Annotated in this window: 48 protein-coding genes (2 of these 48 cut by a window edge); 16 read left to right on the forward strand and 32 right to left on the reverse strand. The window is 61.3% G+C overall.

Annotated features, from left to right (window positions below; genetic code table 11):
* Window positions 1-405: the end of a 3-keto-5-aminohexanoate cleavage protein gene (locus CQ017_RS12410; RefSeq protein WP_105553978.1), read on the forward strand. 528 nt of this gene lie to the left of the window's left edge; the window shows 405 of its 933 coding nt (coding positions 529-933); its start codon lies beyond the left edge, outside the window; the stop codon is at window positions 403-405.
* A 546-nt stretch (window positions 406-951) separates the two neighbouring features.
* Here the strand turns inward: CQ017_RS12410 and CQ017_RS12415 are convergent.
* Window positions 952-1,728 carry an SDR family NAD(P)-dependent oxidoreductase gene (locus CQ017_RS12415; protein WP_105553979.1) on the reverse strand — a complete coding sequence of 259 codons (777 nt, stop codon included), beginning with the start codon at window positions 1,726-1,728 and terminating at the stop codon, window positions 952-954.
* Window positions 1,729-1,811: 83 nt separating this feature from the next.
* Here CQ017_RS12415 and CQ017_RS12420 point away from each other — a divergent pair, with 83 nt between their 5' ends.
* Window positions 1,812-2,399: a TetR family transcriptional regulator gene (locus CQ017_RS12420; RefSeq protein WP_105553980.1), complete on the forward strand. Its 588-nt coding sequence runs from the start codon at window positions 1,812-1,814 to the stop codon at window positions 2,397-2,399.
* Window positions 2,400-2,413: 14 nt separating this feature from the next.
* Here the strand turns inward: CQ017_RS12420 and CQ017_RS12425 are convergent, their stop codons facing one another.
* Complete coding sequence (locus tag CQ017_RS12425; protein WP_096255239.1) at window positions 2,414-3,100, reverse strand: TetR family transcriptional regulator; 687 nt, start codon at window positions 3,098-3,100, stop codon at window positions 2,414-2,416.
* 105 nt (window positions 3,101-3,205) lie between these two features.
* Here CQ017_RS12425 and CQ017_RS12430 point away from each other — a divergent pair, with 105 nt between their 5' ends.
* Window positions 3,206-4,237, forward strand: a complete 1,032-nt coding sequence (locus CQ017_RS12430; protein ID WP_096255237.1) for an aldo/keto reductase — start codon at window positions 3,206-3,208, stop codon at window positions 4,235-4,237.
* Between the two features lie 151 nt (window positions 4,238-4,388).
* Complete coding sequence (locus tag CQ017_RS12435; RefSeq protein ID WP_096255235.1) at window positions 4,389-5,183, forward strand: carbon-nitrogen hydrolase family protein; 795 nt, start codon at window positions 4,389-4,391, stop codon at window positions 5,181-5,183.
* 59 nt (window positions 5,184-5,242) lie between these two features.
* Here the strand turns inward: CQ017_RS12435 and CQ017_RS12440 are convergent, their stop codons facing one another.
* Both CQ017_RS12440 and CQ017_RS12445 read right to left on the reverse strand, forming a co-directional pair.
* Complete coding sequence (locus tag CQ017_RS12440; RefSeq protein WP_096255233.1) at window positions 5,243-6,604, reverse strand: APC family permease; 1,362 nt, start codon at window positions 6,602-6,604, stop codon at window positions 5,243-5,245.
* 348 nt (window positions 6,605-6,952) lie between these two features.
* Window positions 6,953-7,618: a TetR/AcrR family transcriptional regulator C-terminal domain-containing protein gene (locus CQ017_RS12445; RefSeq protein ID WP_096255231.1), complete on the reverse strand. Its 666-nt coding sequence runs from the start codon at window positions 7,616-7,618 to the stop codon at window positions 6,953-6,955.
* Between the two features lie 112 nt (window positions 7,619-7,730).
* On the opposite strand from CQ017_RS12445, the gene CQ017_RS12450 reads away from it, so the two are divergent.
* Window positions 7,731-9,371 carry an amidohydrolase gene (locus CQ017_RS12450; protein WP_105553981.1) on the forward strand — a complete coding sequence of 547 codons (1,641 nt, stop codon included), beginning with the start codon at window positions 7,731-7,733 and terminating at the stop codon, window positions 9,369-9,371.
* Between the two features lie 12 nt (window positions 9,372-9,383).
* On the opposite strand, the gene galE is transcribed toward CQ017_RS12450, so the two are convergent.
* The 5 genes from galE to CQ017_RS12475 form a co-directional block, all read right to left on the reverse strand.
* Window positions 9,384-10,346, reverse strand: a complete 963-nt coding sequence (gene galE / locus CQ017_RS12455) for a UDP-glucose 4-epimerase GalE (RefSeq protein ID WP_105553982.1) — start codon at window positions 10,344-10,346, stop codon at window positions 9,384-9,386.
* A complete protein-coding gene (gene galK, locus CQ017_RS12460; RefSeq protein ID WP_105553983.1) occupies window positions 10,343-11,539 on the reverse strand; it encodes a galactokinase in 1,197 nt (398 codons plus the stop codon). The genes galE and galK overlap by 4 nt, the downstream gene beginning before the upstream one ends.
* The gene (gene galT / locus CQ017_RS12465) at window positions 11,536-12,651 is read right to left on the reverse strand and encodes a galactose-1-phosphate uridylyltransferase (protein ID WP_105553984.1); all 1,116 of its coding nucleotides are present in this window, start codon (window positions 12,649-12,651) and stop codon (window positions 11,536-11,538) included. The genes galK and galT overlap by 4 nt, the downstream gene beginning before the upstream one ends.
* Window positions 12,648-13,439 carry a DeoR/GlpR family DNA-binding transcription regulator gene (locus CQ017_RS12470; RefSeq protein WP_096282740.1) on the reverse strand — a complete coding sequence of 264 codons (792 nt, stop codon included), beginning with the start codon at window positions 13,437-13,439 and terminating at the stop codon, window positions 12,648-12,650. The genes galT and CQ017_RS12470 overlap by 4 nt, the downstream gene beginning before the upstream one ends.
* Window positions 13,440-13,727: 288 nt before the next feature.
* Complete coding sequence (locus tag CQ017_RS12475) at window positions 13,728-14,330, reverse strand: TetR/AcrR family transcriptional regulator (protein ID WP_105553985.1); 603 nt, start codon at window positions 14,328-14,330, stop codon at window positions 13,728-13,730.
* Between the two features lie 181 nt (window positions 14,331-14,511).
* Here CQ017_RS12475 and CQ017_RS12480 point away from each other — a divergent pair, with 181 nt between their 5' ends.
* From CQ017_RS12480 to CQ017_RS12495, 4 genes are read left to right on the forward strand one after another with little or no spacing between them, the layout of a single operon-like run.
* Entirely contained in the window at window positions 14,512-15,852 is a 1,341-nt protein-coding gene (locus tag CQ017_RS12480) for an ABC transporter substrate-binding protein (RefSeq protein WP_013350643.1), read from the forward strand.
* A gap of 11 nt (window positions 15,853-15,863) precedes the next feature.
* Window positions 15,864-16,781, forward strand: coding sequence for a carbohydrate ABC transporter permease (locus tag CQ017_RS12485; RefSeq protein WP_049862759.1), 918 nt, complete (start codon window positions 15,864-15,866; stop codon window positions 16,779-16,781).
* On the forward strand, window positions 16,778-17,653 hold the full coding sequence (locus CQ017_RS12490; RefSeq protein ID WP_105553986.1) for a carbohydrate ABC transporter permease: 876 nt from the start codon (window positions 16,778-16,780) through the stop codon (window positions 17,651-17,653). Before CQ017_RS12485 ends, CQ017_RS12490 begins: the two co-directional genes overlap by 4 nt.
* Window positions 17,650-20,778 (forward strand): glycoside hydrolase family 2 TIM barrel-domain containing protein, encoded by a 3,129-nt coding sequence (locus tag CQ017_RS12495; RefSeq protein WP_170947786.1) that lies wholly within the window; start codon window positions 17,650-17,652, stop codon window positions 20,776-20,778. The genes CQ017_RS12490 and CQ017_RS12495 overlap by 4 nt, the downstream gene beginning before the upstream one ends.
* A 21-nt stretch (window positions 20,779-20,799) precedes the next feature.
* Here CQ017_RS12495 and CQ017_RS12500 read toward each other — a convergent pair whose 3' ends face one another.
* From CQ017_RS12500 to chvE, 4 genes are all read right to left on the reverse strand, one after another.
* Window positions 20,800-21,744, reverse strand: a complete 945-nt coding sequence (locus CQ017_RS12500; protein WP_105553987.1) for an aldose 1-epimerase family protein — start codon at window positions 21,742-21,744, stop codon at window positions 20,800-20,802.
* 92 nt (window positions 21,745-21,836) lie between these two features.
* On the reverse strand, window positions 21,837-23,018 hold the full coding sequence (mmsB, locus tag CQ017_RS12505; RefSeq protein ID WP_105553988.1) for a multiple monosaccharide ABC transporter permease: 1,182 nt from the start codon (window positions 23,016-23,018) through the stop codon (window positions 21,837-21,839).
* A complete protein-coding gene (gene mmsA, locus CQ017_RS12510; protein WP_105553989.1) occupies window positions 23,015-24,553 on the reverse strand; it encodes a multiple monosaccharide ABC transporter ATP-binding protein in 1,539 nt (512 codons plus the stop codon). Before mmsA ends, mmsB begins: the two co-directional genes overlap by 4 nt.
* Before the next feature lie 99 nt (window positions 24,554-24,652).
* The gene (gene chvE, locus CQ017_RS12515) at window positions 24,653-25,819 is read right to left on the reverse strand and encodes a multiple monosaccharide ABC transporter substrate-binding protein (RefSeq protein WP_105553990.1); all 1,167 of its coding nucleotides are present in this window, start codon (window positions 25,817-25,819) and stop codon (window positions 24,653-24,655) included.
* Between the two features lie 386 nt (window positions 25,820-26,205).
* On the opposite strand from chvE, the gene CQ017_RS12520 reads away from it, so the two are divergent.
* Window positions 26,206-27,600, forward strand: coding sequence for a TIGR01777 family oxidoreductase (locus CQ017_RS12520; RefSeq protein ID WP_105553991.1), 1,395 nt, complete (start codon window positions 26,206-26,208; stop codon window positions 27,598-27,600).
* A gap of 52 nt (window positions 27,601-27,652) precedes the next feature.
* Here the strand turns inward: CQ017_RS12520 and araA are convergent, their stop codons facing one another.
* The 9 genes from araA to CQ017_RS12565 all read right to left on the reverse strand — a co-directional run bounded on the left by araA (window position 27,653) and on the right by CQ017_RS12565 (window position 38,618).
* Window positions 27,653-29,164 (reverse strand): L-arabinose isomerase, encoded by a 1,512-nt coding sequence (gene araA / locus CQ017_RS12525; RefSeq protein ID WP_105553992.1) that lies wholly within the window; start codon window positions 29,162-29,164, stop codon window positions 27,653-27,655.
* 41 nt (window positions 29,165-29,205) lie between these two features.
* Window positions 29,206-29,922, reverse strand: a complete 717-nt coding sequence (locus tag CQ017_RS12530; protein ID WP_105553993.1) for an L-ribulose-5-phosphate 4-epimerase — start codon at window positions 29,920-29,922, stop codon at window positions 29,206-29,208.
* A 32-nt stretch (window positions 29,923-29,954) separates the two neighbouring features.
* Window positions 29,955-31,568 (reverse strand): FGGY-family carbohydrate kinase, encoded by a 1,614-nt coding sequence (locus CQ017_RS12535; protein WP_105553994.1) that lies wholly within the window; start codon window positions 31,566-31,568, stop codon window positions 29,955-29,957.
* Between the two features lie 174 nt (window positions 31,569-31,742).
* Window positions 31,743-32,804, reverse strand: a complete 1,062-nt coding sequence (locus tag CQ017_RS12540) for a LacI family DNA-binding transcriptional regulator (protein ID WP_105553995.1) — start codon at window positions 32,802-32,804, stop codon at window positions 31,743-31,745.
* Window positions 32,805-33,133: 329 nt separating this feature from the next.
* Window positions 33,134-34,027: an ATP-binding cassette domain-containing protein gene (locus CQ017_RS12545; protein ID WP_096282994.1), complete on the reverse strand. Its 894-nt coding sequence runs from the start codon at window positions 34,025-34,027 to the stop codon at window positions 33,134-33,136.
* An 18-nt stretch (window positions 34,028-34,045) separates the two neighbouring features.
* Window positions 34,046-35,110, reverse strand: coding sequence for an ABC transporter permease (locus CQ017_RS12550; RefSeq protein WP_096282761.1), 1,065 nt, complete (start codon window positions 35,108-35,110; stop codon window positions 34,046-34,048).
* A gap of 74 nt (window positions 35,111-35,184) precedes the next feature.
* Window positions 35,185-36,180 carry a substrate-binding domain-containing protein gene (locus tag CQ017_RS12555; RefSeq protein ID WP_105553996.1) on the reverse strand — a complete coding sequence of 332 codons (996 nt, stop codon included), beginning with the start codon at window positions 36,178-36,180 and terminating at the stop codon, window positions 35,185-35,187.
* Window positions 36,181-36,390: 210 nt separating this feature from the next.
* Window positions 36,391-37,404 (reverse strand): LacI family DNA-binding transcriptional regulator, encoded by a 1,014-nt coding sequence (locus tag CQ017_RS12560; RefSeq protein WP_105553997.1) that lies wholly within the window; start codon window positions 37,402-37,404, stop codon window positions 36,391-36,393.
* 5 nt (window positions 37,405-37,409) lie between these two features.
* Window positions 37,410-38,618: a Gfo/Idh/MocA family protein gene (locus tag CQ017_RS12565; protein ID WP_105554125.1), complete on the reverse strand. Its 1,209-nt coding sequence runs from the start codon at window positions 38,616-38,618 to the stop codon at window positions 37,410-37,412.
* 360 nt (window positions 38,619-38,978) lie between these two features.
* Between CQ017_RS12565 and CQ017_RS12570 the strand changes: the two genes are divergently transcribed.
* Entirely contained in the window at window positions 38,979-39,719 is a 741-nt protein-coding gene (locus CQ017_RS12570) for a GntR family transcriptional regulator (RefSeq protein WP_096282766.1), read from the forward strand.
* Between the two features lie 32 nt (window positions 39,720-39,751).
* Complete coding sequence (gene iolB, locus CQ017_RS12575; RefSeq protein ID WP_105553998.1) at window positions 39,752-40,654, forward strand: 5-deoxy-glucuronate isomerase; 903 nt, start codon at window positions 39,752-39,754, stop codon at window positions 40,652-40,654.
* Window positions 40,655-40,747: 93 nt separating this feature from the next.
* Here the strand turns inward: iolB and CQ017_RS12580 are convergent, their stop codons facing one another.
* Entirely contained in the window at window positions 40,748-41,542 is a 795-nt protein-coding gene (locus CQ017_RS12580; RefSeq protein WP_105553999.1) for a TIM barrel protein, read from the reverse strand.
* Window positions 41,539-42,630: a Gfo/Idh/MocA family oxidoreductase gene (locus CQ017_RS12585; protein ID WP_105554000.1), complete on the reverse strand. Its 1,092-nt coding sequence runs from the start codon at window positions 42,628-42,630 to the stop codon at window positions 41,539-41,541. Before CQ017_RS12585 ends, CQ017_RS12580 begins: the two co-directional genes overlap by 4 nt.
* Before the next feature lie 96 nt (window positions 42,631-42,726).
* On the opposite strand from CQ017_RS12585, the gene CQ017_RS12590 reads away from it, so the two are divergent.
* Window positions 42,727-43,728 carry a LacI family DNA-binding transcriptional regulator gene (locus tag CQ017_RS12590; protein ID WP_105554001.1) on the forward strand — a complete coding sequence of 334 codons (1,002 nt, stop codon included), beginning with the start codon at window positions 42,727-42,729 and terminating at the stop codon, window positions 43,726-43,728.
* Between the two features lie 62 nt (window positions 43,729-43,790).
* Here CQ017_RS12590 and CQ017_RS12595 read toward each other — a convergent pair whose 3' ends face one another.
* From CQ017_RS12595 to iolC, 8 genes are all read right to left on the reverse strand, one after another.
* The gene (locus CQ017_RS12595; protein WP_105554002.1) at window positions 43,791-45,281 is read right to left on the reverse strand and encodes a sugar porter family MFS transporter; all 1,491 of its coding nucleotides are present in this window, start codon (window positions 45,279-45,281) and stop codon (window positions 43,791-43,793) included.
* 418 nt (window positions 45,282-45,699) lie between these two features.
* Complete coding sequence (locus CQ017_RS12600; protein WP_105554003.1) at window positions 45,700-46,584, reverse strand: sugar phosphate isomerase/epimerase; 885 nt, start codon at window positions 46,582-46,584, stop codon at window positions 45,700-45,702.
* Between the two features lie 7 nt (window positions 46,585-46,591).
* A complete protein-coding gene (locus CQ017_RS12605; protein WP_096282780.1) occupies window positions 46,592-47,605 on the reverse strand; it encodes a Gfo/Idh/MocA family protein in 1,014 nt (337 codons plus the stop codon).
* A gap of 54 nt (window positions 47,606-47,659) precedes the next feature.
* On the reverse strand, window positions 47,660-48,580 hold the full coding sequence (locus CQ017_RS12610) for a sugar phosphate isomerase/epimerase (RefSeq protein WP_105554004.1): 921 nt from the start codon (window positions 48,578-48,580) through the stop codon (window positions 47,660-47,662).
* Between the two features lie 92 nt (window positions 48,581-48,672).
* Window positions 48,673-50,187 carry a CoA-acylating methylmalonate-semialdehyde dehydrogenase gene (locus tag CQ017_RS12615; RefSeq protein ID WP_105554005.1) on the reverse strand — a complete coding sequence of 505 codons (1,515 nt, stop codon included), beginning with the start codon at window positions 50,185-50,187 and terminating at the stop codon, window positions 48,673-48,675.
* A 56-nt stretch (window positions 50,188-50,243) separates the two neighbouring features.
* Window positions 50,244-52,172 carry a 3D-(3,5/4)-trihydroxycyclohexane-1,2-dione acylhydrolase (decyclizing) gene (iolD, locus tag CQ017_RS12620; RefSeq protein WP_105554006.1) on the reverse strand — a complete coding sequence of 643 codons (1,929 nt, stop codon included), beginning with the start codon at window positions 52,170-52,172 and terminating at the stop codon, window positions 50,244-50,246.
* A 30-nt stretch (window positions 52,173-52,202) separates the two neighbouring features.
* A complete protein-coding gene (locus tag CQ017_RS12625) occupies window positions 52,203-53,132 on the reverse strand; it encodes a deoxyribose-phosphate aldolase (RefSeq protein ID WP_096282787.1) in 930 nt (309 codons plus the stop codon).
* 2 nt (window positions 53,133-53,134) lie between these two features.
* The gene (gene iolC / locus CQ017_RS12630) at window positions 53,135-54,127 is read right to left on the reverse strand and encodes a 5-dehydro-2-deoxygluconokinase (protein ID WP_105554007.1); all 993 of its coding nucleotides are present in this window, start codon (window positions 54,125-54,127) and stop codon (window positions 53,135-53,137) included.
* A gap of 339 nt (window positions 54,128-54,466) precedes the next feature.
* Here iolC and CQ017_RS12635 point away from each other — a divergent pair, with 339 nt between their 5' ends.
* The 3 genes from CQ017_RS12635 to CQ017_RS12645 all read left to right on the forward strand — a co-directional run.
* The gene (locus tag CQ017_RS12635; protein ID WP_105554008.1) at window positions 54,467-55,474 is read left to right on the forward strand and encodes a LacI family DNA-binding transcriptional regulator; all 1,008 of its coding nucleotides are present in this window, start codon (window positions 54,467-54,469) and stop codon (window positions 55,472-55,474) included.
* Between the two features lie 102 nt (window positions 55,475-55,576).
* Window positions 55,577-56,749: a Gfo/Idh/MocA family protein gene (locus tag CQ017_RS12640; RefSeq protein WP_181150550.1), complete on the forward strand. Its 1,173-nt coding sequence runs from the start codon at window positions 55,577-55,579 to the stop codon at window positions 56,747-56,749.
* On the forward strand, window positions 56,746-57,671 hold the 5' portion of the coding sequence (locus tag CQ017_RS12645) for a sugar phosphate isomerase/epimerase (protein WP_105554009.1). 88 nt of this gene lie beyond the right edge of the window; only the first 926 of its 1,014 coding nucleotides appear in the window; it begins with the start codon at window positions 56,746-56,748; the stop codon falls past the right edge of the window. The genes CQ017_RS12640 and CQ017_RS12645 overlap by 4 nt, the downstream gene beginning before the upstream one ends.

Genomic DNA, 57,671 nt, shown 5'->3' on the forward strand with positions numbered 1-57,671 from the left:
CACCTGAACAACCTCGCGCACTTCCAATTACGCGGCTTGGCCCGCGGACCGCTCTTCGTCCAGTCTGTCTTCGGGCTGCTCGGCGGCATCGGGGCGCACCCCGAGGATCTCATGCACATGCGTCGGACCGCCGACCGGCTCTTCGGCGATTCCTACGAGTGGTCGATCCTGGGTGCCGGTAAAAATCAGATGCCACTGGCCACCATAGGTGCGGCGATGGGCTCTCACGTCCGCGTTGGCCTAGAAGATTCGCTATGGATCGGGCCCGGCCAACTTGCCGCCTCAAACGCCGAGCAAGTAACCCGTATCCGTACCATCCTCGAGGCACTGAACTTCGAAGTCGCCACCCCCGACGAGGCCCGCGAGATGTTGACGCTAAAGGGCCGTGAAAACGTCGGATTCTAGGATTCACGAACCGGTGATTTTCAGAACCTCCGACAGTGTCTGGTTGAACGTAGCCCGTCACCCGGGTCACGCGACGATCCAAAACAACAGTGGCTGGACAACCTAGGTGCGCGGCGCTCAGTATGGTCACCACCTCGCTCAAAGAGGCCGCGGCGGTCGCCGATGGGCAACGCGGGGAATCCCAAATTCAATGGGGCAAGTTCTTGCCGGTATTGGCGCCCCAAAGCTAAAAACGCGGCAAACTCTGTGATTGGATTTGTCGTGGAAGACCGTACGAACAATGATCCAGCCAGCGGGGCGCTTGGCAGCCATTTCCAGGCGCAGCGCTGGGTGGATCTTTGGATCAATGTCTACCCCACCCACCGGTACCTAAGATTAGGCTGCTATCCAAGGAACTAAGATTTCTCGGGGACCTCCTCCGAGTTGAACAAGCACCGGTTCAGTGGTTCTGCCCACCTGGGTCAAATTCGCAATTCTGGCCAGCAACCTAGCCCGGCGCCTACTAGCTGCGTACTAAAGCGGCACTGGGGCATTAGATCTGCGAAACTAGATGGCGCTCCAACCGGTGTCCGAGGCAAGCACCACACCATTGATGTTGGTGCTGTCGTCGCTGAGCAGGAAGGTGATGGAAGCTGCCAACTGAGCCGCGGTTGCCATGCCGGGAATGATGCTCATCAGCGGCGCAATCACCTGCTGGGCATATGCCGAATCCATCGGCGCCTCGATGTTGGTCTGCACCGCACCAGGGGCGACTGCGTTGAAGCGGATCCCCTTCTTCCCGTACATGACGGCCGAGTTTTTGGTCATGCCGACCACCGCATGCTTCGAGGCGGTGTAGGCAACGCCTGCTGCCGAGCCGCGCAGCCCCGCTTCCGAGGCGACGTTCACAACCGTGCCGCTTTCGGCCTCTAGCATCAGGGGCACTACGGACCGGGTCAGCTTTAGGATCGAATTCAAATTGACGTTGAACACGCGCTCCCAGGTGGAGTCTTCCACCTCATGGATGGGCTCAAACTTGTCCATAATGCCCGCGACGTTGGCCAGGGCATCGACCTTGCCTTCGCCAGCGGCAACGATCCGATCAACGACGTGCTGATCGGTGATGTCACCGGCTACCGCAACGATGCTCAGCTCCGGGTTTTCTGCGACCAATTCGCCGAGGCGCTCACCGCTGATATCTGCCGCGATCACCTTGCCGCCTTCTTGTGCCACGCGCAGGGCGGTCGCCTTGCCGATGCCTGAACCCGCGCCGGTGACAATGACGGTTTTGCCGTCAAAACGTGCCGGGGTGATTTTTTCCTGCCAAACGTTTTCCGTGCTCATGACCGCTCTTTCTGATTACTTAGACAATAGTAACTTCATATTATGACACAGAGTGTCATAACTCAATGGGTCATACTTGAGATATGCCGGACACTCAGGATCTCTCCACCACACGCCTCTCCGGACGCCCGCAGAGCATTAATCCGGAATCGGTGGCCCGCACCGCCCTAGAACTTTTTGCCAAACACGGCTACGGCGCGGTCTCCATGGCGCAAATTGCCGAAGAGGCGGGAATTGGACGCAAAAGCCTCTACCGCTACTTCGCGTCCAAGGCGGATCTGGTGTGGGGAGGACTGCTCGAAGCTGCTGAAATTTCGGAACAGGCATTGGATGTCGCACAAGGCTCTGACATGCGGTTGCTGGACGCCATGCATGAGGCAATCCAAGCCGCCCTGCGATCGCTACCGGATTTGGAAGTCACCCGCGGCCGGCTTCGTCTAATCGCAGAACAACCCGAACTGTTGGCCCAGGCACCCCTGCGGATGGCCCCGCAAAACGGACGAATGCTGCAGCATCTAGTGGACGGCGGACTCGGCGTAGATGAGGCCCACTACCTTTCGGTGGCCTTTGGCAGCGTCACCTTCTCTGCGTGGATCCGCTGGGCGCAATCCAACGAACTCAGCCCCGCTCAGTTCCTCACGAACGCCATGAAAGTTCTTCGCCTGCCGTAGCCCCACTGCGGAAGCTATTTCGCGCCGGCCCACTGATCATCGATCATGGCGGCAAAGTCGAATGCTTCATCTAGGATTTCGCGCAAGCTTTCTTCGGGCGCGCTAACCCAGCGAACTAACGCGTGGTCATAGAGCGCCATGGCCAGCAGCGCAGAGGTTTCCGCCCGACGAACGTTGGCGCAAAATGACGATAATGCCTGCGCCAGGGAAGCCTGCTGCTCACGTCTAAATTCTTGCCAGCTGGCGCGCAACGCGGGACTCCCCCACACCAGCTGAATTCGTCCCCGTAGGGCTTCTGGGTCTTGTTCTGCGGCCACGACCGTCGATTCAAAGCTTCGGCGCAAAAGTTCCAGCAGGCTTTCTCCGGGATGAGAGGCCATGGACGCCAACGCTTCAGAAAAATGCACATTCAGCGAACCTAGGGCGGTGATCACCGCATCTTCCTTCGAGGAGAAATACCTGAAGAAGGTAGCCCGGGAAATGCCCACTGATTGAGCGGCTTGCTGTGCAGTAACGTTCTCCAGTCCTTGCTCGGCGAACAGGGTATAGATCTGTTCTGCCAACTCGACCTTCATCTTCTCGCGCACTCGTTCACGCACCGCAGGGACCATGGCAAAAACTTTACTCTGAGATGATCGACCTCTTTTGAGACTCAGTCTCTTCGCCCATATCAGGGACAATTTATTCTCGGCGTGTCGCATAGAGGCAAGTTAACGAATCTCAACAATCAACCCGTTTTGACGTCATACTTAGGACCTCTTAGTTAGGCTCGATAATAGATAACAATGCAGACATGAGGGATTCGCATGGCACAGGACATCAAGGTAGGCACCATCGAGCTCGGGCAAGGGCTGCAGATAACCGGTCAAGGGTTCGGGAGCATGTCACTTAGCGGACCCTATGGCTCGGCCGAGGATGACGAATCTCTGCGCACCCTAAATCACGTCATCGATAGCGGAGTTACTTTCCTCGACACCGCCAACATTTACGGCGAAGGACATAATGAGTCCCTGCTGTCCCGGGTGCTCAAGACGCGCAGCGATGAAGTTACGCTGGCCACCAAGGCTGGCATTGTTCGCCCAAAAAACCCGGGCGATCCACGAGCCAATGGCGATCCGGCCTTCATCAAGGAATGTCTCGATGCGAGCCTGCAACGACTCGGTGTCGACGAAGTGGACCTGTACTACTACCACAGGGTTGATAGCCGCGTGCCGATCGAGGAGACCGTCGGAGCCTACGCTGAACTGGTTCAAGCCGGCAAGATCAAACACATCGGATTATCCGAGGTAACCTCCAACGAGCTTCGTCGGGCACATCAAATCCACCCGATCACCGCAATTCAGATGGAGTACTCGATCTTCAGCCGGGATATTGAGCGCTGGCTGCTTCCGACGGCATGCGAGCTCGGGGTCGGTTTGGTTCCCTATGCCTCGCTGGGCCGCGGCTACTTCACCGGACAGGTGGACTCGCTGGAGCAGTTGGAGTCCGGCGATATCCGGCATAATTTCCCACGCTTCGAACCAACGAGCATGAAGCGGAATCTGCGGCTGCGAAAGGTCATCGAGGCCGTGGCCGAACGTGAAGGATTCTCCACGGCGCAGGTGGCGCTGAGCTGGGTCTACGAGCAGGCTGACCGCCACAGCGTGGCCGTTTCACCAATTCCGGGCACCCGCTTCCGTGCCCATTTTGATGACAACTTGGAGGCGCTGAACATTCGACTCTCCGAACTATCAATGAACGAGTTGGATGCCTTGGCTGCTCAAGTCGACGGCGAACGTCAACGAGACATCTATTCTGTTTCCAAGGGCCGCGAAGAACAGCAGATGGCGAACTTATAGTGCTGAGCCCCGCGGGTTAAACCCGGAGCATTCATCCGCACTGGCTGTTCAACCGCTCAGCTCTGCCACCCGTTTCCGCTTATCACCGCTACTGCGTAGAGTTTCGAGCGTAGGGTATTTCCAGTATTTGGCGAGGAAGGACTAGCCCACCATGAGAATCGCATTGGCTCAGGTATTGAGCACCGCAGATCCGCAGCGAAACTTGGTGACCATCCGTGATCATGCGCGGCAAGCGAAAGCAGCCGGCGCAACATTGGTGGTCTTTCCCGAAGCCATGCAGGTGTCCTTTGGCCACCCGCTAGCCGATTTTGCCCAGCGTTTAGACGGGCCGTGGGCTACGTTAGTCCGCCAGCAGGCCCGCGACATCGGCATCACCATCGCCGTGGGCATGTTCACCCCGGGCCAAGAAGGCCGGGTGCGGAACACCTTATTGGTCGCAGGCAATGGTGTCGATACGCACTACGACAAGATCCACCTCTACGACGCCTTCGGTTTTTCCGAGTCGGATACCGTGACCGCCGGAAACACTCCGGTGCAGTTTGACCACCAAGGCACCATTGTCGGACTGGCCACCTGCTATGACCTGCGATTCCCCCAATTGTTCGTCCACCATGCCCGGGCGGGAGCCAAGGTTAATATCGTCGCCGCCTCCTGGGGCCAGGGCGAGGGCAAGGCCGAACAGTGGACCACTCTGGCTCAGGCCAGAGCCCTGGATTCCACGACTTTTGTGGTGGCCGTTGACCAGGCCGACCCTGCCAGCATTGGCCGGCAGGTTACGGGCGCCGCACCATTGGGAGTCGGGCATTCCGTGGTGGTGGACCCCTTGGGCCGGATCATTGCCCAGGCGGGCACAGAACCGCAGCTGCTGGTAGTTGACCTTGATCTGGATCAGGTCGCGCACGCTCGAAAGCAACTGCCCGTACTCGCCAACGCTGTGGACTTGTAGGCCGGCGGCCGGGCTTCCTCCTGGCATGAACCAGAAGGATCGGGCCTGCCAGACAAGACTTACTCGGCAAGATCCAGCATCGGCGCTTTTCGCTTGAATCCACCGGTTACATAGGCGAGATATCCCAGCCCCAAAACGATCCAAGCCAGACCGAACGTCAAGGACAATGCGCTGAGGCTGGTCCACAACCAAATAGTCAGCGCCACGCCAATGAGCGGCAGCACCAGATAATTAATGGTGGCTGCCAATCCGCGGTGCCGGTGGGCCAGGAAGAAATATTTGATGACCGAGAGGTTTACGGCCGAAAACGCCACCAGCGCTCCGAAGCTAATCATGGCGGACACCATTTCCAGGCTGGCAAAAAGCGCGGTGAGTGAGACGGCGGAAACGATCAGGATGACAAATGTTGGAGTCTTGAACCGCGGATGAAGATAGCCGAATACTCGGCGCGGCAGCACCCCGTCGCGGCCCATGCTGTAGAGGATCCGTGACACCGATGCCTGCGATACCAAGGCAGAACCCATTGCACCGCAAATGAAACCAGCCGTGAAGAAGATCGACAGGAATTGCCCGCCGACCGCGAAGACAACTTGGATGGAAGCGGAATCAGCGTTCGTAAATTCGTGGCTGGGGTAGACAAGATGCGAGACGTAGGCCAGCACCACGAACAGAAATCCGCAGATCAGGGTGGTGAGCACGATGGCCCTTGGCAAATCCCGCTTGGGATTGCGTGCCTCTTCCGCGAACGTCGTGATTGAATCGAACCCCAAGAACGAGAGACACAAAATTGCCGCTCCCGCGGCAAGCGGAGCAAAGCCACCCGGGTCCCCGGTCCCCCGCAGGGGCGCAAACAGATCTACCGTGGCTTGACCCCGCAGGTACGCGAGGGAGAATCCGATGAAGAGGATGATGAACAGGAACTGGAAGCCGATGATCACGATATTTGTCCGGGCCACCGAGACGATGCCGATAATGTTCAGCACGGTAACCAGCGCCATCCCGGCTAGCATGAAGGCCCACGGAGGTATCGACGGGAAAAACTCGTTGAGGTAGATCCCCAAGAGCAGGTAGTTGATCATGGGTAAAAAGAGGTAGTCAAGCAGCAATGCCCAACCGGCCATGAACCCGATATTTGAACCGAATGACCGCTGTGCATAAACATACGCGGAACCCCCGACGGGAAATGCCCGTGACATCAGCCCGTAGGAACGGGCGGTGAACAGCATAGCTATCAGGGTAATTAGATAGGCCACCGGCAACCGCCCGCCGGTAATTTCCGTGACGATTCCATAGGTACTGAAGATCGTCAGCGGCACCATGTAGACCATGCCGAAGAGCACGAGGTTTGGAAGCCCCAGTACCCGGTTCATCTGCGTGGGTGCCTCCGTCACGCCCTCCGTATATTGCTGAGCCTGTTTCATGACCGTTACCTCTCTGCAGGTGCCCCGCTGCTGCCGCCGCGTGAAGCGACGGACTTTCCAGCACGCGAAGGCGCACCATCGAAAATAATGAAGACCGTTCACTTAATGTAGTGATAGGCCTCACCATTAGCAAGGGGGTCATAGTGGCCAGCAAGGCGTTCAAAGCTCATGAGATCGACCGGGAGAACGAGTTGAGCCCTGCAATTACGGCCAACTTAGGCAGAATGACTTGGAACTTTTTGATCACTCGGAAAACTCGAAGAAGCCCATTCAGTCAACCTCGATGTTCAAAAGAAATTTATAAGATTAATTTGTTTGAAACATGGCGACAGCTCAACCCGACCGAGACTAAGGCTGGGCGACTTCCCGCTCGATGGCAGCAATCATGGCACGTAGCCCAAATTCAAAGGATTGATCGCTAACCGTGGATCGAGCCTGCCGCGCATATTTTTCCCCGCTTTCCATGACTTCCCCGTGGCTGTTGCCACCGCCTTCACCGCCCTGCTCGGGTAGCGCGGCAACATGCGCGCCGGGTGCCACGATGTCCAATGCCGCGCCGACCACCAGCGACTCAATGGCAACCATCACCATCAAGATTCTCGGCACGGCAACACCTGCACGGCGCAGGAGCCGTCCCATCTCTTCGTAGATCACTCCCGATTCGGACTCTTCGGAGATCGGTGTAGCGACAATCAGCTCAACGGCTGCGGGAACACGGAGCAAGGCTTCGCGGAATAACACCGCAAAGTGGAAGAGCGCTTCGGTCCAGGGCAGGTCGGCAAGCATGCTTCGGTCGATGGAACGCACCATGTCTCGACGCATCAGGTTCACCAGATGCTGCCGATTCTCCACGTGGTTATACAGCGCCGGTGTCCGCACATCCAAGGCGCGGGCCAGCCGCCCCATGGAAAATTCTTCCGGCCCCACGTCTTGAAGCAGGGCGAAAGCGGCATCGACAATTCCCTGCTGCGACAGGATTGGCGTGGCCGGCCGGCCGGCGACTCGTTGCGACATTCAGACCATCCCGATTCTTCGACAATTCCACCTCCATCCAACCATGGACACTCGGTGGTTCCGAGGTTAGACTCAAAAATAATTAACACTATTAATATCTTGGAGTGAAACCATGCACGGACCCCAGACGGTGCTGTACGCAGCGACCATACACACGCTGACTCAGGAGCAGGAAATAACCGCACTGGGAATCACCGACGGAGTGATCTCGCATCTCGGCAACCGTGACCAGTCGCGGGATTGGCTCACCGCCGATACGGAAATTATCGACCACGGCGATGCCGCCATCACCCCGGGGCTCGTCGATGCGCATATCCACCCGGTTTTCGGTCAGTCTGTCACCCGCGGAATTTTCCTCGGCGATGCCCGAACCGTGGAAGAAGCGACCCACCTTTTCGCTGAGTATGCACGCACGCGAGAATCCGATCAGATCCTTTTGGGACATGGGCTGAATGTGGCGATCTTCGGATCGGCCGAACCCAACGGGCAGTTTCTCGAAGCGGCAGCACCCGGCCGTTCAAGCTACGTCACCTGCTTCGATGCCCATTCGGCTCTCGCTTCGCAGGCAATGCTTCAGCTTGCGGACATCAGCGGCACGGAAAGCTTTACCGACGGTTCCAGCGTCGTGGTTGACCTGCAGGGCAATCCCACCGGCTTCCTGCGGGAGTTTGCTGCCATGGCGCTTGTCGAGAGCTCCCTGCCCGTTTTGAGCATTGACGACAAGGTGCACGCCGTCTACCGGCTGCTGCGCGAGATGGCCGCCAGCGGGCTGACCGGCGGAGAAATGCTCGATTTTGCCGACCCCGATTCCCTAGAGGTCTTCCGACGCCTCGAACAGTACGGCGATCTTCCCATCAAGCTGCGGATTGCGCCTTGGCTGATGGCGAGCGACGGCGCCGAAGCGCTGGAACGGATCATCGAGCTACAGGGACAACACGGCCGGCGTTGGCAGGTGCGCGGCGCAAAGCTCATGATTGACGGGACCGTGGACAACGGCACCGCGTGGCTCTACGAACCGGATACCGAAGGCGAATCCATGGATTCACTGTATTTGGATCCGAAGCAGTACCTCAGGAATCTCAATGCGCTAGCCGCGGCCGGAATTACCACCACCACGCATGCCATTGGGGATCGGGGCATCGGTTTTGTCATTTCGGCGATTGCCGCCCTGCCCAAGGATGGATTACGGCACCGCATTGAGCATTTGGAAGAAATCAATGATGAGGACTTCGCCCGGCTGCAGGCTTCGGGCGCAACCATCAGCATGCAGCCTACGCATTGCACCCATTTTGTGCGCGCCGACGGCTCGGACGCCTGGTCCCGGCGCCTCGGTGAGCGCCGCGCGCAGTTTGCATTCCGGCTACGCGACGTCAAGGACGCCGGACTGGTGCTGGCGCTGGGCTCCGACTGGCCTATCGCCCCCTTTGACCCGCGGTTGATCATGGCCGATGCGCAGACCCGCCGGCGTACCGAGGTGCCCGACAGCGACAGCGCACAACCACGCCACCGGCTCTCGGCACGAGAGGCGTTGGAAGGCTACACCGCCAACGTCTATGAAAGCACCGGCACGACCGGCGGGCGCCTGACTCTGGGCATGCCAGCAGACCTCTCCGTCTTCGCGGCAGATCCGCTGGCGATCTCCCCCGAGGAACTGTGTACCGTCGAGGTGCTTGGAACCTACCTGGACGGCGTTCGAGTGGATACCCATGCGGAACTCGATTCGCCCGAACCGCTCCCGGCGAGCGCGAGCTAGGTAAGCACCTGCTCAGCGCCGATGCGCCGAGGCCCGCCAGGCACTGTCCACCATCTGCTCAAGGCTATGGCGCATCTTCCAGTCCAGGTCGCGGGCGGCCAACGTGCCATCGGCAACGATGCGCGCCGGATCCCCGGGGCGGCGGGCCTCTTCGAGGGCGCTGAACTCGATGCCGGTCACCTTGGCCACCGCGTCCATGATCTGGCGCACCGAAACGCCATCGCCGGAACCCAGGTTGTAGACCGGCTCCAGCGGCGCATCCGCCTCAAGCTTCTTCGCGGCCTCGACATGGGCCAGCGCGAGGTCTGCCACGTGCACATAATCGCGCACGCAGGTGCCATCGGCAGTGCCGTAGTCGGTGCCGAAGATCTTCGGAGTCTTCCCCGCATTCAATGCCTGGAAGACCAGTGGAAACAGGTTGTGCGGGCTGGCGTCGTAGAGCTCGTCGCTGCCCGAACCGACCACATTGAAGTAGCGCAGCGAGGTGTGCTTCAGCCCGGCGGCAACGCCCTGATCACGAATCAGCCATTCGCCCACCAGCTTGCTCTGCCCGTACGGGGATTCGGGGAAGGTGCCGGTGGCTTCGGTAACCAGGTCCTCATCCGGGGTGCCGTATACGGCGGCCGAAGAAGAGAAGACCATATTGTGCACGCGGGAGCTCTCCATGGCTTCCAGCAGATGCGCGGTGCCCGTGACGTTCTGCTCGAAGGCCAGCAACGGGTGCTTCACCGATTCGCCCGCGTACTTGTAGCCGGCCAGGTGGATGACCCCGGAAACGTCATGGCGCTTCATGATTTCCACGAGCTTTTCGGTCTGCAGGATGTTCAGCTGGTAGAACGGAACCTGATCGGGCACGAAGCCGCGCACGCCACTGGCCATCGAGTCCACGACCACCGCGTCAAGGCCCGCAGCGGACAGCGAGCGAACCACATGCGATCCGATATACCCGGCTCCGCCGGTCACTAGCCAACTCATGCTTTTCCTGCTCCCTCGTCTGCGATCACGGTGAAAATAGCCGGTTCAACATAGCCTGCCTGGTCAAATGCTTCACGCACCGCCTGGCTAACCTTATCGATGTGCTCGCGCTTGATCAATGCGATGGCGCTGCCGCCAAAACCTCCACCGGTCATGCGCGCGCCAATGGCTCCGGCGGCCATCGCAGCTTCCACGGCAACGTCCAGTTCCTCACTGGAGATCTCATAGTCATCGCGCATGGATTCGTGGGACTGGTACAGCAGTTTGCCCACGGCGTCCAGGTCCCCTTCGCGCAGTGCGAAGACGGTGTCCAGCACGCGGCGGTTCTCGGTCACGATGTGCATGGCCCTCCGCTTGGCTACCGGATCCTCGATGGCTTCAAGCTCGGCCACGACGGTGACTTCGCGCAGCGACTGGACTTCCAAGGCGGCGGCGGCCTGCTCGCAGCTGGCTCGCCGGGCGGCGTACCCGCCATCAACATGCGAATGCTCCACCCGGGTGTCCATCACCAGCACCACCGCATCGTGCTGTGCCAGCGGCAGTGGCACCGCCTGGGTTTCCATGGAACGGCAGTCCAGGAACAGGGCGTGCTGGGCGTGGGACATCAGCGAGGCGCTCTGGTCCATGATGCCTGTCGGGGCGCCGACGAACTCATTCTCGGCGCGCTGGGTCAACTGCGCCATCTGCACCTTGGACAGGCCCAACTCGTAGAGGTCATCCAACGCCACGATGGTTGCCACTTCCAGGGCGTGCGAGGAGGACAGTCCCGAACCCACCGGAACATCGGAGTCCACCAGCAGCTGGATCCCGCCGAGTTCCACCCCGTCGAGCTGGTTCAGCGCCCAGAGCACGGCCGCCGGGTACGCTGCCCAGCCGGGAACCGCGCGCGGCACCAGCTCATCGAAGGTGATGGAGGTGATCGGCGGGTGTTCCCCTGACCCGTAGGTAGACGCAAAATCCAGTGTCTGGCGATCCGCGTCGAGCTGCGTCTTGCGGCGCACAGCCACCAGCGCATTCTTGTCGATGGCGAAGGGCAGCACAAAACCCATGTTGTAGTCGGTGTGCTCGCCGATCAGGTTAACCCGTCCCGGGGCGCGCCAGATGCCTTCTGGCTGGTGCCCGTAGATCTTGGCGAACTTCTGGTGCAAAGCGGCCATGCGCTGCGTGGTTTCCTTGGAGTTGCTGATGCTCATGGCATGACCTCGCGCAGTCGTGCCGCGGTCTGCTCGGCTGGAACGTCGTTGATGAATGCACCCATGGCCGCTTCGGAGCCGGCCAGGAACTTGAGCTTGTCGGCGGCCCGGCGCGGGCTGGTCAGCTGCAGGTGCAGGCGGGAAGCTTCACGTTCCTTGCCTGCCACCGGCGCCTGGTGCCAGGCGGAAATGTACGGGGTGGGAGTCTCATAGAGGGCATCGAATCCGCGCAACAGATCGCGGTACACCACGGCCAGCTCGTCTTTCTCCGCCTCATTGAGCGCGGCGAAGTCCGGCACGTGGCGATGCGGCACCAGGTGCGCTTCCAACGGCCAGCGTGCAGCGAAGGGCACGAACACGGAGAAGTGCTCGCCGGCAGCAACCATGCGCGTACCTTCCTTGCGTTCGAAGTCCAGGATGTCGCCCATCAGGGTGCGTCCGGTCTTCTCCAGGTGGGCCACCGCTTGGGCGGCCATCTTGGTGGCGGTCGGGGTCAGGTAGGGGTAGGCGTAGATCTGTCCGTGCGGGTGGTGCAGGGTCACGCCGATATCCTGGCCTCGGTTCTCGAATGGGAACACCTGGGCAATGCCTTCCATCGCCGACAGGGCCGCGGTACGCTGCGCCCACGCGTCGATGACGGTGCGCGCCCGGGCATCATCCAGCGAGGCGAAGGAACCCTCGTGCTCCGGGGTGAACACCACGACTTCGCAGCGGCCGTAGGCCGGGGCAGGAACCTGCACCGGAGCAGCAGCCGGGATCCGGCCCAGATCCGGTCCCAGCGAGGGGAAGCGGTTCTCGAAAACCACCACGTGGAAATCCTCGGCCGGAATCTCGCTGTGGCGGCCCTGGGTACTAGGGCACAGCGGGCATTCTTCCTTGGGCGGAAGGTAGGTGCGCGACTGCCGGTGGGCCGCGACGGCTACCCAGTCTCCGGTCAACCGGTCGTAGCGCAGCTGTCCAGGTTCCCCGCGCGGATCCAGCGCCCTGGTGTCGGGTGCCGGTTCGGGGGCGATGGCATTGGCATCGGCGAAGAAGATCGCCTCGCGGCCATCGGCCAGGTGATGGACCCGGTGTGATATCAGGCCAGAAGGGATCCTGCCGGTAACGCTCATGATTCGACCACCTTTTCAATTTTCAAGTTCTCGATGTGCTGGCGGAGTTCCTCGACGGCCGTCTCGTCCAAGCCGTCGTCGCTGACGAGTGTGTCGATTTCGTGCAATGGAGCACTGGAGTACAAACCGGCCAAGCACCATTTGCTGGAATCCGCGACGACCACGCGGCTGTCACAGCGTTCCAGGAAAAGTCGATTGACTTCCACCTCGAGCATGTTCGGTGTCGTGATTCCGTCCTGGACGCTGAACCCGTGGACCCCCATGAAGCATCGGTCGACGTGCAGTGTCCGCAGGGCCGCAGTGGCCAGTGGACCGACCAACGCGTCGGATACCGTTCGCAGGCCACCGGTGAGCTGCACGGTCTGGCCTGCAGCCGGGGCATCTTGTAGGAGGTCGGCGATGCGCGGAGAGTTGGTCACAATCGTGAGGTCGGGAACTGCCCGCAGCAGACGGGCCACCTCATAGGTCGTAGTCCCCGACGTAAGGGAGATGGACATTCCTGGTTCAACCATTTGCGCCGCCGCACGGGCAATGGCCGCCTTCTGCGGCAACTGCAGAGTTGACTTGCGCTGGAATCCCGGCTCTTCAGCAGACGCAGATTCCTGGAGCAGTGCGCCTCCGTGGACCTTATGCAATTCGCCGTCCTTGACCAGGCGGTCCAGGTCACGGCGCACTGTCATGTGCGAAACGCCAAATTCCTCAGCCAACTGGGCTACCTTGACTGCACCGTTGGCACGAACTCTATCCAGAATCCGCCGTCGACGCTGGGTTGGGAAGTTCTCGCTCATCGGGACTCCTTGGCAGACAGGTTGAAATAACACGCTCCGTAAAGCGATACAACCCTAATTCAAACACACTCAAACATATTTGAACACATTTGAACATATTTTCAACCAGAACCGTCCACTTGCCGGGCAGCCCGAGAACGTAGATATCAGCCCCGAAAATACTTCGGGATCATCGCTCCGGCGTGCCGCTGCAAGTGCTTCGCCCTGCTTGCGCCAAGTCCGCGCGCAGTGGGGAGCTGGATTTTCGCGCGGCTACGGCGCCCCGGAGCCAATTTCGGCAAACACCCCTCATGATTCAGGCAAAATGACCAGGTCCAGATACGCCTTGAGGGTGCCAGCCATGTCAACATCGTCGGGAGACAAGAGCCACTGCACTTGGATCCCGTCCCACAGGGCCAGCAGCGACGCTCCCGCCACATGCGGGTCCACCCCGGGGCGCAGCCGACCAATGCTCTTCATGAATTCGAATTCAGCGCCGTACTCGCCGCGCAAGCGCTCGAAGCGGGCCTCGAAATACGAGCGCGCCGGATGATCAGAAGTGGTTGATTCCCCGCAAAGGGCTGCGTAGAGCTCGATCAACTCCGCGGCACCCTCGTTGAATTGCGCTTGCTCGACAATGGACTGGGCAAAGCGCTCACCAGTGCCCGGCGTGCCGTCGGTGACGGCGTCGCGGCGCTTGAGAGCGGCAATGAGAAGTTCCTGCTTGTTCGGATAGTGGTGCAAAACGCTGGTTTGGCTCATGCCTGCCGCGTCGGCAACATCCTGCACAGTTCCGCCGCGATACCCCCGCGCGCCGAATACCTGGAGGGCAGCCTGGGCGATCTGTTCCCTTCGGGCTGCAGATTTGGCATATGGACCGCGCCGGCGGCGGCCGGATTCATTGCTCGTCACAGTTACTCAGTGTAGGTAGGCCCAGCAGTATTCGAAAATGATGCATCGGCCTAGCAAGCCAGCATGATCGGCAAACAAGAAATTTGACCAAAACTGAGTAATCACTCTATTTTTGCAGTAACCTATTTCACATGCCCTCGTCCCGGGCACCATAAAGAAAACTACTTTTAAGTGAGCACGGATGCCATTGACAACAAGACGCCGCCTTCTCAAGGCCGGCCTGGGCGCCGCCGCCCTGGGCGTAATGACTGCATGCGGCACCGCAGGCCCCCGGTCTGCAGATGCCATGCCAACCATTGCGCCGGCCGCCCCAGGAGAAAAAGTCAGGCTGACATATTGGAGCTGGCTCAAGGATATCCAGCGAGTCGCAGATGCTTTCAACGCCATGCATCCGAATATCCATGTTGAGGCGGTTTGGATCCCCAGTGGAAATCAAGGCGGATACCCAAAGCTCTACTCTGCTCTCGCAGCAGGCGGAGGACCCGATCTGGCCCAAATCGAATTCCGCACCCTCCCGGAGTTCATGCTCGTCAATGGCGTCGTGGATCTCGCGGCGTACGGTGCGCAGCAGTACGCTCACCGATATGATCCGTCACTGTGGGGCCAGGTCAGTTTTCCCAACGGAATATTCGGCATGCCTCAGGATTCCGGGCCGATGGCAATGTTCTACCAGCCAGAAACTCTGGACAAAGTCGGCGCCGTCGCCCCGGAAACATGGGCGCAATGGGCCGAGATCGGGTCAGAACTGCGTCAAGCCAACAGCTACATCGACTGCTTCTCCCTCAGTGATGCCTCCTACTTCGTGTCCTACGCGGCACAAGCAGGAGCCCAATGGCTTCGGCCATCCGACGACGGCTGGGTCATTAATATGACCGACGACGCAACACTGGAAGTCGCCAGGTTCTTCGACCGGGCCATCGACGAAGATGTCGTAACTACCGCGATCTCGCCCTTCAGCCCGTCTTGGTATGCTGCGGCTGCATCCGGCCAGCTCGCCTCTGTCACCAGTGGGAACTGGGCTGATGCGCTTGTCAGCTCTGTCGCTGGCGGACAGGGCAAATGGAGGGTCGCATCGATGCCGAAGTGGACCCCGGGCGGATACGGCTCCAGCTACCTGGGCGGATCGACGGTTGCGGTTCTGGCTAATAGCCGCCATCCGCATGAGGCCTTGGAGTTCGCCGCCTGGATGACGTCCACGGAAGCCGGGATCAGCAACGAAATCGCGCACAGCGGCATTGGCTGGTCACCGGTTCCGGGCATCATCGGCGAGTCGCGCGAAGGCCCCTCCGAATTCTTCGGCGGGCAATCGTACAACAAGCAAGTCATTGTCCCAGCCAGCAAATCGCAGAATCCCAATTGGAGCTGGTGGCCGGTCACCCAGCAATCCTTCAATATCCTTTCCGACGGATTCCGCCGGAAAGCCGCCGGAACCAGCTTGGTCGATTCGGTGGTATCCGCAGAGCAGGAAATCATTGCGGCATTCCGCAACAAGGGCCTGAAGATCCGCAAGGAGGCATCGTGAGCACGCCGACCATCACCCGAGGCACCCGGAGAAAACGTGGTCCCTCACCAAGCAGGTTTGAGCTCGCCCCGTGGCTGTTGCTCGCGCCTTTCCTCGCGCTCTTCACCCTGACTTTCATCTTGCCCATCATTGCAGCCATACAAGCCAGCTTCACCCGTATCACACGGCGCGGATTGTTCGGAGAAGCCGGCGTGCACAGCGAATTCGCTGGATTCGGCAATTACGCGCAAGCCCTGGGAGACGAAGCCTTCGTTGCTTCGATTGGCCGCATGATCGTGTTCGGCATCGTGCAGGTTCCCATCATGATCCTTCTTTGCACGGTCCTGGCTCTGCTGCTTGAGTCGGCGAGCGCCAAATGGCCGGCCTTTTTCCGGGCGGCGTACTTCCTGCCCTACGGCGTGCCGGGGGTCATTGCCACTATCCTCTGGTCATTCCTCTATGTTCCCGGCCTGAGCCCGATCATCGATGCCGCCTCAGCCGTCGGCTTGGAAGTCGATTTCCTCGGGCCACAGAGCATCTTGTGGTCCATCGCCAACATCGTGACATGGAGCTACACGGGCTACAACATGCTGATCGTCATCGCGCAGCTCAAGGCAATTCCCGGCGAGATCTACGAAGCCGCACGCTTGGACGGGGCGGGTCCACTGCGTGTGGCATGGCATATCCAGCTGCCGCTCATCAGCCCGGCACTGGTCTTGACCACGGTCTTCTCCATCATTGGCACCTTGCAGCTTTTCGCCGAAGCGCAAGTTCTCATGAGTGTCGCACCCGCCATCGACAGCCAATACACCCCTAACCTTTCCGCCTACACAACCGCGTTCGCCTACAACGACTACAATGTTGCGGCTGCGCAATCCGTTCTCATTGCCTTGGCCGCATTCGCGCTCTCATTCGCCTTCCTGCGCCTGACCAATAGGAAGTCCTCATGACCCTGATCCGCCGCCAGTCCTTCGAAAAGCCCGCCTCTTCAAAACCAGCGACTCTGATTGTCACGGCCTTGCTGACCATAGCCGCATTGTATTTCCTGGTCCCGGTCTACTGGGTCGTCGTTGCAGCAACGAAATCGACCCAGGACTTGTTTAGCACAAATGGTTTCCTCCTCTCCGGTGACTTCGTCCTATGGAAAAATCTGGGCCAGGTTCTGGCCTATGACGGCGGAATTTTCCTGCGCTGGTTCATGAACTCGTTGCTATACGCGGGGGCAGGGGCGCTGATTGCCGCTTACCTTGCTGCAGCTGGCGGATACGCCCTGGCCAAGTACCGTTTCCGCGGAAGCAATCTGGTCTTCGGTGTGGTCTTGGGAGGCGTTCTCGTGCCTGGAACCGCAACCGCCTTGCCCCTATTCCTGTTGTTCAGCGAAATGGGGCTGTCCAATACCTATTGGAGTGTCCTGCTGCCATCATTGGTGTCCCCGTTCGGCCTGTTCCTCTGCCGCGTTTACGCTTCCAGCACCGTGGATAGCGCGTTACTCGAAGCCGCGCGCCTGGATGGCGCAAGCGAACTGCGGATCTTCCACACGATAGGACTCAGAGTCCTGTCCCCTGCTCTGGTGACGGTATTCCTGTTCCAGCTTGTCGGAATCTGGAATAACTATTTCCTTCCCCTGGTGATGCTGTCCGATTCGGATCTCTATCCAATTACCCTGGGCCTGAACACCTGGCTGGGACAGGTTGACCGCCTGCCAGAATTCTACGAGCTGACCACCGGCGGCGTCTTGCTGTCCACTATTCCCTTGGCCATTGCCATGATCGTCCTGCAGCGCTTCTGGCGCGGGGGCCTGACCGAAGGATCCGTTAAATGACTTCCCCAACAGCCTATCTGTCCGATACCGCCCCGGGCGGAGGCCGGCGCCTGCCGGCAACGTCCTGGACCCACAGTGATGCCCCTGAACTGAGCCTCGATGGACAGTGGAAGTTCCGCTGGCTCCCTGGCGTACCGGGCACGCCCGGAGGGCGCGGACTGCTGCCGGCAGGCGAGCTTCCCGAGTCCATGGCAGATGCTGGCTATGACGACTCGAGCTGGGACAGCATCGCAGTCCCTGGGCACTGGGTATTGCAGGCCGATGGCGCCTACGGACGCCCTTCGTACACGAACGTCCAATTTCCCTTCCCTTGCGACCCGCCCTATCCACCGGATGAGAATCCTACCGGCGACTACCGGCGGACCTTCGAAGTGCCCCAGAGCTGGACTTCCGGAATGGAGCGGCTGGTGCTGCGCTTCGACGGCGTTGAATCCCGATACAAGGTATGGGTCAATGGGCAAATGATTGGCTGGGGTACCGGTAGCCGCCTTGCCCAGGAATTCGATGTGAGCTCGGCCGTAGCCGCCGGTGAAAATACAATCGTTGTCCGCGTGCACCAATTCTCCGCTTCGAGCTACGTCGAGGACCAGGACCAGTGGTGGCTCCCGGGAATTTTCCGATCGGTAACGCTCAAGGCCCGTCCGCACGGCAGCATTGACGACCTCTGGATAAAAACCGGCTATTCCTCCGGTACCGGAATCATTACACCGGAAATCATGGCCGCTGACGATGCGTTCCCGCTACGTTTCGTTGTTCCCGAACTGGAAATCGACGAAGTGTGGCAAAGCCGCGAGGATATCCGAGAGGTGGAAGTGCCCGCCGTTTCCCCATGGAGCGCTGAGCGGCCAAAACTCTATGGAGCAACCGTTTCCAGCACTGGCGAGACCATCAGCCTGCGGCTAGGTTTCCGCACGGTAAGAATTGCAGGCGACCAGTTCCTGGTCAACGATCGCAAAGTGGTCTTCAACGGGGTGAACAGGCATGAAACCCACCCGCTCCTCGGCCGGGCGTTCGATGAGCAATTCGCACGAGAAGACCTGATGCTAATGAAGCGCTTCAATGTCAACGCCATTCGCACCAGCCACTATCCGCCGCATCCGCGGCTCCTGGACTTGGCCGACGAGCTCGGTTTCTGGGTCATACTCGAAAACGATCTGGAAACCCACGGATTTGAACGTCACGGCTGGCAGGGCAATCCCAGTGACGACCCGGCCTGGCGAAGTGCCTATCTTGATCGGATGGAGCGGACTTTCGAACGGGACAAGAACCATCCCTCAATCATCATGTGGTCGCTTGGCAACGAGTCCGGCACCGGGGCCAACCTTGCCGCGATGTCCGCATGGATCCATGCGCGGGATAGCAGCCGCCCGGTGCATTATGAAGGCGACTACACCGGAGAATACACCGATGTGTATTCGCGAATGTACGCTTCGTTCCCCGAAGTGCAGACAATTGGAGAGGACCGGATGACCGCTCCGCTGCTGGGATGCACCACCGCAGAGGCCGCGCGCCAGCGGACCAGGCCCTTCCTGTTGTGCGAGTATGCGCACGCCATGGGCAATGGGCCCGGAGGATTGCAACGGTATGCGGATCTGGTGGACCGCTATCCCCGGTTGCATGGAGGCTTCGTCTGGGAATGGCGTGACCACGGGCTGCAGGCCAGCACACCGGATGGCAAGAGCTTCTATGCTTACGGCGGCGATTTCGGCGAGGAGCTCCACGATGGCACCTTCGTCATGGACGGACTGGTCCTCTCCGATTCCACTGCCTCACCGGGGCTCCATGAGTTCAAGCATGTAGTCGCCCCGATCAAGTTCTCCCTGTCCTCCGTGGACGGACACCGGGTGCGCTTGGGCATCCGGAATGACCGCCACAGTGCCGACAGCGGCGACCTCGCATTCAGCTGGCGCTTGGAAGCGGCCGGGCATCCGGTCGCTAGTGCAGAATTCTTGGTATCCGGCTCTGACGACGCGCTGGAAGCTGGCGAAACTGCCACGGTTGAACTCGCCTTGCCGTACCCCCTGCCCGCAGGCGAAAACTGGTTAACCGTGGAGGCGCGGCTGGCCGAGGATGCAGCGTGGGCGGCCGCGGGCCATGAGGTGGCCAGCGCCCAATGGCCGATAGCTGCTCCATCCACCGCAATGCCGGGGCCGCGACCCGCACGGTTGCCCTCTTCGGCTGATGCGGGCGGAGCATCGATCCCTCTGGACAATGGCCGGATGCAGCTTGGTGCCGCAGTTTTCGCCGAGGGCAAGCTCATGGAGTTGGCCGGGCAGCCGGTGCATGGGCCGCGGCTGGAGTTGTTCCGCGCACCCACCGACAATGACCGTGGCGCACACTTCGGCAGCTATAACCATTCTGATCCCTGGCAGGAAGATGAGCACGGAGTCCCGGGCAATGGAGAACCCGGTCCGTCAAATGCGGACCTCTGGACGGCGGCCGGATTGGACCGGCTGAAGGCGCGGGTGCTCAGTGTCGCTACCGGTCCGGGCCGTGTGCAGGTGGCGACCAGGTATTCAGCAGCGGACCAGGCCTGCTCCATCCGAGTTGACGAGCAATGGAGCCTGGACGAGTCCGGCCTGTGGCTTCGCATCGATATGGTTCCAAGCCGAGGCTGGACATCGGTGTGGCCCCGATTCGGCGTGCGTTTCCAACTGGGCAAGGAGGTCGATTCGGCATCCTGGTACGGCTTGGGCCCGCACGAATCCTACCCGGACAGCCGTCTGGCGGCACGAGTAGGCCGCTACAGTGCAAGCATTGACGATTTGCCGGTCGAATACGCACGTCCGCAGGAAACAGGGCACCGCAGCGATTTGCGCGAATTGGAGCTCGGCGTGGGCGGTGCGCCGTGGCTGCGCATCGAGGCCTGGCCCGACGGATTGGACCGTCGCCCCGGTTTCACGCTCAGCCGCCACACGGCACAGCAGCTTGCCGGCGCTGCCCATCCGCACGAGCTGCCGGAACCAACCAACTCCTGGCTGTACCTGGATGCGGCCCAGCATGGCGTAGGTTCCCGGGCCTGTGGTCCCGATGTCTGGCCGGAAGACGCGCTGCGCCCCGAGGCGCGCTCCTTGCTCCTGCGGATCACCGGATTGACAGGGAACGAAACCTCGCGGAGCGGGTAGCGCCGCGAACTTCCCTGCCGCTCATCGCGGCTGGACCGGGCCAATCAGCCAGCTGGCTTCATGGCTGGCGCCCGGGGCCAGCGCGATGACGTCCTGGCCGGAGTTGAAGCCGCCGGGCGGGCAGGTCATCGGCTCGATGGCCAGCCCGGTGCGGTCAAGCGCCGGATCATCGCGGTCTGCGGTGTGGATCTGGACCCACGGGCAGGCTTCGTCCCAGGTGATCTGCGACCCGAGGCCCTTGGTGTCGGTGATCGATGCGCTGAATGAGCCGTCCGCGTCGGCGGCCAGGGAAGTGTAGGCATGATCGATGAAGAGGTCCCCGATCGGCTTCGGGGTGCGGAAATCCAGCTCGGTGCCAGCCACCTGAACCACCTCCCGCGGCAGCAGGCGCGCGCCGTCGGTGAGCTGCACCTTGCCGGCTGGCAGGGTGAAAGTCCATTCATCCGCCTTCTTGCCCGGTGCGACCAGGTAGGCGTGCGAACCCCAGGCGAAGGGCGCGGTGCCCTGCCCGAGGTTGGTGGCGGTGGCGATGGTGCGCAGCCCGCCGGCTTCCAGCCGGTAGTCGATCACCAGCTGCACCTCATAGGGGTAGCCGGGGTTCGGGGCGATCACGGTGCGCAACTGGGCGGAGCTGCCGCGGCGCCCGGTGATCTCGAAGCTGGTATCGGCCACCAGGCCGTGCAGCGCGTGGCCGCGCTCCGGCTCGGTGATCGGCAACTGCAGCTCCTGGCCTTCCCAGTGGTAGGCCCCGTTGATCACCCGGTTGGGCCAGGGGGCCAGGATGGCGCCGGAGAACACCGGGCGCGCGCCATGCGGATCGAAGGCGCGCACCAGCGGGCGGCCACCGTAGTCCAGGGACACCAGTGTGGCGCCCACCGTGGCCAGCTGCGCGGTGAAGCCGTGGGCTCGCAGCGTGAGCACCGTTCCGTTGGCGGTGTCCTGCTGCGGCATTGCTTGGCGATCCATTTCGTCATCCTTCTGCTGTGCTGGGAAACCATCGGGCACGCACAGGCCCTCCCGCAATTGCGTGCGAGAGGGCCCCTGGCGCTAATCAAATGCTAGTTGCCCGCACCTGCGCGGCGCTTGTTGTAGATGTCGAAGGCCACCGCGAGCAGCAGCACCAGGCCCTTGACGATCTGCTGCGTGGAAGCGCCAACACCCATCAGCTGCATGCCGTTGGAGAGCACCGCCATCACCAGGCCACCGACAATCGCGCCGGTCACCCGGCCCACACCACCGGTGGTCGAGGCGCCACCGATGAAACAGGCGGCAATTGCATCAAGCTCAAACATATTGCCCGCGCCGGGCTGCGCCCCGTTGGAACGCGAGGAGAACACCGCACCGGCGATACCGGCGAGCATGCCCATATTCACGAAGATCCAGAAGTTGACCTTCTTGACGTTCACGCCGGAAAGGCGCGCGGCCGAGAGGTTGCCACCGATCGCGTAGATGTGGCGGCCAAAGACGGTCCGCGTGGTCAGCACGTGGTAGCCGATCACCAGCACGCCCAGGATCATCAGCACAATCGGCATGCCGCGGCTGATGGAGATCTGCCAGAAGAACCAGAGGATCACGATGGCGGCCAGTGCGTTCTTCGCGATGAACATGGCCATCGACTCGACATCCTGGCCGAACTTCACGCGTCCACGGCGGGTGGAATACTGGGACCAAACCAAACCGGCCACCGCGACCACACCGATGAGCACGGTGAACATGTCGAAGCCGTAGCCGCCGAGCAAGCCATTGAGGAAGCCACCGGCCACCTCCTGGTATTCGCCAGGGAAGGGGGAAAGTGAAACGTTGTTCAGCACCTCATAGGTCAACCCGCGGAAGAGCAGCATGCCGGCCAAGGTGACGATGAAAGCCGGAATGCCTACATAAGCCACCCAGAATCCCTGCCACACACCGCACAGCGCGCCCACCGCTACCGCGGCGAGAATGCCTACCCACCACGGGGCCCCGGTTTTGATGACCAATACCGCGGAGACCGCGCCGGTCAGCGCCACGAGCGAGCCGACCGAGAGGTCGATATGCCCGGCGACAATTACCATGATCATGCCCAAGGCCAAGATCAGCACGTAGGAGTACTGCAGGATGATATTTGTCAGGTTGATCGGGCTGAGCAGCAACCCGTCGGTCATGATGGTAAACAGCACCACGATGAGCACGAAGGCGATATAGATGCCGCTGGTGCGCAGATTCTTGGTGAAAATGTCTTTCAGCTCGGATTTCAGTGTCATCGGGCGTTTTCCTTCTCGATGGTCATAAGCTCCATGAGGCGTTCCTGGGTGGCTTCGCTTCGCGGGAGTTGGCCGGTCATCCGGCCGTAGGCAAGGGTGTAGATGCGGTCGCAGATACCCAGCAATTCGGGCAGTTCGGAAGAAATCACCAGGACCGCCTTGCCGGAGGCCGCCAGCTCATTGATGATCGTGTAGATCTCGTATTTCGCGCCGACGTCGATTCCGCGGGTCGGCTCATCCAGGATCAGCAGCTCGGGGGCGGTATGCAGCCATTTGCCCAGGACAACCTTCTGCTGGTTGCCGCCGGAGAGGTTTCCGGTTTTCGCCAGTACGCTCGGTGCCTTGATCCGCATCGATTTGCGGTAGTGCTCGGCAATCTGGATTTCCTTATTGCCGTTGACGAACCCGGCAGAGGAGATCTTTCCCAGCCCGGCGGCGGTGGTGTTCACCCGGATGTCCTCGATGAGGTTCAGGCCGAACTTCTTGCGGTCCTCGGACACGTAGGCGATACCCGCCTTGATGGCCTTGCCCACGGTGGAGGTGTCCACCTTGCGCCCGTCCATCAATACGGTGCCGGAGATCCCGCGGCCGTAGCTGTGGCCGAATACGCTCATGGCCAGCTCCGTGCGTCCGGCGCCCATCAACCCGGCGATGCCCACGATTTCGCCGGCGCGCACGTCCAGCGAGGCCTTGTCGACGACAATGCGATCGTGCTGGGTGGGGTGGCGTACGGTCCAGTCGCGAACCTCGAAGACCACCTGGCCGATCTCTGGTTCGCGTTCCGGGTAGCGTGCCGACAGCTCGCGGCCCACCATGCCCTGGATGATGCGGCTCTGCGTCGAGGCGGGGTCGGCCATATCCAGGGATTCCACGGTCTGCCCATCACGGATGATCGTGGTGTTGTTGGCAATATCTTCGATCTCGCCGAGTTTGTGCGAGATGATGATGCAGGTGATTCCCTGCTCGCGCAGTTCACGCAACAGATTCAACAGGTGTGCGGAGTCATCATCATTTAGCGCGGCCGTAGGCTCATCGAGGATGAGCAGCTTGACGTCCTTATTCAACGCCTTGGCGATCTCCACCAGCTGCTGCTTGCCCACGCCGAGCTGGCCTACCGGGGTGACCGGTGTTTCGGCCAATCCCACCCGGGCCAATAACTTGGCCGCCCGCTGGTTGGCTTCGTTCCAGTCGATGAATACCCCGCGCTTGGTCTCGTTGCCTAGGAAGAGGTTTTCGGCCACCGACAGATAGGGCACGAGGGCCAATTCCTGGTGGATGATCACCACGCCCTGGGCCTCGGAATCCTTGATGCTTGAGGCCTTCAGCTCCTGGCCGTTGAACAGAATTTTCCCGTCATAGCTGCCATGGGGGTAGACGCCGGAAAGCACCTTCATAAGGGTGGATTTCCCGGCCCCGTTTTCGCCGCAGATGGCGTGGATTTCACCCTGCTGGACGGAAAGGTTTACTCCGTCCAAGGCCTTGACCCCGGGGAATGTCTTGGTGATGTCCTGCATCTGCAGGATGGTGCTGTCCATAGTGCAGCCGTCCTTGTCATGATCTGTGTACTGCGTGAAGCGCTGCTGCTGCGTCGGCGGGGCGCGGTGCGATCCCGCCGACGCAGCGAAGACCGGCTGCTACTTGGTCTGTCCTGCCTTGACCTCTTCGGCCGTGTAGTACCCGGAATCAACGAGCAGCGACTCGATGTTATCGGCGGTTACGATGTCGGAGTCCAGCAGGAAGGACGGGACGACCTTCTTGCCGTTGTCATAGGATTCGGTGTCGTTGGCTTCCGGCTCGGTGCCTTCGGCGTAGGACTTCACGGCGGTCACTGCCTGGGAGGCCAGCTTGCGGGTGTCCTTGAAGATGGTCGCGTACTGCACGCCGTCGTCGATCAGTTTCACCGAAGCGATTTCGGCGTCCTGGCCGGAGATGATCGGCAGGCCGTCCTTGATGGACTTGCCGTAGCCGGCGTTGGTCAGTGCGGTCTGCACGCCGCGGGAGATTCCGTCGAATGGCGAGAGGATGCCGTCGATCTTGGTCTTGCCACCGGCGTAGTGCGCGGTGATCAGGTCCTCCATGCGGCTCTGGGCCTCTTCCTGGGACCAGCGCAGGGTAGCTGCCTGTTCGATCTTGGTCTGCTTGGACTTCACCACGAGGGTTCCGTCATCCATAAATGGCTTGAGGGTTTCCATGGCGCCCTTCCAGAAGAAGTGGGCGTTGTTGTCATCCACGGATCCGGCGAAGAGCTCGATATTCAGCGGCCCCTTCTTGCCGGTCTTTTCGCCCTGCTCGTCGACCAGGCCGAGACCGGTCAGCAGCGAGGTGGCCTGCTGCACGCCGACGTTGTAGTTGTCGAAGGTGACGTAGAAGTCGACGTTCTCGGTGCCGTTGATCAGGCGGTCATAGGAGATGATCGGAATGTCCTGGTCTGCTGCTGCCTGCAGCTGGTTGGACAGTGCGGTGCCATCGATCGAAGCGACCACGAGGATGTCTGCACCCTTGGTGATCATCTGGTCGATCTGCTGCTGCTGGGTCGGGATGTCATCGTTGGCGAACTGCATGAAGACCTCGTAGCCGGCTTCTTCAAGCTGCGACTTCACGGCCTCACCGTCGGCGATCCAACGCTCGGAGGTTTCGGTTGGCATTGCGACGCCTACCTGGATGTCCTCCGGGGCCGTGCTTTCGCCTTCGGCACCCGCGCCACCGCCGGCACCGCTGCCGCCACATGCTGCCAGTGCGCCGACGAGCGCGAGGGATCCAAACGTGGCTACCGCTCGACGAGCCCAGTTATTCCGTGCCATCTTTTCCTCCTGCGTATTCCGATTCATCCCGGCAGTGCGACCGGGCTCACACCATGTTAGCGCTAACAACGTGAGTTGCGCCACCCCAGATGATAACAATTTGATATTAACCGGACAAGACAGCCTAGAGGTTCCAGCATGTTGACGTGGATCATGAGCGAATGACCGCCTAACTGCCCCCGGGTGCAGTGCGGCCAAGGGGCTTGCCGAAGCGCCTTCAGCGTGTGTAATGGCAGGCTCGGAACACCCAAGGAACGACAAGGTAAAGCTACTACGGCCATGCTTGTCACGGCAGCCCTCGCAGTTAGCCCTGCGAGAATGGCCTTTGCAAGCCCGTCGACGCGCAGTGCGCGTGGCGGCAGGGATCCCGGACATAGTATTGGGCCATGACTACACAAAGGTCCAGCGTTCTTCCGGCACCCCCGGACGAGGTATCCGCCTGGTTTGCCCGGCCGGGCGCGATTCGCCGGCTGCTGCCGCCCTGGCTTCCGCTCAAGGTCATCGAAGAAGCCGGCTCCTTGCGTGGGGGAACCGCGGCACTGGGGCTGCCTGGCGGCCTGCGCTGGTACGCCCAGCACAAGCCCTCCGACTACCTCGAGAATCGGCGGTTCGTCGACGAGCTGCAGGCTCGCGGCGTGCGGGCGGCCCCCACGCGCGTGGCTCATTGGCGTCATGAACACCTCACCGAGCCCGCGGGATCCGGGCACACCACCGTCACCGACCGCGTCAGCTCCAATCTGCCCGCAACGCAGATCGAACGGATGCTGGACTACCGCCACCGCCAGCTCGCCGCCGATTTCGCCGCCCATGAGCGGGCGTCCGAGGCCGGACTGGAACCGTTGACCATCGCGGTCACCGGAAGCAATGGCATGGTCGGCACCGCGTTATGCGCCTTCTTGTCCACCGGCGGGCACCGAGTCATCAAGCTGGTGCGCCGCGCGCCGCAATCCACGGACGAACGACGTTGGGATCCGCTGGCTCCGGAGCACGACCTGCTAGACGATTGCGACGCGGTCATCCACCTCGCCGGAACAAGCATCTTCGGCAGGTTCAGCGACTCGCACCGGCAGGCGATCGAGGCAAGCCGCATCGAACCCACCCGGGCTCTGGCTGAGCTGGCGGATCGCTCCGGCGTCTCCCGATTCATCAGCGCCTCGGCCATCGGCATCTACGGTGCCTCGGCCGGAGCCGCCCCGATTGATGAGCAGTCGCCTCCTGAAGTAGGGGGCGCGGACTTCTTATCCGGCGTGGTCCAACGCTGGGAGCAAGCAACCGGGCAAGGCGAGACGAGCATGCGCCGGGTGCAGATCCGCACCGGCGTGGTGCTCAGCCCTTCGGGTGGCATGCTCGCGGTGCTGCGCCCGATCTTCGCCGCCGGCTTGGGTGGCCGCTTGGGCACGGGAGAACAGCGCCTGTCCTGGGTTGGCCTCGACGATCTCATTGATATCTACCATCGGGCTTTGTGGGACACGCAGCTGAGCGGCCCGGTGAACGCGGTGTCCCCTCACCCGGTCAGCAACGCCGAATTCACCAGCGCCTTGGCCAAGGCACTGCGCCGCCCGGCCATCATTCCGGTGCCTGCAGCCGCCCCGAAACTGCTGCTGGGAACCCAAGGCGCCAAGCTATTGGCCATGGCAGATCAACAGGTGGTCCCGCAGAAGCTGCTGGATGCCGCGCACCACTTCCGCTTCGCACAAATCGAGCAAACTCTGGCCCACTGCTTGGGTTCACCGACCCGGGGAGACCGAGCCGAGGCAAACTCGCTTCCGTCCAAGCCTTAATAGGCATTGGCCAGCACCCGGTGGTGCTGGCCAACCTAAGGTCCCTGTGCGCCTACAGGCCTTGAGCCAAGCGGTAGTACGCCTGGTTCAGCCGCACCTGTTCGGCAAAGCCGCGGCGCGTGGTGCTCTCGTCGATCACCAGCAGCTCGGTGCCGGCGATTTCGGCGAACACCTCGAAGGCCTCGATTCCGGCGGCCGTGGACATGACCGTATGGTGGGCTCCGCCGGCGGTCAGCCAGGACTCCGCCGAGGTGGAGAAGTCAGGTCGCGGCTGCCACACGGCACGCGCCACCGGAAGGTTCGGCAGTTCCTGCGGCGGGGTCACCACGTCAACCACGTTTGCGGTCAAGCGGAAACGCTCGCGCATATCGGCCATCGAAACCACCACGGCGCCGGTGGTAGCCGCGGCGTTGAACACCATGCGCACCGGGTCCTCGCGTCCCCCAATGCCCAGCGGATGGATTTCGATACGCGGCTTGTCGGTGGTCAGCGACGGGCAGACCTCGAGCATGTGGGCGCCGAGGATCAGCTCCTTGCCCGGGGCCAGGTCATAGGTGTAGTCCTCCATCAGCGAAGCGCCACCGGGCAGCCCGGCGCCCATCACCTTCGCGGCACGCACCAGCACCGCGGTCTTCCAGTCGCCTTCGGCGCCGAAGCCGTAGCCCTTGCCCATCAGCCGCTGGACCGCGAGGCCCGGCAGCTGCTTGAGCCCGCCGAGGTCCTCGAAATTAGTGGTGAAAGCCCAAGCGCCCAGCGCGCGCAGGAACGACTCGATGGCCAATTCCTGGCGTGCGGCGTAGCGCAGCGACTCGTGGCGGACTCCGCCGGCGCGCAACTCCGCGGCGACATCGTATTCACGCTCGTATTCGGCCACCAGTTCATCCACATCGCCTTCGGCAACCGCTTCTACGGCTTCGACCAAGTCGTTGACCGCCCAGGTGTTGACCGAGACGCCAAAGCGCAGTTCGGCCTCGGTTTTGTCCCCTTCGGTGACCGCGACGTTGCGCATATTGTCTCCGAAGCGGACCAGCTTCATCGACTGGGTGGCATTCCAGCCGGCGGCACCGCGAACCCAGGTGCCCACGCGTCCGGCAACCGCCGGATTGGAAACGTGGCCGACCACGGTAGTGCGGGTGGCCCCGATCCGGGTGGCCAGATAGGCGTATTCACGGTCGCCGTGGGCGGCCTGGTTCAGGTTCATGAAGTCGAAGTCGATGGTGTCCCACGGCAGCTCGACATTCGCCTGGGTGTGCAGGTGCAGCAACGGCTTGGCCAGTGCCTTCAACCCGGAGATCCACATCTTGGCCGGGCTGAACGTGTGCATCCAGGTGATTACGCCCAGCACGTTGTCATTCGAGTTCGCCTCCAGCATGGCCCGGCGGATCGATTCCGCGTCCTTGAGCACCGGCTTCCAGATGACCTTCGCCGGGACCTGCTCGGATCCGTCCAGAGCCTCGGCGACCTCGCGCGATTGCTCGGCGACCTGTCGCAGGGTTTCGTCGCCATACAGGTCCTGGCTTCCGGTGAAGAACCAGATTTCCTTGGATTCATATGCCTTGCTCATGGTGTCCTTTCGGATTGAAGTTTTTGGCCGCCAGCGAGCGGCTATTGTCCGTAAACGTTTTGGTAGCGCGCGTAGAGCGCGTCAATATCTTCGCCTCGCATCGGCAGTGGATCACCGAGCTGGCGGGCAATATGGACGGTGCGGGCGACTTCCTCGCACATCACCGCGGCCTTAACCGCCGCACGGGCATCATTGCCGATGGTGAAGGGGCCATGGTTTTGCATCAGCACGGCCGGGCTGCGCGATTCACGCAAAGTTTGGACGATGCCACGGCCGATGGAATCATCTCCAATGATCGCGAACGGGCCCACCGGGATTGGCCCACCGAACTCGTCGGCCATCATGGTCAGCACGCAGGGGATTTCCTCGCCGCGCGCGGCCCAGGCGGTGGCGTAGGTCGAGTGTGTGTGCACCACTCCCCCCACGTGGGGCATGTGCTGGTAGGTGTAGGCATGCGCCGCGGTATCCGAAGACGGAGCGCGCGTACCCTCCAACAGCTCACCGTCCAGCGTGCAGACCACCATGGATTCGGCCGTCAGCTCATCATAGGAGACCCCCGAGGGTTTGATCACGAACAGGTCCGCGCTGCCGTCGGGCACCTCAGGGTTCCGCACGCGCTGCGAGACATTGCCGGCGGTCCAGACGACCAGCTCATAACGAGGCAGTTCTCCGTGCAGGGCCGCGACGACCTCACGGACTCGGGCAACTTCTTGGCGCATGGCGTTCGGGTAGCTGGCTAAAGTTTGAGCATGGCTCATCGGTTTCTCCTAAGTGCCGGGATGAAGGTGTTCTAGATGGCCGTGATGGCCGCGCGTTCGATGTCCAGACCGGCCTGATAGGCGCGCAGGTATTGTGCGTATCCGGCCACGTCCTGCTGCTGCGGGGCCAGTTCCTGCAATTTGGCGTTCGCGAAAACCTGCGAATCCAGATATTCCGCGAGGCTGGCCGCCGAGTTCGTCGCGACCCGGTGCCGGTAGGCTGCCAACACCGCAATTCCCCAGGCACCGCCATGTTCCGCGGTGCTGCCTACCGATACCGGGACATTAAGCGCCGCCGCCAGGAGCCGCTGCGCTGCCTGCGCGGTCCGGAAGATGCCGCCATGGGCGAACAGCTTATGGATTTTCACGCCCTCGCCGGCAAGGATTTCCATGCCCAAGCTCAGCGTGGCGAATACCGAATACACCTGAGTGCGCATCAGATTCGCAAGGTTAAACGTTGAATCCGGGGTGCGTACCAGCAGTGGGCGCCCCTCGGGCAGCCCGGTCACCGGTTCTCCAGACAGGTAGTTATAGGCGAGCAGTCCACCGCCGTCCGCTGCACCGTCCAGTGCCGCGGCAAGCAGCGTCTGGTAGACCTGATCCGTGGAGGTTTCATGTCCTAGCCCCTGGGCAAACTGGCCGAAAAGCGCGGCCCAGCTGGCTAGTTCACTGGCACCGTTATTGCAGTGCACCATGGCCACCGGATCTCCGGTGGGAGTGGTGACGATGTCAATTTCGGGGTGCACTTCACGCAACGGGGCATCGAGGACAACCATCGCAAAGATGGAGGTTCCCACCGAGACGTTCGCGGTGCGTTGCGCTACGGAGTTGGTAGCAACCATTCCGGTGCCTGCGTCCCCTTCCGGCGGGCAGCAGATCGCTCCCGGCTGCAGCTGCCCGGTGGGGTCAAGCAAAAGTGCTCCGGCCTCAGTCAGGCTACCGGCCTCGGTTCCAGCGGCAAGGACCTCCGGCAAGAGCTGCTCCAGCGAACCTGCAACTCCCAATGGCTTCGCCAACCGGTCAAAAGTCTCTATAAAAGCCTTGTCGTAACCGAGGTCGGCGCTGTCCAGTGGGAACATTCCCGAGGCGTCACCAGCACCGAGCACCCGGCGCCCGGTGAGCTGATGATGGATGAACCCGGCCAAGGTATTCAAGCTTGAGACCGCGCCTACGTGTTCTTCGTGATCCAGCAGCGCCTGATAGTAGTGCGCAACCGACCAACGCAGTGGGATGTTGTAGCCAAAGGCCTCGCTGAGCTGATTGGAGGCCTGTTCGGTCGAGGTATTGCGCCAGGTGCGGAAGGGAACTAGCAGTTCATCGTATTTATCAAAGGCGAGGTAGCCGTGCATCATCGCCGAGACGCCAATGGCCGCAAAGGCAGTGGGGCGCACTCCATATTGGTGCTGGGTATCAACCAGCAGATCCGCAAAGCAGCTCTGCAGACCCGCAATCATTGCTTCGCGGGAATAGGTCCAGCGTCGATCCACGAACTGGTTTTCCCACCCGTGGTTGCCGGTGGCGAGTTGCTCGTGGTTGGGACCGATGAGACTAGCCTTGATATTCGTTGAACCAAATTCGATCCCCAGAACTGCCTGCCCCGAACCAATCACCTCGGGCGCGGACAAACCTGCTTGCTGGCCAGTCATGGATTCTCCGTCCTCGCACCCGCACGGCAGGTGGCTATCGTTGCGTCGCCGCACCGCTGTTCTTCGGAAGAAGAGATCACAGGGTTCGGTCGGAACATTTACATTATGTTAGCGCTAACAAAATGCGATGCGCAACACATGACGAAGATTAGCTACCTGTCGATTGGGCTGAACTCAGTTTCGCGGTGGTGGGGCGGTACTGGCTCGGACGACCATGGTGGGCGCGATCATGCGCGGCTCCTGCAGCCCTCGTTCGCCACCGAGCAACTCGGTTAGCGCGGCGCGACCCACGTCGGCAAAGGGCTGGCGCACCGTGGTGAGCTTCGGGATGTAGAACTCGGCGATCTGCAGGTCATCAAAGCCAACCACCGATACGTCCTCCGGCACGCTCAGGCCGGCCTCCCAGAATGCCCGCAGCAGTCCGATGGCCAAATAGTCGTTGGAGGCAAAGACGGCGGTTATTTCCCCGGCCTTCACCCGAGGCGCGAGGCTGACCCCCGCGGCATAACCGCTGGGGGCCAGCCAGGATTCCGCCGGGAACTCCACCGCGTCATTGCCTGCTGCGGCCATGGCTTCACGCCAACCGATATTCCGCTCCGTGGCATCAAACCAACCGGATGGGCCTGAAACATGGACGATCTTTCGGTGCCCCAAGGAGAGCAAATGCTCCGTCGCCTGTCGGGCGCCGTCGCGCTGATCGACATAAACGTAGTGCACCGGATCCCCCGCCGGAACATCGGTCCGTGCGGCTACTACCACCACCGGCACTTTCAGCTTCAGGTCGTCAATCGCGGCGGTGACCTTGTCATGCGGGGCGACCACCACCACGCCGTCCACGCTCTGGTCGGTGAGGTGGTTCAGGGCCGTGACCGCACCGCCAAAGTCATAACTATCCATGGAGGTCATGGTGACAAAATATCCCTGTGCGCGAGCAGCGGCTTCCACCGCGAGCACGGTGGACTGCGGCCCAAAGAATTCGCTGCCGATGGTCAGGATGCCGATGGTGCGCGTCTGCGCCGTGGCCAGGGCGCGCGCGGCAAGATTGCGCCGATAACCGAGCTCCTTGATGGCCTCCAGCACTCGCACTCGCGTGCCTTCGCGGACATTTGGGTGATCATTCAATACGCGCGACACGGTTTGGTGGGAGACCCCGGCGACGGCTGCCACGTCCGCCATCGAGGGCGGTCGATCCGATGCGTTGCCATCTTCAGGCTTGAATGTATTCACATCCGTCATTATTGCAAACACTAACCCGCGGGCCGGAGCAGCCTCTCTGAACTCGGATCGACTGGAGCATCGAAATTTATATTCTATGATAGGAATATATGTTCCGTGAAGGAATCAGACCTAGGTTTCATCTGGTTCAATGCTTCATTCTCGCAACTCCAGCATCTTCAGTTTCTTGACTCGTAATGGTTGAGACATTTAGTCAAATATGCCTTTCCCGGTCCCCCTGTACAGAACCAGAAGTACTCGAGGCACGCATTAAAAGGCGTCGGCAAGAGCACAAGGTGGTGGCCACTTCAAGACCGAAGTGGCCACCACCTTGGCAAATTGGCTCGCAACTATCGAGCAACCTGAGGTCCAGCACCTGCCTCGGCTTCGGCCAACTCCTCGTCGTGGCCACCGAGCTGTTCCAGCTCATGTGCCAGCTCGGCCAGTTCAGCACCGCCGGCCATCTGGGCGGTCAACTCTTCCACGGTAATTTCCGATTTGGAATAGTAGCCAATAGCGCGGCCACGCTTGAGCAGCAGGAATGAGTCGCCGACCGGATAGGCGTGGTGCGGGTTATGCGTAATGAAGATGACCCCCAGCCCGCGGTCCCTGGCCTGGAGAATGTAGCGCAGCACCACACCAGACTGCTTAACACCCAGAGCAGCCGTGGGCTCGTCCAAGATCAGCACCTTCGCACCGAAATACACGGCTCTGGCGATGGCCACGCACTGTCGTTCGCCACCGGAAAGCTGCCCGATGGGCTGTTCCACATCACGCAGATCGATACCCATATCGGCCAGTTCCTGCTTGGTGATCTGCTTCATCCGCTGCACATCAAGCTTTTTGAAGGGACCTACGCCGGTAGTCAGTTCCGAGCCAAGGAAGAAGTTGCGCCAGATGGGCATCAGCGGGACGACCGCCAAATCCTGATATACCGCGGCGATCCCAGCATCCAAGGCGACTCGCGGGCTCTTGAGCTTGATGGCTGACCCGTGAAGCGTGAACTCGCCCTCATCATGCTGGTGCAGACCGGCGATGATCTTGATCAACGTGGACTTGCCCGCACCATTATCGCCCAGTACGCAGGTGACCCTTCCCGGATCGACTTCCATGTCAACACCGCGCAACGCGATAATGCTTCCGTAGTGCTTGCCTACACCTTTGAGCGTGAGCAGGTTGTCATTGGTCTTGGGTTCGAGCTTCTGCAGCAGCTCTTCGGCCTTCTTGTTCTTTCGAGTTTTCATGTTCATGTCCTTGGCTTCCTATTTACTGGATTCCGCGCGCTTCTTCACGACGATGTTCACAACCGTGGCCAGCAGCAGCATCAAGCCCAGGAAGAACTTGAACCAGTCCGGGTTCCACTCTGCGTACACAATGCCCTTGTTTGCCATGCCGAATATGAATGCCCCGATGGCCCCGCCAATGGCTGATCCGTAACCACCAGTGAGCAGGCAGCCGCCGATCACCGCAGCAATGATGTAGAGGAATTCATTGCCGATGCCTTCGCCTGACTGCACGGAGTCGAAGGCGAACAGGTTGTGCATGCCCAGTACCCAGCCACAGAATCCGACGGCCATGAAAAGCCCGATTTTGGTGCGGACCACGGGGACGCCGACGGCGCGGGCGGCTTTCTCGTCCCCGCCAATGGCGAAGATCCAGTTGCCAATCTTTGTTTGCAGCAAGACCCACGAAGCGATGATCACCAAGGCTAGCCAAATGAACACGGTGATCTTGACGTCGATCCCACCGATATTCACCGAAGAGGCGAAAACCGCCTTGGCGCTCTGGAATCCTTCCATGTCTGCAATGGATGGCGAGGACACCGATCCGCCAATGGCGCGCGTCAGGCCCAGATTCAGGCCCGTGAGCATCAAGAAACTGGCCAGCGTCACGATGAAGGATGGCAGTTTGGTCTTGATCAGGATGATTCCATTGATGAACCCGATCAGCAGTGAGACGACCAGAGCCAGGGCGATGCCGACCCAGACGTTGAGCCCGAAGTACCAGCTGATCAACGACGCGCTGAGTGCCGAGGAAATCACTGCCACACCTGTGGACAGGTCGAACTCGCCACCGATCATCAGCAAGGACACTCCAACGGCCATAATGCCGATGGTTGAAGCGCCGTAGAGGACGGTGGCCAAGGACGCGGGACTCAAGAAGACCGGTGCAACGATGGCGAAGAAGATGAACAGGGCGACGGCGCCCACGAGGGCACCGATCTCCGGACGTCCCAGGAGAATTGACAGCGTGCTTTTCTTGCCAACGCGTTCGTCTTGGGTGAGGGATGGTTTCTTATGCGTGGGTGAGGCTGTTGTTGAAGACATGAGTTTTCCTCCATGTCCTGGCTGCGCGCCGGCTCGCCGCTACCGGCAGGCTCGGCGCGCACCGAGGATCGTTGCTAGCGGACGCCTTCTTCGGCGAAACTGGTGATCTTTTCGGCCACGGTCTTGTCAACGATGGCCGGGCCGGTCAGAGTCGCCTGTCCACCGCCGATCGTGAAGCCACCGCGGTGGTTCTGCCACAGCGCATCAACTGCCATGTAGCCCTGCAACCATGGCTGCTGGTCAACGGTGAACAGCACGTTGCCCTTGGTGATTTCTTGGACTAGTTGCGAGTTCATGTCGAAGGAGGCTACCTCGACCTTTGAGTTGGCCGTAGCCTTGGCTTTGATCAGCGTCATGGTAAATGGCGCGCCCAGCCCGATGATTGCATCGGCTTGCTTGTCCGCTTGGAGCTTGGCAGTTGCTGTTGACTCGACCTGGGTCATGTCAGTGCCCTGCACGTAGAGGATTTCGGTGCCTGGGACAACTTTCTTCACGCCGGCGCAGCGGGCTTCAAGGCCAACGTGCCCCTGTTCCTGGATGACGCATATCGGCTTCTTGATGCCCGAATCCTTCAGCTTTTCGCCGGCAGCCTGGCCTGCGAGCTGCTCATTGGACCCGAAGTGGGCGAACGCGCCGATGTCCTTAAAGCGGTCTTCGCCGGCGTTCAGGCTGACGATGGGAATTCCTGCGTCCGTGGCCTTTTTCAGCGCTCCGGCCATGGCGTCCGGCTTAGCCAGGGTTACGGCAATGCCGTCCACTCCCTGGTCAATGGCCTGCTCAATCAGCTGGGATTGGCGCCCGCCATCGGGGTCGCTCAAGTACTGCAGGTCAACGTTGTCCTTGGCCGCAGCTTCTTCGGCACCCTTGCGGATGATGTCCCAGAAGGTATCCCCCGGAGCCGCATGGGTGATCACTGCGACTTTGATGCGATCGGTGGCCGCAACAGCCCCACCGCCCGCACTGCTTTCCGGTTCTGGTGCACGCCCGCCCGTTGATGAGCAAGCCGCCAATCCCAGGGCTGGAATGATGGCGAGTGTGATTGCGAGTTTGCGCCAAGTTGGCTTTCCCATATTCGTTTTCCCCTTCAGGGCTACGTCGACGCACCCCGATAGTCCCCTGGAGCGGGCCGCCTTAACAAGATTTCCGTGACTTGAATCACAAGATGTCTAAAGTCTGCGCGACAAAAAGCGATCCGTCAAGACTTTGTAAAGACATGAGGATGTGAAGACGAGAACTTTGCGACCTTCAACAGGCGAAGCCAGGTGCTGCTTCCTCCTGGTTCAACGGCGCGGAAGGGATGAAGAACGCACGATAAGCCGTGGCGGAATCATCAATTGACGTGCAAATTTTCCGTCCGGATTCCGCATCAACTGGAGAAGCAGCCGCACGCTGCTGCGACCGATGTCTTGCGAATCCGAGTCGACGCTGGTCAACGAGATTCTCCCCAGCGACGATAGAGAAATATTGTCGTAGCCAGTCACCGCCGCAGACAAGCCAGCCTCATCAAGAGCCTGCAGCGCGCCAAATGCGGAAAGATCATTGAAACAGGCCAGCGCTTCAGGCCGTGCCCCCGAGGCCAGCAACCGCACCACGGCTTCATAGCCGGCCTGAACCGTTGGTCCGGCTTCCACCACCTGCACTTGCTGGCGCAACCCATGGCGCAGCATCGCCCGATGATAGGCAGCTTCGCGCACCGCCGAAACCGGCCCAGCGCCACCGGCGATATGGATGATCCGCTCATTCCCGCAGTGAACCAAGTGGTCAATCACCAAGCCAAAGCCCTGCTCATCATCTACTGAAACCGCAGCAGTATTTGATTGCGCCTGACGCCCGCTGCCCACAAATACAGCGGGAGTCTCACCCAACGCGGCTTCGAAGCTGGCTGCATCATCGGCTGATCCAACGACGAGGATTCCACTGACCCGCAAATCGCGCAGGGCCTGCAATTCCGCGGGGCCAACACCCAGACCATCGTGGATCGCGGCCGCACTGAACAGCACGTCACACCCCACTGCTTGCAACTGTTCGCGAACCACTTCCGCGACGGTCAGTACCCAGGGATTATGCAGTTCCCCTAGGACGACACCAATGGCATGCCGGTTCGCGGCAACCAGCGAGCGAGCCGCCAGGTTGGGCTGATAGCCCAACTCGCGGATGGAGTCCTCGACCAGCGAACGCCGCAGCGAACTGACCCTGCTCGGATCCGAGAGCACCAGGGACACCAATGATTTGGAGACCCCGGCCCGCTTGGCGACGTCTCGGATCGTGGGGCGGCGGCGCGGCGAGTCAGGCATGGCGGTCAGTATTGCACAGTCGCAGCGCGCACCGACTCATCCAGCGCCTGCCATGTGCCGCTTGCGGCAGATGTTTCGGCCGCTTCCACCAGTGCGGCCGCGGCCACCGCATCGGCGATGGTGGAGTTCGCTTTCTCGCCACCGCAGACAGCCAGCAGGAACTTCTTAGCCTCGATGGTCTTGAGGTCATCAAAGCCCATCGCATTTCCCGGGCCTGGCTGGAACCGGGAGTATTCGCCATGTTTTGGCGAGCCAATCACCGTCGTGAATCCCTGTTCGTCATTGTCTCGACCGAGCACGACCTCCAGTTCATTCAAGCGTTCAAAATCCCACTTGACCGAACCTTCCGTGCCGTAGATTTCGAGTCGATAGCCGCACTGCGGGCCCACGGCCACTCGGGATGCCTCAATAGTTCCGATCGCGCGGCCCGCCACGCCTTCTGGGCTGAAACGCAGCAACGCGGCGGCGTAGTCCTCATTCTCGACTTCACCTTGCTCGCCGCCTTCGATCAGGTCGAAGTGCGTGCCCTGTCCCATGGACAGTTTCGGCCGGGATGGGATCATGACGTTGGTTGATGCGGAAATGCTCCGGATGGGGCCAACAACATGACTGCATAGATCTGCTGCATGGCTGAATAGGTCAGCGAGCACGCCGCTGCCGGCAAGTTCCCGGTTGAAACGCCACGACAGAGCCGCACGGGGGTCTGCCGCATATCCGGCAAGGAAGCTGGCGCGGACATTGGTGATGGATCCCAACCGGCCCTCGCGCACCAGCTGGCGCGCTCGTTCTATAGCTGGAGCATGGCGGTAGTTGAAGCCGATGGAGGTGACTACGCCGTTGCGGATGGCGGCTTGCTCGATAGCCTGCGTTTCGGCCAGGCTTCGACCAGCGGGCTTTTCGATCCAGAAGTGCTTACCGGCCTCAGCTGCGGCGATCGCCATTTCGGCGTGCAGGAAGTTCGGTGCGCAAATCGAGACGACATCCACTTCGGGATCTGCGAGCACCTGGTGGTAGTCCAGCGTTCCGCGTTCAAAGCCCAGCGCTGAGATCGCGAAGTCGACTCGTGACTGCTCGGTATCTGCGGCTGCGACCAGCCTTGGCTTGATTCCCAACTCTGGATAGACATAGGGCACTGAGCTGTAGGCGCGAGCGTGCAGCTTGCCCATCCAGCCCACCGAGATCAGCCCCACGCCGATGCTGCGCTGTTCGTTCATGATTTTCTCCTGTCTGTGGCGCTTCACGCCGTGATTCCCTGCGGCCGCCGCGGCTTGTCCCAAGTCTTGGACCGTTCCAAAAACCATATGTTCCGCTCGAAGCCTTGGGCAATGAATTCCAACAGATTTTTTGTCAGGACAATTGGACAAACGGACCATATTGTCCAAATTCCCTTGTCGCGATCGCATTTCAGGTCCAAAGCGACGCTTGGCCAAGCGTTTGGCCTTCACCGCTAAGCAGCGAAAAATCCATGGATCGCGAAGATATCCAGCCAAGAGATGCCCAAATCATGAACTTTCATATAGAGTTTGTCCTGTCAAAGCGACATATCCAGACAAGGTCGCCGGCAAGGAGCAACTGTGAGCACACCCCTGAGCATCAAGATCGACCGATCTTCACCGATTCCCCTCTACCACCAGGTAGCGCAAGGCATCGAGGGCGCGATCCGCGACGGTTCGCTGGCCTCGGGCACTCGACTGGAAAATGAGATCGAGCTCGCCCAGCGACTGCGGCTTTCACGCCCCACCATTCGCAAGGCCATGGACGACCTCGTCCAGTCCGGCCTTCTGGTGCGCAAGCGCGGTGTGGGAACGCAGGTTGTTTCCAGCCAGATCCGGCGGCACCTTGAACTATCCAGCCTGAATGATGACCTTGAGCGCGCCGGAAAGAAGCCTTCTACCAGCTTGCTCAGCTTTGAACATATTCCAGCTCCAACGGAGATCCAGGAACTTCTCTCACTGCCCAAGGATGTTTCCGTTTACCACTTCACCCGGCTGCGTTCTGCCAGCGGAAGCCCACTGGCACTGATGGAGAACTGGGTTCGCGACGACATTGTTGAGCTGGATGAAAAGTCCCTGCAAGCACATGGCCTGTACGAGCTTCTGCGTGAAGCAGGGGTCAACTTCCGGCTGGCCCAGCAGCGCATCGGGGCGACCACCGCCGACGATATCCAAGCCAAGGCCTTGGACACGGCGGCAGGTTCGGCCCTGGTGACCATGCAGCGCACTGCCGTGGATGACACCGGGCGCAACGTGGAGACCGGTGCCCACGTATATCGCGCTGATGCCTACAGCTTTGAAATGACCTTGGTGCAACGCTAGGCACCTGGCACCGCCGTCGAAAGGAATGACTGATGACCGATTGGATTTACCCTGCAGGTTCCGCCGCCAACGGAGACTGGAGCATCTCGCTCGGCGCCCATGACTCGACCGCTTCCATCGAGGGCTGGGCCCACACCGGGCTCAAGGTAGCCGAGCTGGCTCCCGGTCAAACAGTCGAACTGGCGGCCACAGCCGAAGAACGCATTGTCGTCCCGCTCAGCGGCGCATCATTCAACGTCGCTATCGCAGGCGAAGAATATGTTCTCAGCGGTCGCGAATCAGTCTTTGCCGGACCAGCCGATGTCCTCTACACCGGAGTCAACACAGCGCTGTCCATCAGCTCTGCCGAGGGGGGCCGGGTCGCCGTGGCACTGGCCCCGGCCAAGCAGTCCTACCCAACCCGCCTGATCAAGGCAGAAGAGATTCCGGTGGAGCTGCGCGGAGCAGGAAACTGCTCCCGCCAAGTCCATAACTTCGGCACCCCGGCCGCACTGGAAGCAGACCGTTTCATCGTCTGCGAAGTCATTACTCCGGCGGGCAACTGGTCTTCCTATCCACCGCATAAGCATGATCAGGAGAAGGAAGGCGAGACCAGCCTCGAGGAAATCTATTACTTCGAGACGCAACTAGCCCAGGGCATGCCCGCCGAAGCGGCCACCGATCCCATCGGCTATGCGCGCGTTTATGCCTCGGATGAACGCCCCATTGACGTTAATGCCGAAGTCCGCACCGGGGACGTTGTCTTGGTCCCCTACGGCTGGCATGGTCCAGCCATGGCGGGACCGGGTTATGACCTTTACTATCTGAACGTCATGGCCGGCCCGGGACGCGTGCGCGATTGGCTGATCAGCGATGATCCCCACCATGGCTGGATCCGCCAGACTTGGGATTCGCAGAGCATGGATCCGCGCCTGCCCTTCGGAGCCGGCACGTAGCCACCCGGGTTGCAAAGCCCAGCGGCGGCAGCAGGTTTCCCTGCTGCCGCCGCTGGGCTTTAACTCTCAATCCATCGCCCGGTCCATGATCCCCTAGCCCACCACGGGTTTGGCCAGCGGTTCAAAAGCCTGGGCAAAAGCCGCGATGGCACCATTGGAATCCGCGCTGGCGTAGGCTTCCATGCCGATCGGGCCAGAATAATCCAGATCCGCCAGAGCCTGGGCAATTGCAAGGTAGTTGATTTCCCCGGTGCCCGGCTCGCAACGCCCGGGAACGTCTGCGACCTGAATTTCTCCGATATGCGGCAGTGCCGAACGCACCAGCTCGATGAGGTTCCCCTCGCCAATTTGAGCGTGGTACAGATCAAGCATCATCTTCACGTTCGGGTGTCCCACGGCCTTGACCAGAGACATCGTGTCCTTGGCGCGTCCCAGCGGGATGCCCGGGTGATCCAGAATCGTGTTCAAGTTCTCCAGCATGAAGGTGACCTGGTGCTCTTCCCCGATCCGGCCCAGCTCCTCCAGAGTTCGCGCTGCGGTGAGCCACATGTCTCCGGTAGCCCGAAAACGTGGGGTGGCGGCCTGCCCGTCAATGAGCTGAGCCGGATGCACCACCAGCCGGTTGATGCCCAGCTCCCGGGCGGCCGGAATCAATTCCTTGGCGGTGCGAACCACTTCGTGCGCGCTGCCCGGATCGCAGAGGCTCCCTTCGCTGTAGCCTGTCATGGAGCCGAAGCGGGCACCGGTGGCCGCCAAAGCCGGAAGGTCTTTGTCTCTGATATCCCAGAGTTCAATTTCAAAACCGGCCTCGTCAAGGCGCTTGACCCGGTCGATCAGCGGAAGGTCCAGGAAGACCATTTCGGCGCAGACCGCCAGCTGCGCACTCATGCGTTCACCGCAAGCCGGGTGGCCGATTCCAGCTTCACCGGCAGGCCGGTTTCCGAGGATTCCAAGGCCGCCAGTGCCACGCGCAGCGCTGCGCGTGCGTCCGCGCCGGTCGGGACCTCCAGGGCCGCATCGGCCGAACCATCGCGCAGGCCACGGATCTTGCGAGCGAAGATCGAGAGCTGCTCGCGGTAGGCCTGGGCAAACAGCTTGATGTTCAGTCGTTCGGTTGGTGCATGGGCGCCCGCGCTGTCAAAGCTGGCCGCTGCCAGCTGCACTGGATTCCCTGCCTGCACCATGCCCTTTGAACCAAAGACTTCTCCGCGCACGTCGTAGCCGTAGCTTGCCGAGAAGTTCGCCTCGGCCACAGCGATCGCACCGTTGGAGTAGCGCAGGCTCACCACGGCGGTATCCAGCAAACCGGAATCCCGGTGCTCTGGCGCCACCAAGGCATCCGCCATGACATGGACTTCTACAACCTCAGCACCCGGGTTCAACCAGTTCAAGGTGTCAAAATCGTGGATCAGGGTTTCGGTGAAAATCACGTGCGAGCGGATCTTCGCCGCGTTGGGCAACCCGCCTGCAACTTCTGGATCGCGGGTCAGCGACCGCAGCAGCTGAGGGGTGCCGATTGCACCGGAATACACCTGTTCTGCCACGGCAGCGAAGTCGCGGGAGAAGCGCCGGTTGAAACCGATCTGCAGCAGCACTCCGGAATCCTCCACTGCTTTCAAGGCGGTGTCGAGATCTGACAGCGCGTGCGCTGCCGGCTTTTCGCAGAAGATGTGCTTTCCCGCCGCGGCGGCCTGGGCGATCAAGCCGGCATGGAAGCTTGAAGGCGCGCCGATGACCACAGCGTCTACGGTTTCGTCGGCAAACACGTCCGCAATGTCTTCGGTGTAGTTCGTGCAACCCAGTTCTGCGGCCAGTTCGGCGGCGCGGCCTGGTGCCGGATCTGCCACGACGTGCAGTTGTGCATCTGGCAGGTGCTGTGCCACAGTGCGGGCGTGGAATGCGCCGATCCACCCGGTGCCGATGACCGCAATGCGCAGTGGCCGTGCGGAATTTTCTGGCAGGGATTGGTAAGCCATGGAGCGTCCCCTAGAACGTTCTAGATAAAGTGTTCAGGAAAATCATGGCACACTGGATAGCAGGTGTCTATAACGTTCTAGAAGAAAGTTCCGCCAATGCCGCATGCATCTGCGCCACGCCCCGCCAAACGCCCTACGTTGGCCGACGTCGCCCGCGCCTCAGGGGTCTCGGTAGCACTGGCCTCGATCGTGCTGCGCGAGGCTGAGGGCGCCAGCGGAGAATCCCGGGCCCGGGTCAAGCAGGCCGCCGCGGATTTGGGCTACCGCCCGGACTCGCGTGCACGGTCGCTGCGCAGCAGCCGCAGCAGAACGCTTGGCCTGGCCCTGGCGCTGGGAGAGCCGCTGCACGCGGAACTGGCAGATGCTTTATACGCGCAGGCGGACCAGAGCGGATTTGAAATCATTCTAGGCGCCACCGGCAGACACCGAGATGAACGCCGTGTGCTCAATACCCTCATCGACGCCGGAGTCGAAGCGGTGATCGGAGTGTTCCCCGAACTGCCAGCCGCGCAGCTGGTCCAGGTGTCCAAGCAGCTTCCCGTCATCAGCCTGCTGCGCAAGGTCAAAGGCATCCCCTCAGTCATTACCGACGAGGCTGCCGGCGTTGAACAAGTCGTCAGCCATTTGGTGCAGCGCGGCCACACTCGGCTGCTGCATCTGGATGGCGGATCCGCCGTCTCGGCGAAACAGCGGCGAGATGCCTTCATCGAATCCGCTGCCCGCGCCAGCGCCAGCGGCCAGATCCTTCCAGCGGGTCCTGACGAGGCGACCGCTTTTGCGGTCCTGCGCGAGTATCTGGAGAAAATGCCCCAGGCCGAACGCGCCACGGCGGTACTGGCCTTTAATGACCGCGCGGCGCTCGGCGCCCGGCAAGCGATAGATCTTGCGGGCCTGCAGGTTCCCGAGCAGATCTGCCTTGCCGGATATGACGACAGCGAATTCGCCAGGCTTGCGCATGCCGATCTGACCAGCGTTCGCCAAGATGTCGCAGCCCTGGCCCAGGCCGCCATGCAGGCGGCCCTGAATTCCCCGGGAGCATCCAGCACCCATGCGCCGCAGCTGGTGGTGCGCGGCAGTACCGGACAGCGCCGGGCATAGCAGGGGGCCCAGCCCTGCCAATTGGCGGGGCTGGGCTCACTAGCTCAGCGAATGGTCGCGCCTTAGGCGTTGACCGCCGGCTTGACTTGGTAGATCGCTCCTGTGGAGACGTCCTCTTCCAGGGCTTCCAGTGACCGTCCGCGGGTTTCGGGAACCTGGGTGGCCACGAAGATCAGCGCCAGCACACCGATGCCTGCGAAGATGAAGAATGATCCGGTAATTCCGACACCGGAGACCAAAGAGGGGAAGAACAGCGCCAGCACACCGTTGGTGGCCCACCCGAAGAACACCGAGATGCCAATTCCCAGCCCGCGCATATGCAGCGGGAAGACTTCAGCCAGCCACACCCAGACAGCCACGTTGAGGAATGTCTGCATGGACATCACGAAGGCAACCACCAAGATCAGGATCACCACTGGTCGGATAGGGCTGCCGACCGGCAGCAGCATGCCCGCGATGGCTACCAGCAGGTGGCAGGTGGTGGTCAGCGCCAAGCCGATCAGGAAAGTCTTGCGGCGGTCCATACGGTCCATATTGCGCAGGGCGATGATGCCGCCAATCACGGCAACCACGCCGAAGGCGATATTCGCCAGGACTGCCTGCTGCTCTGACATGCCGGACTCTTCCAGCACGCGTGTTCCGTAGTACATGATCGAGTTGATGCCGGTGAGCTGCTGAGTCATGGAAACGCCGATGCCGATGGCGACGATGCGCAGCAACCACTTGTTTTTCAGCACGGCCTTGATGCCCACCGGCTTGTTGTTCCGCTTTTCCTCGTCGGCAACGATCTCGATCTCGTGGACTTCGGCCAGTGCACGCTCAGGCGAACGCACTGTCTTGAGCACTCGCAGCGCCTCGGCATAGCGGCGCTTTTCCACGAGCCAGCGCGGAGATTCAGGCATGCGCAGCATGCCGAAGAACAACGCCAGCGCTGGCAGTGCGCAAATTGCGAACATGATGCGCCAGACGCCATCCACGGTTCCACCCAGGACGGTTCCAATGATCGCGTTCATCACGAAGGCGGCCAACTGACCCGAGACAATGGCCAGCTCATTGCGACCGGTGATGGATCCGCGAATTTCATACGGGGCCAATTCGGCCAAGTAGATCGGCACGACCGTGGATGCGCCACCCACGGCCAATCCGAGCATGATGCGTCCGGCGATCAAAACACCAAAACCCAGTGGTGAGAAAGTTCCCGCTTCCGGGCCGGCAGGCGAGAAGACTACGAGCAAGGTTCCGGCAAAGAACAGGACTGCCAGCAAGATGATGGTCTTGCGCCGACCCCATACATCGGCAATTTGTCCGCCGATGAGCGCTCCGAACGCGGCGGCGAAGACCAGTGAGCTGATCACCACGCCAACTTGCAGAAGGTTCAGGCCGAGTTCCGCTGCCATGGGACCTTCGGCGCCATTGGCAACACCGGTGTCGTATCCGAAAAGCAATCCGCCAAAACAGGCGATGATGGAGATCAAACCGAGTCGCTTAACATGAGGCCCCGCGGTGAGGGGCGGCAGGCTTGACTCTGCAGAAGCTTGCTGCGCACTAGACATGGGAACTCCTTTGGATTGCCCGGGTGAAAGCATTACTGGCCTTGGGCCATCCATCGGATCGACTGCGATCCGGCTTCCTCCACTCGGTTCGGCGGGCACCAATTCGCATCATTCTGGTTCCTTGCCGATAACTGAAAGTGATGGGCTTCACAGCCCCTATGTAAGGACAATACGTCATCAGTGTTTAGCGGGCAAGCATTATTGGCTATTAAGTCCTGACAAATGCCGTTTTTCTTGCCGCACCGGCCCTGCCGACCGCTAGTTCCCGAGACTGTACGCACAAATCAATCTGGAATTCTGCGAGCTCTTCTCGAGCCGTCCTGTGCTGAGGATGACTCCCGGGCCGGATGACGAAAGCCGAACCCGCAAGGGTTCGGCTTTCGTCATCCGGCAACTCAACTCGGCGTTGCCTGATTTGCTAGGAACGCGCAGCTTGGACGGAAGCTACACGGCTGCGCATCTGCTCCAACTGGAATTTGGAGACCTCGACGGCGTTCTCGTTCTCGGCAAATACGCTGGAGACCATGACGCTCTCCTCGCGGTCGGCAAAACCGTTGGCCACGAGACCGGAGAAGAATCCATCCCAGTCCACGTCCCCATCACCAAGCTTCAGGTGCTGGTGCACGCGCACCGGATTGCCCGGCGGATTGGTGATGTAGCGCAACCCGTGCGAGGCATGATGGTTCATCGTGTCAGACACATGCACCACCCGCAGCCTCTCCCCCACGGTCTGCATGATTTCCAGCGGTTCATCCTTCATATGGAAGGAATGAGAGGCGACGTAGACAAAGGACAGATTCGGCGAATTCACCCCGCGGATTACCCGCCAAGCTGCCAAGCCCTCTTCGACGAAATCATCCGGATGCGGGTCAATGGCCACGTTAATGCCCTCGCGCTCAATGATTGGCACGAGCTCCTCCATGGAACGGTAGAACGCGGCCTCGGACTCCTCGGCGCGTTCCGGCCGTCCGGAGAATTCCGTGTTCATCTGGTTCACGCCCAAATCCACGGCGATCTGGATGGCGCGCTTCCAATAGCGCACCGCGGCCTGGCGCAAATTCTCCTCGGGCGAGGACCAGCGCAGCACCGGAAGCACCGAAGCGATCCCCACCCCGGCGGCCTTGCACCGGGCCGCGAGTTGCGCGACCAGGTCATCGTCGGCCTTGGGGTGCGTGAAGAACGGAATCATATCCGCATGCGGGGTCAGCTGTATGCAGTCATAGCCCAGCTCCGCTGCCAGTTCCGGGAACTGGAGCAGCGAGTGCGTGGAATGGAACGGGGTCGGGTCCAATGCGTATTTCATGATGCCCCTAGCTGTAGAGATCCGGCTTGCTGTTCAGCTTGACTGCCACCTTTTCGCCGGTGCGCTGGGCCTCGACTCCAGCCTCGCAGCATGCCGCGGTGGCGTAGCCGTCCCAGGCGCTCGGCCCGCCCAATTCCCCGCGCAGCGCGGCGTCAACCCACGACTGGATTTCGGTGTCGTAGGCGGCGCCGAAACGCTCCTCGAAGCCCGGGGTGACCTTGCCGCCCCACTGCCCGGCGGTACGCACATACGGTCCGGCGTCATTGCCGATGGACACGATGCCATCTTCAAAGGATGCCTGGGTCGCCACCTCGTAGCCGAACTTCGCGTTGACGTAGATCTCCACGTCGGCGAGCACTCCGGCAGAAGTTTCCAGCAGCACATGCTGTGGGTCATGCTGGCCGTTGGGTGCATTGCGGGTGGCTTTGCCCAAGCGCACCTGCACCGAGGTGATCTCTGCGCCGGTGAAGTAGCGAATGGCATCGAACTCGTGGACCACCGAGTCGTTGATCAGCATCTCATTGGTGAAGCCTTCCGGGGTGGATGGGTTGCGGTGCTGGTGGTGCAGCACCAGCAATTCACCCAGGCTCTCGTCCTCGATCAGCTGGCGCAGCTGCCGGTACTCGGCGTCAAAGCGGCGCATGAAGCCCACCTGGATGCGCTTGCGGCCCAGTCTGGCCTCCGCCTCGACAATCTCCCATGAGGAAGCGGCATCCGGGGTCAGCGGCTTTTCGCACAGCACCGGAATATCGGCAGCAAGCACCGTCAGCAGCGCATCGTGGTGCAAGAAACCGGGGGTCGCCAGCAGTACGGCGTTGACCTCGCCGTCGGCGAGCGCCGCGGGCAGGTCGGTGTAGCCCTTGGCGCCCGGGATGTCTGCGATGGCAGCGTTGACCCGGTCGGTGTCAATATCGACAACGGCCGCCAGCTTGGCGCCGGAGATGCGGTGGTGGATGCGCTGGATGTGGTCGGCGCCCATGCGTCCGGCTCCGACGACGGCGACGCGCAGGATTTCTGGCACGATGAGTCCTTTCAAGATTTTTTGGTGGTCCTGGTTTGAGTTAGGCAAGTTGGCCTAGACGCGGGTGTGCGAGCCGCAGCTGAGTAGGTAGTCGCGCGTGCGGGTGGCGATGGGCAGCGGCACCGTGAAGTCGGCGACCGGGTACATGTCCTGTTCGACAATGCCGAAGATCGGGCGGCCCAGCTTCTCCACTTCCGCCAAGACCTCATTGAGGTCAGGCAGGCCCGAAGGTGGTTCGCACATGACCCCGGCGAGGTTGGCCGCGGCCCAGGTCAGGTCCTGCGCGCGCACCGTGGCCAAGATGTCCGGGTTGATCTGCTTCAGATGCAGGTAGCCGATGCGCTCCGGGAAGCGGCGGATCAGATCCACGCTGGAAGCTCCACCGTATTCGGCATGCCCGGTATCCAGGCACAGGGTGGTGAACTGCGGGTCGGTGAGCTCAAGGAACTTCTCGATATCGCTCTGGCCGCAGACATGCGAGTCGGCGTGGGAGTGGAACTGCTGTTTCAGGCCAAATTCTTCCTGCAGGATCTTGCCCAACCGGTCATGGCCCTGGGCCAGCGAGTCCCAGGCCGCGGCATCCAGTGTGCCGGATTCGACGGCTTGCCCGGTGACGTCATCGCGCCACATGGCTGGGATCACCACAATATGCTCCCCGCCCATGGCGGCGGTCAGCTCGGCCACCTTTCGGGCTGGCTCCCAGGCTTGCTCCCAGGCGCTGGCACTGCCGTCGATGCCGCGGTGGAAGGCGGTGAAGACGGTGCCGGCGCAGACGTTCAGGTCGCGGGCGGCCAGCTCATCGGCCAGCTGGGCGGGGTCGGTAGGCAGGTACCCGTAGGGACCCAGCTCGATGGTTTTGTAGCCGGCCTCGGCTACCTCGTCGAGGAAGCGCTGCCAGGGTGTCTGCTTGGGGTCATCGGCAAACCAGACGCCCCAGGAGTCGGGGGCAGTTCCAATGGTGATGTTCTGTGCCATGGCATGTACCAGAATCTTTCGATGCTCATTGCCGATGCCGACTGATTACTGGCCGGCATCGGCACGATGGAAATTAGTTGCAGTGCAGGAACCTAGTTTGAGGGGAAGCTGTACGAGGCGGTCGACAGCTGTGCCGGCTCCGGCCACCGCTGCGTGACTGCCTTGCCGCGGGTGTAGAAACGCACACCGTCCGGTCCATAAATGTGGTGCTCGCCAAATAGTGAATTCTTCCAACCACCAAATGAGTGCCATGCCACCGGTACCGGGAGCGGAACGTTTACCCCGACCATGCCCACATGAATACGTCGGGTGTAGTTGCGAGCGTGCGAACCCGAGGAGGTGAAGATTGCGGTGCCGTTACCATATGGGTTGGCGTTCACCACGTCGATGGCTTCATCCAAGGAATCAACGCGAAGCACCACGAGTACCGGGCCGAAAATTTCCTCGGTGTAGGCACTCATTTCTCGGTTCACCCGGTCCAAGATGGTCGGGCCAACGAAGAACCCGTTTTCATGGTTCTTGACCACTAGGTCTCGACCATCCAAGATCAGGGCGGCACCGGCCTGTTCGGCCTCGCCAACAATCTTCTGCAGGCGAGTCTTTGATGCCGGTGTGATGACCGGTCCCATATCTGCTTTTTCGTCAAAGCCGTGGGAGACGTTCACGCCACGGGCTCGTTCGGCTAGCTTGTCCACGAGGATGTCAGCGGCCTCGCCAACGGCCACGGCCACGGAGATCGCCATGCAACGCTGGCCTGCCGAGCCGAATGCCGCAGCATTGATATGGTCTGCAGCCTGCTCCATATCTGCATCCGGCATGATGACCGCGTGGTTCTTGGCACCGCCCAATGCCTGGACGCGCTTTCCGTACTTGGTTGCGGTCTCGTGTACGTACTTGGCAATGGGTGTTGACCCGACAAATGAAATTCCGTCCACATCTGGGTGGGACAGCAAACCATCTACAGTTTCCTTGCCGCCATGCAGCACCTGGAATACTCCGTCGGGAAGCCCCGCCTGCTTGAAGAGCTCCGCAATCAACAGCGCAGCCGACGGATCACGCTCGGAAGGCTTGAGGATGAAGGCATTGCCGGTGGCGATGGCAACTGGCGCCATCCACAAGGGAACCATGACCGGGAAGTTAAACGGGGTAATTCCGGCAACTACGCCTAGTGGCTGGCGGAATGAGAAGACGTCTATGCCGGTGGATACCTGGTCCGAGTATTCCCCCTTGAGTGACTGGGAGATTCCGGCGGCGTATTCCACGACCTCGATACCGCGGGCTACTTCGCCGGCCGCGTCCGAGAGTACCTTGCCGTGCTCGCTGGTTACCAAGCGGGCCAGGTCATCGGTGTGTTCGGTGAGCAGTTGCTGGAAGCGGAACATGACCTTGGTGCGCTTGACGATGGAGACTTCGCCCCAGCTGTCGGCGGCGGCGTGGGCCGCTGCCACGGTCTGGGCCAGGTCTTCGGGGCTAGCCAGATGCAGCTGACCGGTAATTTCGCCGGTTGCCGGGTTGTAAACCGGCTGGGTGGCGGTTCCGCTGCCCGCGGTTGGCTGTCCGTTGATGAAGTGCTTGATGTCGGTAATTTCGGTGGCAGTTGTGCTCATGATTAGCTCTCGTCTAGTAGCGAAAAAGTGTTGGGCCGGCGATAACGTGCGGCGATTCAGCCTAGATAAGGCTTCTGCCGCTCCTTGTGGCTTTCGTAGACTTCACGGGCCTTCGTCGTGGAATCCAGCTCGGATGTTTCACTGACCGGCACGTCCCACCAAGACTGGCTGGAAGGCGCATCGGCGTAGAGATCCGATTCAATATGGATGAGGATTGGGCCGGATCCTTCCGGCGCTGCCTTTGCGGTGGCGATGGCGGTCGAGAGGTCCTCGATGGCCCGATCTCCGGGGGCGATTCTTATGACCTTGACTCCCAATGATTCGGCGTTCAGCGCCAAATCGATTGGCAGCGTTTGCCCCTCGTCGAAGGAATGCGTTTGGGTGTCCAGTGCACGGTATTTGGTGCCGAAGCGCTGGGATCCCAATGATTCGGAGAGCGACCCGATGGAGGCATAACCGTGGTTCTGGATGAGCACCGTGATCAGTTTGATCCCCTCGGCCACTGCGGTGACCAGTTCGGTGTGCATCATCAGATAGGAGCCGTCGCCGACCATGACCACTACGTCACGGTTTTCCGCGCCGCGCGCGGTCTCCGCAAGCACCGCACGCTTCAGTCCCAGCCCACCGGCGATTTCGTAACCCATGCAGGAGAAGCCGTATTCCACGTGATATCCGAAGGGGTCCGAAACCCGCCACATCTTATGCAGGTCTCCGGGCAAAGATCCTGCCGCGCACACTACAACGTCGCGGGAATCCATGGCCTGGTTGGTTGCGCCGATAATGGCATTCTGGCTGACTAACGGGCTTAGCCTTTCGGCGAATGCCTCATCCACGGTCGCATCCCAACGTTGTTTCTCTTGGGCGGTGAACACCTCAAGAGCGCCTTCCACCCGATACCCGGTGAGCGCTTCGCGCAGGGCAATGAGCGCCTTGCGAGCATCCGCGACGATCGGCAGCACGGTGGCGTGCTTGTACGCATCAAGTGCGGCAACGTTGATATTTACGAACTTCGCTCCGGGGTTTTGGAAGGCCGTACGGCTGGCCGTGGTGAAGTCCTCATAACGGGTACCAATACCGATGATCAGATCGGCTTCTGCGGCCAACGCGTTGGCCGCAGAAGTACCGGTGGAACCAATGGCTCCTAGCGAATGCTTCGAGTCCCAAGGCAGGGCGCCAACGCCGGCTTGGGTATTGCCCACCGGAATTCCGGTGGCCTCAGCGAAGGCCGCAAGCTCCTCGGTCGCATAGGCATAGAGCACTCCGCCACCGGCAACGATCAACGGGCGCTTGGCAGCACGAATCAGCTGCGCAGCCTGGGCTATGTCTTCGGTTTCCGGGGCCGGGCGGCGGATCTTCCAGTCGCGTTCGGCAAAGAACTCTTCCGGGAAATCAAAGGCCTCGGCCTGGACGTCCTGCGGCAAGGAGATGGTCACCGCGCCAGTTTCGGCCGGATCGGTGAGCACGCGCAGACCGTGGTGCAGTGCGCTGGCCAACTGTTCCGGCCGGGTGACCCGGTCAAAGTACTTGGATAGCGGGCGGAAGGCATCGTTAACGGTGATGTCGTAGCCGTGCGGCATTTCCAGTTGCTGGAGTACTGGATCGGCGGCACGGGTGGCGAAGGTATCGCTGGGCAAGAGCAATACCGGCAAACGGTTAGCGGTGGCCAGCGCGGCACCGGTGAGCAGGTTGGAGGAGCCAGGCCCGATGGAGGTGGAGACCGCATAGGTGGCGCGGCGGCGGGTATGCCGGGCATAGGCCACCGCCTGATGCGACTGCGCCTGCTCGTTGCGACCTTGGTAGTACGGCATGAGGCTCGGGTCTTTGAGCTGCCATTGCTTCAGGGCCTGCCCCACCCCGGCGACATTGCCGTGGCCGAAGATGCCGAACATTCCTGGAATCAGGCGCTCTCGATAGGCAGCTCCACCGATGTTGTCCACCGTGTACTGTCGTCCCAGGAATTCTACGACCGCCTGAGCAACGGTCATTCTGCGTGTAGTCATCGAGCTTTGTCCTTCTCAGCTGCGTACAGGAGTGGTGGTGTTCAAGAGCGATGCGGCGGTGGCCACGGCGGCGGCCACATCCCCGTCCTCGGGATACAGCAGGGTCCGGCCCACGGTCAGTCCCTGTACCCCGGGCAGGGCCAGGGCATCCTGCCAGGAGGCGAACACCTTATCGGGACTGCCTGCGGGATCTCCGCCGAGCAGGACCGTGGGCAGGGTGGTGGCGGCCATAACCCGCTCCATTTCCTGGACCACGGGGATTTTCAGCCAGGTGTAGGCGCTGGTTTCGCCCAGTCCGGAGGCGATGCCCATGGACTTGATCACTGCCTCCGGGCGCAGGTCGTTGACTACCTTGCCCTCGGCCCGCTTGGAGATGAACGGTTCGACCATGGCGACCAGCTGGTGCCGAGCCAAATCGGAGACGGCATCGGCGGTGGCAGCCAGGGTTTTCACGGTGTCCGGATCCTCGTAGCTGATCCGGGTGAGCATCTTGCCGCCGTCTGCGCCCAAGGCGGCCAGGGCCGCAGCGCTATGCCCGGTGAAGCGGTCATCAATCTCGTTGACCAGGCCGGCGAGCCCGCCGCGGTTCATCGAGCCGAAAACCAGCTTGCCTTCCAGTGCGCCCAGCAGCAGCAGGTCATCGAGGATATCCGGCGAGGCCAGGACCCCATCGCAGGCGGGGTTCTGCAAGGCGATCCGCAGCCGGTCCAGCAGTTCGCGGCGGTCGGCCATGGCCGTGGCGCGCTTGCCTACGGATAGCGCCCCGCGGGCCGGGTGGTCGGCGGCGATGATGAAGTTCTGCCGGCCCAGCACCGGGCCGGCATGCTTCTGGCGCAGCGAGGCGGCGCGCTGCACCGCTGCCGGGTCTTCTAGCCGCTGGCGGGTGATGGATTCGTAGCGGCGCGGGTCTTCGCGGTCCACGTGCAGGTCGGATGCCTGTTTCATAACTAGACCAGGTCTTTCTGGGAGGCGGGTACGGTGCGGCCGCGCTCGGCCAGCAGGGCGTTCACTTCTTCTGGGTCCGGCATCGCATCGGAGCAAGCGACCTTCGAGGCCACGATCGCCCCAGCGGCATTGGCGTAGTCCAAGACCTGCTCCAGCGGCCAACCGGAGAGCAGGCCGTGGCAGAAGGCGCCGCCGAAGGAGTCGCCGGCGCCCAGTCCGTTGGCGGTCTGCACCGGAACCGGCGCGGAAACCACACGTTCGGTGCGGGTTTTGGCCATGACGCCTTCGGGGCCGAGCTTGACCACGGCGATCTGCACTCCGGCCTCCAGCAGGCGGTCGGCCTGCTCATCCGGGGTTCCTTCTCCAACGGCTACCGAGCATTCGGTATCGTTGCCGATGGCCACCGTGGCCGAGGGCAGAGCCCGGGCTACCTGCTCGCGGGCTTGCTCAACGGAGTCCCAGAACATTGGGCGGTAGTCCAAGTCCAGGATGGTGAACTGCCCTGGGGCCAGCGAACCGGCCGGGCGGGCCTCGTAGGCTTCCAGCTGCGCGGTGCGCGAAGGCTCTCGGCTCAAGCCGGTGACGGTGCTCCAGAAAATCTTGGAGTTCTTGACCGTGTCGAGGTCGATATCGCTGCTTTTGATATTCCAGTCCGGTGCCATCGGGAAGCGTCCGTAGAAGTACAGCGGGAAGTCATCTGGTGGCATGATGGCGCAAAAGGTGACTGGGGTCTGCAAGCTGGCATCGCGGGTGACCTGTGCGCGGTCCACGCCGTAGCGGTCCAATTCGCGTTCCAGGAACGTGCCGAAGTCGTCGTCGCCGATTTTGGTGATCACCCCGGCCGCGCGGCCGTGCCGGGCAGCTGCCACAGCGACGTTGGTGGCAGAGCCACCGAGATACTTGCTGAAGGAGTTCACGTCGGCGAGGGAAACGCCGATGTCGTTCGGGTAGACGTCAACGCTGATGCGTCCGAGGGTGAGTACGTCGTAAGTCACGCAGATCGACGTCCTTTCGAGTCAGAAGTTCAGGGATCGGCCAGCTGCCGAAGATGTGAACGGTGCCACAAGAAATACTTTGCACCATGAATCTAGCTCTGTCAAAGGTTTGTACTGACATATTTACAACATGAGTAACACTGCGAGTGGAAAACCGTGGAATTCTGCGGATATCAACCAGGCCAAGTCGACAAAAGTTTATGGTCTTCTCGAGAACTATGTCCTGACGTTAAGACCTGACTAGTTTGGAATTCCTGCTCCGAAGCTGACGTTGCCGCATTCGAAGCAGGCGGAACGCTAGGCTCTTAACAAGAACCCGGACCAAGCCCAGGAGGCACCATGGCAGCAGAACGCCGCCGCGCGACGATTTACGATGTCGCCCAAGCCGCCGGCGTCTCCAAATCGCTGGTATCCCTGGTGCTGCGCGGCTCCCCCAGCGTCTCCGAGCCACGCCGCGCCGCGGTGCTGGCTGCCATCGAGCAGCTGAACTACCGCCCGAGCCAAGCCGCGGCCGCACTGGCCGGTGGCACCAGCCAGACCGTCGGCGTGGTGATCGACGACTACACCAACGTCTGGTTTGTCGAATTGCTTCGCGGGCTGCAAGAAGGTCTGGGCAATGCCGGACTGCGCATCGCCGTCTCGGACCGCACGCTGAACGCGCATGTGGAGTCGGACCCGCTGGATGGATTTCTCAGCACCCGCGTCGAGGCCTTGGTCCTGGCCACCGAACCTACACCGGCCATGCGCTTCCCCTCCCAGATCCCGGTGATCGTGGCAGGTAATCGAGCAACACAGGTGACCGGAGCGGATATTTCAGCAAGCGACGACCGGTTTGGCGCACGTCGAGCCATCGAATACCTGATTTCACTGGGGCATCGGCACATCGGGCACATCGGTGGCGGCGGAGGCGCATCAATGCTCAGGCGCAACGGATACCAAGATGCGATGAGCGCGGCGGACCTGGACGAGCGCATCGTCATCCTCACCCCGCACACCACCGAGGACAGCGGCTATCAGTGCACGAATCAGCTTCTGCGCGAAACCCCGGAAATTACCGCCATCCTGGCCGGCAATGATTCGATGGCCATGGGCGCGCTGGCCGCGGCCCGCGAGAACGGCCTCTCGGTCCCCGAGGATCTGTCGATTATCGGCTACGACAACTCGCCGCTCTCCGGCACGCACCTGCTGCGCTTGACCACCGTAGACAGTCGCAACCGCGAGCTCGGCATGCACGTGGCCGAACAGGTGCTTTCCCGGCTCGCGGACCCTGAACGCGCTGCGCAAAAGGTGTCACTGGAGCCAGCACTGGTTGAGCGCGGCACCTGCGCCCCCGTTCGCCCCGCCTAGATAATCCCCGCTCAATACCCCTTGACCGCCACTTGGATTCGCCTTTACACTTTTTTGGAGCGCTCCAAAATCCCCCTGAATAACTTCCACCCAGGAGAATCCGTGACAAAAAGCATCGGAATCGCAGTCATCGGCGCAGGCATGGCCGGCTTGTCCCACATCGCCGGCTACCGCACCGCCCCCACCCTCTACGAATCCAACCTGCCACCGCTGCGCTACGTCGCGGTGGCCGATGTGAACACCGAGCTCGCAGCCAAAGTTGCCAAGCGTTACGGCTACGAAAAGGCACTGGGCTCCTGGCAAGAGGTGGCCAACGATCCGGACATTGATGTCGTTTCGGTAGTGATTGCCAACCGCTTCCACCGCGAAGCCGTTGAAGGTCTGCTGGCCGCCGGCAAGCACGTATTGTGCGAAAAGCCGCTGGCCGACACCCTAGAAGAAGCCCAGGCCATGGCCACAGCGGCCCGCAACGCCAACTCCATTGCCCGCGTCGGCTTCACCTTCCGCCGCACCCCGGGTATCGCCACGATCCGGAACCTAATCACCGATGGCACCCTGGGCAAGGTATTGCATTTTTCTGGTCGCTATTGGACCGACTACGGCCACAATCCACAGGCTCCAATGAGCTGGCGGTTCAAGGGTGAGGCCGGCTCTGGCGCACTGGCCGATGTGGGAAGCCACCTGTCTTACATCGCCGAATTCCTGGCAGGCGACATCGTTTCGGTCAGCGGCGGGCAGCTGAGCACCAGCATCACCGAACGCTTCCTGCCGGCCGGCGCCGTGACCGGACACGACCTGGTGAAACTAAGTGATAAATCGGAACCGGTGGAGAACGACGACTATGCGGCGTTCAACGTCCAGTTCGCCGAAGCCTCCGGCAGCCTGGAAGTCTCCCGTGTCGCCGCCGGCCACCCGAACTCACTGGCCTTCGAGGTCTTTTGCGAGAAGGGCGCGGCACGCTTCAGCCAGCTGCGTCCGTCGGAAATCGAAATCATGCTCACCGAAGGACCTTCGGCAACCAACGGCTATCGCACGGTGAACCTCGGTCCGGAGCATGCTTACCTCGGCGGCGGGCTGCCCATGGACGCACCAGGTGTCGGCTTCGGCCAAAACGACGCCTTCAGCTATCAAGCCCGTGCCTTCCTCGACGAAGTCTGCGGCCTGGACACCGACCTTCCCCCGAATGCGACATTCGACGAGGGAGTGCACAATATGCAAATCCTGCAGGCGGTCGTCCAGTCCGCCGGCAACGACGGAAAGAAGGCAGCCCTGTGAAACTCGGTGTATACAACGCAATCCTCCACGACCGCCCCCTGCCCGAAGCGCTCAAGATCATCAAAGACCTGGGACTGACCGGCATCGAGCTGAACACTGGCGGATTCTTGCCAGCAGTCCATGTGCCCAATTTCGACCAGATTCTGCAAAGCGATAGCGCCCGGGACGACTTCCTGGAGATCTTTGACCACGCCGGCGTGCAGATTGCCGGGCTGAACTGCAATGGCAACCCCTTGCATCCCAACCCGGTTATTGGCGACCGGCACGCCGAAGATATCCGCCGCAGCATTAGGCTCGCGCAGCGCCTGGGACAGCATCGTGTTGTGACCATGTCCGGCTTGCCCGGCGGTGAACCGGGTGCCACCCGAGTCAATTGGGTGGTGAACGCTTGGAACTCGACAGCACTGGAGCAGTTGGATTACCAGTACGGCCTCGCGGCCGAGTTCTGGAAGGAGATGGATATCCTGGCCCAGGACAACAACGTCAAGGTCGCCCTGGAGCTGCACCCGCAGAACCTTGCTTTTAATCCGGCCAGCTTCCGTGAACTCATCGAACGCGCCGGCACCAGCAACATCGGCGTTGAGCTCGATGCCTCGCACCTGTTCTGGCAGCAGATGGATCCCGTGGCCGTGGTTCGGGATCTTGGCTCATGGGTCTTCCATGCCGCCGCCAAAGACGTGCGCATTAACCCGCATGCGGCTATCCAAGGGGTGCTGGACAACAGCTTCCGCAAAAAGAGCGCGGACGAACCACGCACCAATATGGGCGGGGACGAATGGGTTAATGAATGGCCGGATAACTCGGCCTGGGACTTCGTGGCCTTGGGCAAGGGACACGGGACCGCGTTCTGGACCGAGTTCCTGCGTGCCCTGCACGAAGTGGACCCAGAGATGCTGGTGAATATCGAGCACGAGGATACCGA

The sequence above is a fragment of the Arthrobacter sp. MYb224 genome, from assembly GCF_002975455.1.
In the GTDB taxonomy this organism is placed as follows: domain Bacteria; phylum Actinomycetota; class Actinomycetes; order Actinomycetales; family Micrococcaceae; genus Glutamicibacter.

Excerpts from the sequence above, each read along its gene's own strand:
- CQ017_RS12415 (WP_105553979.1), bottom strand. The coding sequence starts at position 1,728 with ATGAGCACGGAAAACGTTTGGCAGGAAAAAATCACCCCGGCACGTTTT.
- CQ017_RS12420 (WP_105553980.1), top strand. The coding sequence starts at position 1,812 with ATGCCGGACACTCAGGATCTCTCCACCACACGCCTCTCCGGACGCCCG.
- CQ017_RS12425 (WP_096255239.1), bottom strand. The coding sequence starts at position 3,100 with ATGCGACACGCCGAGAATAAATTGTCCCTGATATGGGCGAAGAGACTG.
- CQ017_RS12430 (WP_096255237.1), top strand. The coding sequence starts at position 3,206 with ATGGCACAGGACATCAAGGTAGGCACCATCGAGCTCGGGCAAGGGCTG.
- CQ017_RS12435 (WP_096255235.1), top strand. The coding sequence starts at position 4,389 with ATGAGAATCGCATTGGCTCAGGTATTGAGCACCGCAGATCCGCAGCGA.
- CQ017_RS12440 (WP_096255233.1), bottom strand. The coding sequence starts at position 6,604 with ATGAAACAGGCTCAGCAATATACGGAGGGCGTGACGGAGGCACCCACG.
- CQ017_RS12445 (WP_096255231.1), bottom strand. The coding sequence starts at position 7,618 with ATGTCGCAACGAGTCGCCGGCCGGCCGGCCACGCCAATCCTGTCGCAG.
- CQ017_RS12450 (WP_105553981.1), top strand. The coding sequence starts at position 7,731 with ATGCACGGACCCCAGACGGTGCTGTACGCAGCGACCATACACACGCTG.
- galE (WP_105553982.1), bottom strand. The coding sequence starts at position 10,346 with ATGAGTTGGCTAGTGACCGGCGGAGCCGGGTATATCGGATCGCATGTG.
- galK (WP_105553983.1), bottom strand. The coding sequence starts at position 11,539 with ATGAGCATCAGCAACTCCAAGGAAACCACGCAGCGCATGGCCGCTTTG.
- galT (WP_105553984.1), bottom strand. The coding sequence starts at position 12,651 with ATGAGCGTTACCGGCAGGATCCCTTCTGGCCTGATATCACACCGGGTC.
- CQ017_RS12470 (WP_096282740.1), bottom strand. The coding sequence starts at position 13,439 with ATGAGCGAGAACTTCCCAACCCAGCGTCGACGGCGGATTCTGGATAGA.
- CQ017_RS12480 (WP_013350643.1), top strand. The coding sequence starts at position 14,512 with ATGCCATTGACAACAAGACGCCGCCTTCTCAAGGCCGGCCTGGGCGCC.
- CQ017_RS12490 (WP_105553986.1), top strand. The coding sequence starts at position 16,778 with ATGACCCTGATCCGCCGCCAGTCCTTCGAAAAGCCCGCCTCTTCAAAA.
- CQ017_RS12495 (WP_170947786.1), top strand. The coding sequence starts at position 17,650 with ATGACTTCCCCAACAGCCTATCTGTCCGATACCGCCCCGGGCGGAGGC.
- CQ017_RS12500 (WP_105553987.1), bottom strand. The coding sequence starts at position 21,744 with ATGGATCGCCAAGCAATGCCGCAGCAGGACACCGCCAACGGAACGGTG.
- mmsB (WP_105553988.1), bottom strand. The coding sequence starts at position 23,018 with ATGACACTGAAATCCGAGCTGAAAGACATTTTCACCAAGAATCTGCGC.
- mmsA (WP_105553989.1), bottom strand. The coding sequence starts at position 24,553 with ATGGACAGCACCATCCTGCAGATGCAGGACATCACCAAGACATTCCCC.
- chvE (WP_105553990.1), bottom strand. The coding sequence starts at position 25,819 with ATGGCACGGAATAACTGGGCTCGTCGAGCGGTAGCCACGTTTGGATCC.
- CQ017_RS12520 (WP_105553991.1), top strand. The coding sequence starts at position 26,206 with ATGACTACACAAAGGTCCAGCGTTCTTCCGGCACCCCCGGACGAGGTA.
- araA (WP_105553992.1), bottom strand. The coding sequence starts at position 29,164 with ATGAGCAAGGCATATGAATCCAAGGAAATCTGGTTCTTCACCGGAAGC.
- CQ017_RS12530 (WP_105553993.1), bottom strand. The coding sequence starts at position 29,922 with ATGAGCCATGCTCAAACTTTAGCCAGCTACCCGAACGCCATGCGCCAA.
- CQ017_RS12535 (WP_105553994.1), bottom strand. The coding sequence starts at position 31,568 with ATGACTGGCCAGCAAGCAGGTTTGTCCGCGCCCGAGGTGATTGGTTCG.
- CQ017_RS12540 (WP_105553995.1), bottom strand. The coding sequence starts at position 32,804 with ATGACGGATGTGAATACATTCAAGCCTGAAGATGGCAACGCATCGGAT.
- CQ017_RS12545 (WP_096282994.1), bottom strand. The coding sequence starts at position 34,027 with ATGAAAACTCGAAAGAACAAGAAGGCCGAAGAGCTGCTGCAGAAGCTC.
- CQ017_RS12550 (WP_096282761.1), bottom strand. The coding sequence starts at position 35,110 with ATGTCTTCAACAACAGCCTCACCCACGCATAAGAAACCATCCCTCACC.
- CQ017_RS12555 (WP_105553996.1), bottom strand. The coding sequence starts at position 36,180 with ATGGGAAAGCCAACTTGGCGCAAACTCGCAATCACACTCGCCATCATT.
- CQ017_RS12560 (WP_105553997.1), bottom strand. The coding sequence starts at position 37,404 with ATGCCTGACTCGCCGCGCCGCCGCCCCACGATCCGAGACGTCGCCAAG.
- CQ017_RS12565 (WP_105554125.1), bottom strand. The coding sequence starts at position 38,618 with ATGAACGAACAGCGCAGCATCGGCGTGGGGCTGATCTCGGTGGGCTGG.
- iolB (WP_105553998.1), top strand. The coding sequence starts at position 39,752 with ATGACCGATTGGATTTACCCTGCAGGTTCCGCCGCCAACGGAGACTGG.
- CQ017_RS12580 (WP_105553999.1), bottom strand. The coding sequence starts at position 41,542 with ATGAGTGCGCAGCTGGCGGTCTGCGCCGAAATGGTCTTCCTGGACCTT.
- CQ017_RS12585 (WP_105554000.1), bottom strand. The coding sequence starts at position 42,630 with ATGGCTTACCAATCCCTGCCAGAAAATTCCGCACGGCCACTGCGCATT.
- CQ017_RS12590 (WP_105554001.1), top strand. The coding sequence starts at position 42,727 with ATGCCGCATGCATCTGCGCCACGCCCCGCCAAACGCCCTACGTTGGCC.
- CQ017_RS12595 (WP_105554002.1), bottom strand. The coding sequence starts at position 45,281 with ATGTCTAGTGCGCAGCAAGCTTCTGCAGAGTCAAGCCTGCCGCCCCTC.
- CQ017_RS12600 (WP_105554003.1), bottom strand. The coding sequence starts at position 46,584 with ATGAAATACGCATTGGACCCGACCCCGTTCCATTCCACGCACTCGCTG.
- CQ017_RS12610 (WP_105554004.1), bottom strand. The coding sequence starts at position 48,580 with ATGGCACAGAACATCACCATTGGAACTGCCCCCGACTCCTGGGGCGTC.
- CQ017_RS12615 (WP_105554005.1), bottom strand. The coding sequence starts at position 50,187 with ATGAGCACAACTGCCACCGAAATTACCGACATCAAGCACTTCATCAAC.
- iolD (WP_105554006.1), bottom strand. The coding sequence starts at position 52,172 with ATGACCGTTGCTCAGGCGGTCGTAGAATTCCTGGGACGACAGTACACG.
- CQ017_RS12625 (WP_096282787.1), bottom strand. The coding sequence starts at position 53,132 with ATGAAACAGGCATCCGACCTGCACGTGGACCGCGAAGACCCGCGCCGC.
- CQ017_RS12635 (WP_105554008.1), top strand. The coding sequence starts at position 54,467 with ATGGCAGCAGAACGCCGCCGCGCGACGATTTACGATGTCGCCCAAGCC.